The 57671-nt window shown below is 57.7% G+C and carries 47 protein-coding genes and 4 pseudogenes (2 of these 51 cut by a window edge); 29 read left to right on the plus strand and 22 right to left on the minus strand.

What is annotated here, in order from left to right:
* On the minus strand, positions 1 to 287 hold the 5' end (the start) of the coding sequence (locus tag AB4N85_RS00240; protein ID WP_252868845.1) for a CNNM domain-containing protein. 955 nt of this gene lie to the left of the window's left edge; 287 of the gene's 1242 nt are visible here — the first part of the coding sequence; the start codon lies at positions 285 to 287; its stop codon lies off the left edge, out of view.
* A 12-nt stretch (positions 288 to 299) separates the two neighbouring features.
* On the minus strand, positions 300 to 1112 hold the full coding sequence (locus tag AB4N85_RS00245; RefSeq protein ID WP_016771539.1) for a cytochrome C assembly family protein: 813 nt from the start codon (positions 1110 to 1112) through the stop codon (positions 300 to 302).
* 210 nt (positions 1113 to 1322) lie between these two features.
* On the opposite strand from AB4N85_RS00245, the gene ffh reads away from it, so the two are divergent.
* The 5 genes from ffh (at position 1323) to rplS (ending at position 4905) form a co-directional block, all read left to right on the plus strand.
* Positions 1323 to 2699 (plus strand): signal recognition particle protein, encoded by a 1377-nt coding sequence (gene ffh, locus AB4N85_RS00250; protein ID WP_007967791.1) that lies wholly within the window; start codon positions 1323 to 1325, stop codon positions 2697 to 2699.
* Positions 2700 to 2960: 261 nt separating this feature from the next.
* The gene (gene rpsP / locus AB4N85_RS00255; RefSeq protein WP_003185073.1) at positions 2961 to 3212 is read left to right on the plus strand and encodes a 30S ribosomal protein S16; all 252 of its coding nucleotides are present in this window, start codon (positions 2961 to 2963) and stop codon (positions 3210 to 3212) included.
* 5 nt (positions 3213 to 3217) lie between these two features.
* The gene (gene rimM, locus AB4N85_RS00260; protein ID WP_016771538.1) at positions 3218 to 3754 is read left to right on the plus strand and encodes a ribosome maturation factor RimM; all 537 of its coding nucleotides are present in this window, start codon (positions 3218 to 3220) and stop codon (positions 3752 to 3754) included.
* Between the two features lie 2 nt (positions 3755 to 3756).
* On the plus strand, positions 3757 to 4509 hold the full coding sequence (gene trmD / locus AB4N85_RS00265; RefSeq protein WP_038860625.1) for a tRNA (guanosine(37)-N1)-methyltransferase TrmD: 753 nt from the start codon (positions 3757 to 3759) through the stop codon (positions 4507 to 4509).
* A gap of 45 nt (positions 4510 to 4554) precedes the next feature.
* A complete protein-coding gene (gene rplS / locus AB4N85_RS00270) occupies positions 4555 to 4905 on the plus strand; it encodes a 50S ribosomal protein L19 (protein ID WP_041478196.1) in 351 nt (116 codons plus the stop codon).
* A 166-nt stretch (positions 4906 to 5071) separates the two neighbouring features.
* Here the strand turns inward: rplS and AB4N85_RS00275 are convergent, their stop codons facing one another.
* Positions 5072 to 6880, minus strand: coding sequence for a cation:proton antiporter (locus AB4N85_RS00275; RefSeq protein ID WP_252868846.1), 1809 nt, complete (start codon positions 6878 to 6880; stop codon positions 5072 to 5074).
* Positions 6881 to 6988: 108 nt separating this feature from the next.
* Here AB4N85_RS00275 and xerD point away from each other — a divergent pair, with 108 nt between their 5' ends.
* The 7 genes from xerD to AB4N85_RS00310 all read left to right on the plus strand — a co-directional run bounded on the left by xerD (position 6989) and on the right by AB4N85_RS00310 (position 14398).
* Positions 6989 to 7885 carry a site-specific tyrosine recombinase XerD gene (xerD, locus tag AB4N85_RS00280; protein WP_252868847.1) on the plus strand — a complete coding sequence of 299 codons (897 nt, stop codon included), beginning with the start codon at positions 6989 to 6991 and terminating at the stop codon, positions 7883 to 7885.
* A gap of 366 nt (positions 7886 to 8251) precedes the next feature.
* On the plus strand, positions 8252 to 8983 hold the full coding sequence (gene dsbC, locus AB4N85_RS00285; protein WP_041478193.1) for a bifunctional protein-disulfide isomerase/oxidoreductase DsbC: 732 nt from the start codon (positions 8252 to 8254) through the stop codon (positions 8981 to 8983).
* Between the two features lie 131 nt (positions 8984 to 9114).
* On the plus strand, positions 9115 to 10419 hold the full coding sequence (locus tag AB4N85_RS00290) for a homoserine dehydrogenase (RefSeq protein WP_024011722.1): 1305 nt from the start codon (positions 9115 to 9117) through the stop codon (positions 10417 to 10419).
* 106 nt (positions 10420 to 10525) lie between these two features.
* Positions 10526 to 11935 carry a threonine synthase gene (thrC, locus tag AB4N85_RS00295; protein ID WP_460066530.1) on the plus strand — a complete coding sequence of 470 codons (1410 nt, stop codon included), beginning with the start codon at positions 10526 to 10528 and terminating at the stop codon, positions 11933 to 11935.
* Between the two features lie 120 nt (positions 11936 to 12055).
* Positions 12056 to 13429: a transporter substrate-binding domain-containing protein gene (locus tag AB4N85_RS00300; protein WP_252868849.1), complete on the plus strand. Its 1374-nt coding sequence runs from the start codon at positions 12056 to 12058 to the stop codon at positions 13427 to 13429.
* A gap of 117 nt (positions 13430 to 13546) precedes the next feature.
* Positions 13547 to 13954: a response regulator gene (locus AB4N85_RS00305; protein WP_041478191.1), complete on the plus strand. Its 408-nt coding sequence runs from the start codon at positions 13547 to 13549 to the stop codon at positions 13952 to 13954.
* Between the two features lie 162 nt (positions 13955 to 14116).
* Positions 14117 to 14398 (plus strand): DUF3509 domain-containing protein, encoded by a 282-nt coding sequence (locus tag AB4N85_RS00310; RefSeq protein ID WP_016771530.1) that lies wholly within the window; start codon positions 14117 to 14119, stop codon positions 14396 to 14398.
* Positions 14399 to 14618: 220 nt separating this feature from the next.
* Here AB4N85_RS00310 and AB4N85_RS00315 read toward each other — a convergent pair whose 3' ends face one another.
* Positions 14619 to 15818, minus strand: coding sequence for a CaiB/BaiF CoA transferase family protein (locus AB4N85_RS00315; protein ID WP_041478190.1), 1200 nt, complete (start codon positions 15816 to 15818; stop codon positions 14619 to 14621).
* Positions 15819 to 15964: 146 nt separating this feature from the next.
* Between AB4N85_RS00315 and AB4N85_RS00320 the strand changes: the two genes are divergently transcribed.
* The 3 genes from AB4N85_RS00320 to AB4N85_RS00330 all read left to right on the plus strand — a co-directional run bounded on the left by AB4N85_RS00320 (position 15965) and on the right by AB4N85_RS00330 (position 19644).
* Positions 15965 to 16507 carry a YaeQ family protein gene (locus AB4N85_RS00320; protein WP_007908961.1) on the plus strand — a complete coding sequence of 181 codons (543 nt, stop codon included), beginning with the start codon at positions 15965 to 15967 and terminating at the stop codon, positions 16505 to 16507.
* 54 nt (positions 16508 to 16561) lie between these two features.
* Entirely contained in the window at positions 16562 to 18271 is a 1710-nt protein-coding gene (gene recJ / locus AB4N85_RS00325; RefSeq protein WP_252868850.1) for a single-stranded-DNA-specific exonuclease RecJ, read from the plus strand.
* A 266-nt stretch (positions 18272 to 18537) separates the two neighbouring features.
* Positions 18538 to 19644 (plus strand): NADH:flavin oxidoreductase/NADH oxidase, encoded by a 1107-nt coding sequence (locus AB4N85_RS00330; protein ID WP_039759093.1) that lies wholly within the window; start codon positions 18538 to 18540, stop codon positions 19642 to 19644.
* 178 nt (positions 19645 to 19822) lie between these two features.
* Here the strand turns inward: AB4N85_RS00330 and AB4N85_RS00335 are convergent, their stop codons facing one another.
* The gene (locus AB4N85_RS00335) at positions 19823 to 21451 is read right to left on the minus strand and encodes a glucan biosynthesis protein D (RefSeq protein WP_095180451.1); all 1629 of its coding nucleotides are present in this window, start codon (positions 21449 to 21451) and stop codon (positions 19823 to 19825) included.
* A 403-nt stretch (positions 21452 to 21854) separates the two neighbouring features.
* Here AB4N85_RS00335 and AB4N85_RS00340 point away from each other — a divergent pair, with 403 nt between their 5' ends.
* Entirely contained in the window at positions 21855 to 22040 is a 186-nt protein-coding gene (locus AB4N85_RS00340; RefSeq protein WP_041478186.1) for a hypothetical protein, read from the plus strand.
* A 180-nt stretch (positions 22041 to 22220) separates the two neighbouring features.
* Positions 22221 to 22943: a tellurite resistance TerB family protein gene (locus AB4N85_RS00345; RefSeq protein WP_095180453.1), complete on the plus strand. Its 723-nt coding sequence runs from the start codon at positions 22221 to 22223 to the stop codon at positions 22941 to 22943.
* 124 nt (positions 22944 to 23067) lie between these two features.
* Here AB4N85_RS00345 and AB4N85_RS00350 read toward each other — a convergent pair whose 3' ends face one another.
* The 17 genes and pseudogenes from AB4N85_RS00350 to AB4N85_RS00430 form a co-directional block, all read right to left on the minus strand.
* Positions 23068 to 23412: a hypothetical protein gene (locus AB4N85_RS00350; RefSeq protein ID WP_071174496.1), complete on the minus strand. Its 345-nt coding sequence runs from the start codon at positions 23410 to 23412 to the stop codon at positions 23068 to 23070.
* Between the two features lie 185 nt (positions 23413 to 23597).
* Positions 23598 to 23807: a barstar family protein gene (locus AB4N85_RS00355; protein ID WP_252868851.1), complete on the minus strand. Its 210-nt coding sequence runs from the start codon at positions 23805 to 23807 to the stop codon at positions 23598 to 23600.
* A 178-nt stretch (positions 23808 to 23985) separates the two neighbouring features.
* The gene (locus AB4N85_RS00360; protein WP_252868852.1) at positions 23986 to 25209 is read right to left on the minus strand and encodes a hypothetical protein; all 1224 of its coding nucleotides are present in this window, start codon (positions 25207 to 25209) and stop codon (positions 23986 to 23988) included.
* A 383-nt stretch (positions 25210 to 25592) separates the two neighbouring features.
* On the minus strand, positions 25593 to 26009 hold the full coding sequence (locus AB4N85_RS00365) for a hypothetical protein (RefSeq protein ID WP_252868853.1): 417 nt from the start codon (positions 26007 to 26009) through the stop codon (positions 25593 to 25595).
* Positions 26006 to 26686 (minus strand): annotated as a pseudogene (locus tag AB4N85_RS00370) (RHS repeat-associated core domain-containing protein); the annotation flags it as partial. The pseudogene AB4N85_RS00370 and the gene AB4N85_RS00365, both read right to left, overlap by 4 nt.
* Positions 26687 to 26708: 22 nt before the next feature.
* The gene (locus tag AB4N85_RS00375) at positions 26709 to 27041 is read right to left on the minus strand and encodes a hypothetical protein (RefSeq protein WP_236168087.1); all 333 of its coding nucleotides are present in this window, start codon (positions 27039 to 27041) and stop codon (positions 26709 to 26711) included.
* Positions 27042 to 27044: 3 nt separating this feature from the next.
* Positions 27045 to 27479 carry a hypothetical protein gene (locus tag AB4N85_RS00380; protein ID WP_252868854.1) on the minus strand — a complete coding sequence of 145 codons (435 nt, stop codon included), beginning with the start codon at positions 27477 to 27479 and terminating at the stop codon, positions 27045 to 27047.
* Positions 27479 to 28787, minus strand: a pseudogene (locus tag AB4N85_RS00385) (RHS repeat domain-containing protein); the annotation flags it as partial. The pseudogene AB4N85_RS00385 and the gene AB4N85_RS00380, both read right to left, overlap by 1 nt.
* Positions 28788 to 28878: 91 nt before the next feature.
* Positions 28879 to 29310, minus strand: coding sequence for a hypothetical protein (locus AB4N85_RS00390; RefSeq protein ID WP_252868855.1), 432 nt, complete (start codon positions 29308 to 29310; stop codon positions 28879 to 28881).
* Positions 29307 to 31054, minus strand: a pseudogene (locus AB4N85_RS00395) (RHS repeat domain-containing protein); the annotation flags it as partial. The gene AB4N85_RS00390 and the pseudogene AB4N85_RS00395, both read right to left, overlap by 4 nt.
* A 22-nt stretch (positions 31055 to 31076) precedes the next feature.
* Complete coding sequence (locus AB4N85_RS00400) at positions 31077 to 31379, minus strand: hypothetical protein (protein ID WP_136492024.1); 303 nt, start codon at positions 31377 to 31379, stop codon at positions 31077 to 31079.
* Between the two features lie 3 nt (positions 31380 to 31382).
* Positions 31383 to 32909 (minus strand): annotated as a pseudogene (locus AB4N85_RS00405) (RHS repeat domain-containing protein); the annotation flags it as partial.
* Positions 32910 to 34296: 1387 nt separating this feature from the next.
* On the minus strand, positions 34297 to 34710 hold the full coding sequence (locus AB4N85_RS00410) for a hypothetical protein (protein ID WP_041478177.1): 414 nt from the start codon (positions 34708 to 34710) through the stop codon (positions 34297 to 34299).
* Positions 34707 to 39593, minus strand: a complete 4887-nt coding sequence (locus AB4N85_RS00415) for an RHS repeat-associated core domain-containing protein (protein ID WP_353957143.1) — start codon at positions 39591 to 39593, stop codon at positions 34707 to 34709. Before AB4N85_RS00415 ends, AB4N85_RS00410 begins: the two co-directional genes overlap by 4 nt.
* Positions 39590 to 40333, minus strand: a complete 744-nt coding sequence (locus tag AB4N85_RS00420; protein WP_252869534.1) for a DUF4123 domain-containing protein — start codon at positions 40331 to 40333, stop codon at positions 39590 to 39592. Before AB4N85_RS00420 ends, AB4N85_RS00415 begins: the two co-directional genes overlap by 4 nt.
* The gene (locus tag AB4N85_RS00425; protein ID WP_252868856.1) at positions 40323 to 42365 is read right to left on the minus strand and encodes a type VI secretion system Vgr family protein; all 2043 of its coding nucleotides are present in this window, start codon (positions 42363 to 42365) and stop codon (positions 40323 to 40325) included. The genes AB4N85_RS00420 and AB4N85_RS00425 overlap by 11 nt, the downstream gene beginning before the upstream one ends.
* A 134-nt stretch (positions 42366 to 42499) precedes the next feature.
* A complete protein-coding gene (locus AB4N85_RS00430) occupies positions 42500 to 43015 on the minus strand; it encodes an Hcp family type VI secretion system effector (protein ID WP_007949952.1) in 516 nt (171 codons plus the stop codon).
* 438 nt (positions 43016 to 43453) lie between these two features.
* Between AB4N85_RS00430 and AB4N85_RS00435 the strand changes: the two genes are divergently transcribed.
* The 12 genes from AB4N85_RS00435 to AB4N85_RS00490 form a co-directional block, all read left to right on the plus strand.
* Positions 43454 to 45076: a methyl-accepting chemotaxis protein gene (locus tag AB4N85_RS00435; RefSeq protein WP_076566055.1), complete on the plus strand. Its 1623-nt coding sequence runs from the start codon at positions 43454 to 43456 to the stop codon at positions 45074 to 45076.
* Positions 45076 to 45612 carry a chemotaxis protein CheW gene (locus AB4N85_RS00440; protein ID WP_130928068.1) on the plus strand — a complete coding sequence of 179 codons (537 nt, stop codon included), beginning with the start codon at positions 45076 to 45078 and terminating at the stop codon, positions 45610 to 45612. The genes AB4N85_RS00435 and AB4N85_RS00440 overlap by 1 nt, the downstream gene beginning before the upstream one ends.
* The gene (locus AB4N85_RS00445; protein WP_252868857.1) at positions 45609 to 46883 is read left to right on the plus strand and encodes a CheR family methyltransferase; all 1275 of its coding nucleotides are present in this window, start codon (positions 45609 to 45611) and stop codon (positions 46881 to 46883) included. The genes AB4N85_RS00440 and AB4N85_RS00445 overlap by 4 nt, the downstream gene beginning before the upstream one ends.
* On the plus strand, positions 46880 to 47563 hold the full coding sequence (locus tag AB4N85_RS00450) for a chemotaxis protein CheW (protein ID WP_236168080.1): 684 nt from the start codon (positions 46880 to 46882) through the stop codon (positions 47561 to 47563). The genes AB4N85_RS00445 and AB4N85_RS00450 overlap by 4 nt, the downstream gene beginning before the upstream one ends.
* Positions 47560 to 49830, plus strand: a complete 2271-nt coding sequence (locus AB4N85_RS00455) for a response regulator (protein WP_460060010.1) — start codon at positions 47560 to 47562, stop codon at positions 49828 to 49830. Before AB4N85_RS00450 ends, AB4N85_RS00455 begins: the two co-directional genes overlap by 4 nt.
* Positions 49827 to 50837, plus strand: a complete 1011-nt coding sequence (gene cheB, locus AB4N85_RS00460; RefSeq protein ID WP_095180462.1) for a chemotaxis response regulator protein-glutamate methylesterase — start codon at positions 49827 to 49829, stop codon at positions 50835 to 50837. Before AB4N85_RS00455 ends, cheB begins: the two co-directional genes overlap by 4 nt.
* A gap of 48 nt (positions 50838 to 50885) precedes the next feature.
* A complete protein-coding gene (locus AB4N85_RS00465; RefSeq protein ID WP_041478162.1) occupies positions 50886 to 51887 on the plus strand; it encodes a response regulator in 1002 nt (333 codons plus the stop codon).
* 307 nt (positions 51888 to 52194) lie between these two features.
* Positions 52195 to 53290 (plus strand): peptide chain release factor 2 gene (gene prfB / locus AB4N85_RS00470; protein ID WP_099758102.1). Its coding sequence is split into 2 segments (ribosomal slippage): positions 52195 to 52266 and positions 52268 to 53290, totalling 1095 coding nucleotides; the frame shifts between segments, so codons are not numbered across the junction.
* A 79-nt stretch (positions 53291 to 53369) separates the two neighbouring features.
* The gene (gene lysS / locus AB4N85_RS00475) at positions 53370 to 54872 is read left to right on the plus strand and encodes a lysine--tRNA ligase (protein WP_076566067.1); all 1503 of its coding nucleotides are present in this window, start codon (positions 53370 to 53372) and stop codon (positions 54870 to 54872) included.
* A 105-nt stretch (positions 54873 to 54977) separates the two neighbouring features.
* Positions 54978 to 55691, plus strand: coding sequence for a TetR/AcrR family transcriptional regulator (locus AB4N85_RS00480; protein WP_056783159.1), 714 nt, complete (start codon positions 54978 to 54980; stop codon positions 55689 to 55691).
* 195 nt (positions 55692 to 55886) lie between these two features.
* Positions 55887 to 57137 carry a flavohemoglobin expression-modulating QEGLA motif protein gene (locus AB4N85_RS00485; RefSeq protein ID WP_166554750.1) on the plus strand — a complete coding sequence of 417 codons (1251 nt, stop codon included), beginning with the start codon at positions 55887 to 55889 and terminating at the stop codon, positions 57135 to 57137.
* A 152-nt stretch (positions 57138 to 57289) separates the two neighbouring features.
* Positions 57290 to 57671, plus strand: the start of a protein-coding gene (locus AB4N85_RS00490; protein ID WP_252868859.1) for an alpha/beta hydrolase. 524 nt of this gene lie beyond the right edge of the window; only the first 382 of its 906 coding nucleotides appear in the window; the start codon lies at positions 57290 to 57292; its stop codon lies beyond the right edge, outside the window.

Here is a 57671-nt window from a genome sequence, read left to right on the forward strand (position 1 = left end):
AGGATGGCACCGGCGCCCAGGCAGGCCGCCCACGGGCCATTTTCTTCGCAGAGAAAAATCGCCAGCAGCGTCGCGAGGATCACGGCGAGGGCGCGGCACAGGGTGTTGCAGAGGATCAGGCTGTCGAGCGGGAAGCTCAGCTTCGCCAGCGGCTTATCGCTGGCGCGCGAGGCGATCCGTTGCGCGAGCAAGTGCTGCTGCGCGATTTCGACGGCGGTAAACAGCCCTGACCATAAGATCAGCAGGACAAATACCGCGAGCATCGGCCCTATGGGCAAACCGTCCATTTATGCCGCCCGTCAGATGTGCAGTATGTATTCACGAACCAGTTTGCTGCCGAAGTACGCCAGCATCAGCAGGCAGAAACCGGCGAGGGTCCAGCGAATCGCTTTGTGGCCGCGCCAGCCCAGACGGTTGCGACCCCACAACAGCACGCTGAAGACGATCCATGCCAGACAGGCCAGCAGGGTCTTGTGCACCAGATGCTGGGCGAACAGGTTCTCAACGAACAGCCAACCGGAAATGAGCGACAGCGACAGCAGCGTCCAGCCGGCCCAGAGAAAGCCGAACAGCAGGCTTTCCATGGTTTGCAGGGGCGGGAAGTTCTTGATCAGCCCGGACGGGTGCTTGTGTTTGAGCTGATGGTCCTGAACCAGCAGCAGCAACGCCTGGAACACGGCGATGGTGAACATGCCGTAGGCGAGGATCGACAATAGAATGTGCGCGAGAATGCCCGGCTCTTCGTCGATGATCTGCACTGTGCCGGTCGGCGCGAACTGCGCCAGCAATACCGTGATCGCACCGAGCGGGAACAGGAGCACTAGCAGGTTTTCCACCGGGATCCGCGAACAGGCCAGCAGAGTCAGAGCAATCACCGCAGCGGCAATCAGGCTGGACGCGCTGAAGAAGTCCAGGCCGAGGCCGATCGGGGTCAATAGATGAGTAAGCAGGCTGGCGCCGTGGGCGAGCACGGCGAATACGCCGAGGCTGACCAGCAGGCGCTTGTTCGCCTTGGCGCCGGTGGCCAGGCGGGTACTTTGATAGACGGTCGCAGCGGCATAGAGCAGGGCGGCGGCGAGGGTGGTCAGCAAACTGGGTGACAAGGGGAGCATAAATCCTGTTAGGCGAGCCCGAAAGGCGCTGAGTTTGGCATAGAACCGGCACGGCACGAAAGACTCCGCAAGCTGACAGCGAGGTGTCCGCCGGCCGCAGTCTTCGCTATAATCCGCGACCTGCCCACGCCGCAGGCTCGCCGAGCACATGTTGATTCCGGTCTGGGCCGCCATTATCCCGGTTCGTACAGGGCCTGAAAGGATCGCGCAATGTTTGAAAACTTAACCGACCGTCTCTCGCAGACGCTGCGCCATGTCACCGGCAAGGCCAAGCTGACCGAGGACAATATCAAAGACACCCTGCGTGAAGTGCGCATGGCGTTGCTCGAAGCTGACGTCGCACTGCCGGTGGTCAAGGACTTCGTCAATTCGGTCAAGGAGCGCGCTGTTGGCACCGAGGTGTCGCGCAGCCTGACGCCGGGCCAGGCGTTCGTGAAGATCGTCCAGGCCGAGCTCGAAAGCCTGATGGGCGCGGCCAACGAAGACCTCAACCTGAGTGCCGTTCCGCCAGCCGTGATTCTGATGGCCGGTCTGCAGGGCGCGGGTAAAACCACCACTGCCGGTAAGCTGGCGCGCTTCCTTAAAGAGCGCAAGAAGAAGTCGGTCATGGTCGTGTCTGCGGACATTTACCGTCCGGCCGCGATCAAGCAGCTGGAAACCCTGGCCAACGACATTGGCGTGACATTCTTCCCGTCCGACCTGAGCCAGAAGCCGGTCGACATCGCCAATGCGGCTATTAAAGAAGCCAAACTGAAATTCATCGACGTGGTCATCGTCGACACCGCCGGTCGTCTGCACATCGACGAAGAGATGATGGGCGAGATCAAAGCGCTGCACGCCGCGATCAACCCGGTTGAAACCCTGTTCGTGGTCGACGCGATGACCGGTCAGGACGCCGCCAACACCGCCAAGGCGTTCGGCGATGCGCTGCCGCTGACCGGCGTAATCCTGACCAAGGTCGACGGCGACGCCCGTGGCGGTGCCGCACTGTCGGTGCGCGCCATCACCGGCAAGCCGATCAAGTTCATCGGTATGGGCGAGAAGAGCGAAGCGCTCGATCCGTTCCATCCTGAGCGTATCGCCTCGCGCATCCTCGGCATGGGCGACGTGCTCAGCCTGATCGAGCAGGCTGAAGCGACCCTCGACAAGGACAAGGCCGACAAACTGGCCAAGAAGCTGAAAAAGGGCAAGGGCTTCGACCTCGAAGACTTCCGCGATCAGCTGCAACAGATGAAGAACATGGGCGGCCTCGGCGGCCTCATGGACAAACTGCCGAGCATCGGCGGCGTCAACCTGTCGCAGATGGGCAATGCCCAGAACGCCGCAGAGAAGCAGTTCAAGCAGATGGAAGCCATCATCAATTCCATGACCCCGGCCGAGCGCCGCGACCCTGAGCTGATCAGCGGTTCGCGCAAGCGCCGGATCGCCATGGGTTCCGGCACGCAGGTGCAGGACATCGGCCGCTTGATCAAGCAGCACAAGCAGATGCAGAAGATGATGAAGAAATTCACCGCCAAGGGCGGTATGGCGAAAATGATGCGCGGCATGGGCGGTATGTTGCCCGGCGGCGGCATGCCGAAAATGTGAGACAGGACACCAAGACTTCGCCGGTCGTCGCACCGGCGCAGACCCTGCAAGGACGCAGGATCAACAGCAAACCCGCACTCGGCGGGAGCTGACTGGCCGTTTTTAACGACGGCTCTCTATGCAAATCTGCACGGCATGCCATGGGCGCCGGAAAAAGTCATTTGCAAAAGTCCGGATATTCCTTAGAATATGCGGCCTTTCGGGCACCCATGCCCGCTGTGCATTTAGATTTGCAGCACCGACTACAGGAACGATGTTCACATGCTAACAATCCGTCTTGCCCTTGGCGGCTCCAAAAAGCGCCCGTTTTACCACCTGACCGTAACCGACTCGCGTAACCCGCGTGACGGCTCCCACAAAGAACAGGTTGGTTTCTTCAACCCTGTTGCCCGTGGTCAGGAAATCCGTCTGTCCGTGAACCAAGAGCGCGTTGCCTACTGGCTGAGCGTTGGTGCACAACCTTCTGAGCGCGTTGCTCAGTTGTTGAAGGAATCTGCCAAGGCTGCGGCCTGAGCAATATGAACGCGACGCCAGCCCCTGCCGATGATTTGATCGTTATTGGCAAAATTTATTCTGTTCATGGCGTTCGCGGCGAAGTGAAGGTTTATTCCTTTACTGATCCGACTGAAAACCTGTTGCAGTACAAAACCTGGACGCTCAAGCGCGAAGGCAATGTCAAACAGGTCGAGCTGGTCAGTGGACGCGGGAGCGACAAGTTCCTGGTCGCCAAGCTCAAGGGTCTCGATGATCGTGAAGAAGCTCGTCTTCTGGCCGGTTATGAGATCTGCGTGCCGCGCAACCTGTTCGCTGAATTGACCGAAGGCGAGTACTACTGGTACCAGCTGGAAGGTCTGAAGGTCATCGACACCCTCGGGCAACTGCTCGGGAAAATCGATCATCTTCTGGAAACCGGCGCCAATGATGTAATGGTCGTCAAGCCTTGCGCTGGCAGCCTGGATGATCGCGAACGCCTGTTGCCCTATACGGAGCAATGCGTGTTGGCCGTCGACCTGGAAGCGGGCGAGATGAAGGTGGATTGGGACGCGGACTTCTGAACGTGGCTAACTTGCGCGTAGAAGTGATCAGTTTGTTTCCCGAGATGTTTTCCGCCATTGGCGATTACGGCATCACCAGTCGTGCGGTCAAACAGGGGCTCTTGCAGCTGACCTGTTGGAATCCGCGAGATTACACGACGGATCGGCATCACACTGTGGACGATCGCCCGTTTGGCGGTGGTCCGGGCATGGTGATGAAGATCAAGCCCCTGGAAGATGCGCTGGCTCAGGCCAAGGCAGCAGCCGGGGAGGCGGCGAAGGTGATTTACCTGTCCCCCCAAGGCCGTCAACTGACTCAGTCGGCGGTACGCGAGCTGGCACAATCGGATGCATTGATCCTGATTGCCGGCCGCTACGAAGGCATTGACGAGCGCTTTATTGAGGCTCATGTCGATGAAGAGTGGTCGATTGGCGACTATGTACTGTCTGGCGGCGAGCTGCCGGCCATGGTCCTGATCGATGCGGTTACACGACTGCTGCCTGGAGCTTTAGGGCATGCGGATTCCGCTGAGGAAGATTCCTTTACGGATGGTCTGCTGGATTGCCCGCACTACACCCGACCGGAGGTGTATGCGGATCAGCGTGTTCCCGACGTGTTGCTGAGTGGCAATCACGCGCATATCCGGCGTTGGCGTTTACAGCAGTCCCTTGGTCGGACCTATGAACGACGCGCCGATCTTCTGGAAAGCCGCTCGCTTTCTGGAGAAGAGAAGAAGCTGCTCGAGGAATACATCCGCGAGCGGGACGATAGTTAACAACGTATCGATGGTAGATCGAACGATTTACCTTAGGAGCACAGCATGACCAACAAAATCATCCTTGCACTCGAAGCAGAGCAGATGAGCAAAGAAATCCCTACCTTCGCCCCAGGCGACACTATTGTCGTTCAGGTGAAAGTGAAGGAAGGCGATCGTTCCCGTCTGCAAGCGTTCGAAGGCGTTGTAATCGCCAAGCGTAACCGCGGCGTGAACAGTGCGTTCACCGTTCGTAAAATCTCCAACGGTGTTGGCGTAGAACGTACTTTCCAGACCTACTCCCCGCAGATCGACAGCATGGCTGTTAAACGTCGCGGTGACGTACGTAAAGCCAAGCTGTACTACCTGCGCGACCTGTCGGGTAAAGCAGCCCGCATCAAGGAAAAACTGGCTTAAGCCCAGCTTCCGATGCAGAAAAAAGCAGCCTACGGGCTGCTTTTTTGTTGCCCGGGATTTGTGCTGCCAAGATCTTCAGTCTGTCCGTGACCCAGTCGCGGCCTTCGCGAGCAGGCTCGCTCCCACAGGAATAGAGTGGGAGCGAGCCTGCTCGCGAATCGATCCGTCAGGCGCTGGAACCTTCTGGTTGAATCAACGCCAGCAACGTCCATCCAGCCCCAGGCTTCAGCGCCGTTTCCGGCGTCACCACATGCACCCAGCCGCTGTCATCACGCATGAACAGCAACGTTGCGCGATTGCCGTGCAGCGCCCGGTAATCATCCCAGCCAAACCCATCCGTCAGGGTTGTGCTGTACAGCTCGGCACCCTGGCCCATCTGGCCGGCCAGTTTCGAATAGGTCAGTGCCTCACTGCCCAACTGATTGCCCCGGTGTTCCAGGCTCGCCCGATGTTTATCGCTGCGGCGGCTTTCATGGCCGCTGGCCAGACCGAACAGGCGCTGATGACCGAAGTCATGACGAAAGCGCATCGCCGCCAATGTGTTCAGCTCGCCCGACGGTGACAGCGCCAGCAAATGCCCCAACCCCACCAGGTCCAGATGCGCGTCAGCATGCTGCGACGCCGGGTTGCCGAAATAAGTCGGCAAGCCTTCCATGCGTGCCGCGCGGATATTCTCCCAGCTCGAATCGGTCAGCAGTACGCGACTGCCCAGTTGCTGCAGCGACTTGCCCAATGCGCGGGCCGGGCTATTGGCTCCAACGATCAGAAAACCGCTCGGCGCCGGTTCGGCGACCTTTAACAGCCGTGCCAGCGGTCGCGCCGTTGCGCTTTGCAAAACCACGGTACCGATGATCACCGCAAAGGTCAGCGGCACCAGCAGCAGGGCGCCTTCATGTCCGGATTCATCCAGGCGGATCGCGAAAATCGCCGAGACAGCCGCTGCGACGATCCCGCGTGGCGCGATCCAGCACAGCAACGCCCGTTCACGCCAGCTGAGACTGGAACCGGCGGTGCTGAGCAAAACATTCAATGGGCGAGCGATCAACTGGATCACCAGCAGCAGAATCAACACCAGCGGTCCCAGACCGATCAACGCGTTCAGGTCCAGGCGCGCCGCGAGCAGGATGAACAGTCCGGAAATCAGCAACACGCTGAGGTTTTCCTTGAAGTGCAAGATGTGCCGCACGTCCACGCCTTTCATGTTGGCCAGCCACATGCCCATCAGCGTCACCGCCAGCAGGCCGGACTCATGCATCACTTGGTTGGCACCGATGAAGATTGCCAGCACCGCTGCCAGCGAGGCCAGGTTATGCAAGTATTCCGGCAGCCACTGACGCCGGATCACCGTCCCCAGCAGCCAGCCACCGACGACACCAAACACGGCGCCGCAGAGGATCACCCCGCCGAAGGTGAGAAGACTTTGCTTGAGGCCATGCCCTTCAGCGCTGGCGATGATGAAGCTGTACACCACGACGGCGAGCAGAGCGCCGATCGGATCGATGACGATGCCTTCCCAGCGCAGGATGTTGGCGATCGAGGCTTTTGGCCGCACCACCCGCAGCATCGGCACGATTACGGTCGGACCGGTGACCAGCGTCAGGCTGCCAAACAGAATCGCCAGCATCCAGTCGAAGCCCAGCAGAAAGTGCGTGGCCACCGCGATGACGATCCAGGTCGAAATCGCACCGAGGGTCACCAGTCGATGAACGACGCTGCCGATCTCTTTCCATTCCGACAGATGCAGGGTCAGGCTGCCTTCGAACAGGATCAGCGCCACTGCCAGCGACACCAGTGGCATCAGTAGCGGGCCGAACATTTCCTGCGGGTCGAGCCAACCCAGCACCGGGCCGGCCAGAATGCCGGTCAGCAGCAGAAACAGAATGGCCGGCAGCTTCAGGCGCCATGCCAGCCACTGACAACCCAGCGCCGCCGCGCCGATCCCGCCAAATGCCAAGAGAATTTGCTGCTCGTTCATTGATGCTCCCTGTTCCTTGATCTGGCTGGCTATGAAAGACTAGCGGCCATTCCCGTCGTTCACTGTCTATTTGCGCGCAGTGTTAAAAACTGCCTGCCCCGAGCACCCATGCCTGCCATCGACCATCCGCTGATTGATCAATTCCTCGACGCTTTATGGCTGGAGAAAGGCCTGTCCGACAACACCCGCGACGCCTATCGCAGCGACCTCGCGCTGTTCAACGGCTGGTTGCAGGAGAAAAATCTCGAGCTGATCAATGCCGGTCGCGAATTGATCCTCGATCACCTGGCGTGGCGGCTGGAGCAAAACTACAAGCCACGCTCCACCGCTAGATTTCTCTCCGGGGTGCGTGGCTTTTATCGCTATCTGTTGCGGGAAAAACTGATCAGCGTCGACCCGACGTTGCGCGTCGACATGCCGCAACTGGGCCGGCCGTTGCCCAAATCGCTATCGGAAGCCGATGTCGAAGCGCTGCTCAAGGCACCGGACCTGAGTGAAGCCATCGGTCAGCGTGACCGCGCGATGCTGGAAGTGCTGTATGCCTGTGGCCTGCGCGTGACCGAACTGATCAGCCTGACACTGGAGCAGGTCAACCTGCGCCAAGGCGTATTGCGGGTGATGGGCAAGGGCAGCAAGGAGCGTCTGGTGCCGATGGGCGAGGAGGCGATTGTCTGGGTCGAGCGCTATATGCGTGATGCTCGTGGCGAGTTGCTCGGTGGCCGCCCCAGCGATGTGCTGTTCCCCAGCCAGCGCGGCGAGCAGATGACCCGGCAGACGTTCTGGCATCGGATCAAGCATCAGGCCAAGGTCGCCGGGATCAGCAAATCGCTGTCGCCGCACACCTTGCGTCACGCGTTCGCTACGCACCTGCTCAACCATGGCGCGGACTTGCGCGTGGTGCAGATGCTGCTCGGGCACAGCGACCTCTCTACGACGCAGATCTATACCCATGTCGCCCGCGCCCGATTGCAGGATCTGCACGCCAAACACCACCCACGCGGCTGACACATCCCATAATGTTGAAATACTGACCTGTGGCGAGGGGATTTATCCCCGTTCGGCTGCGCAGCAGTCGCAAACCCGGCTGGCTCGATTTTGACTGAAAGATCGCGGTGGATGGTTTAGGGCTGCTTCGCAACCCGGCGGGGATGAATCCCCTCGCCACAATGATGTGCGTCAGCCACATGTGGTTGTGGGTCAGTTGTACAAGCATGAAGGTGTGTCAGTTGCACATGAGTGTGTGGCGACAGGCGCATTCGGCCCTCGCGGCCTTATGTGTTAGGCTTTGCCGGTTTGCACGATGGACGGTTATGACCCGGTGTTTCGCACGGGCGTTCTGATCGTTTCATTGGCCCGCCCTCAGGAGTACTCATGCGTCTGACCCAGATTTTCGCCGCCGCCGCTATTGCGCTGGTGAGCACCTTTGCCGTCGCCGACGACGCGGCCGACAAAGCCATTCGTCAAAGCCTGGAAAAACTCGAACTCGAGGTTCCGGTCGAAAGCATCAATGCCAGCCCGTTGCCTGGCATGTACGAAGTCAAACTCAAAGGCAGCCGCGTGCTGTACGCCAGTGCCGATGGCCAGTACATCGTGCAGGGCAACCTGTACCAGCTCGCGAATGGCAAACCGGTCAACCTGACCGAGAAGACCGAACGCCTGGGCATTTCCAAACTGATCAATGCCATCCCGGTGGCCGAAACCGTGGTCTACCCGGCCGTGGGCGAGACCAAATCGCACATCACCGTGTTCACCGACACCACCTGTCCGTACTGCCACAAACTGCATGCCGAAGTGCCCGAGCTGAACAAGCGCGGCATCGAAGTGCGCTACGTGGCGTTCCCGCGCCAGGGCCTGAATTCGCCGGGTGACGAGCAGCTGCAAGCAGTGTGGTGTTCGAAAGACAAGAAAGCCGCCATGGACAAAATGGTCGATGGCAAGGAAATCAAAGCCGCCAAGTGCGATAACCCGGTTTCCAAACAGTTCGCGCTCGGTCAGTCGATCGGCGTGAACGGTACACCGGCCATCGTTTTGGCCGACGGCCAGGTCATTCCGGGCTACCAGCCGGCGCCACAAGTCGCCAAACTGGCGCTGGGCGCGAAGTAATTCGCATCGTCACGGGTAACCGTTGACGATCGTGGTCCGGCAGCAGCAGCGCCGGGCCATCAACAGAGAGCCGCGAGCACGCGGTTGTTTTCCGGCCGACCCTGTGTCGGCCGTTTCATGGGGAGTTCACAGTGAATCCGGTCAAAGTAGGCATCTGTGGGTTAGGGACCGTCGGTGGCGGTACCTTCAACGTACTTCAGCGCAACGCCGAGGAAATTGCTCGTCGTGCCGGGCGTGGAATCGAAGTGGCGCAAATTGCCACGCGCACGCCAAAGCCTCAGTTCCAGACGACCGGTATTGCGATTACCAACGATGTCTTCGAAGTGGCCACGAACCCTGAGATCGACATCGTCATAGAGCTGATGGGCGGCTACACCGTTGCCCGCGAGCTGGTACTCAAGGCCATCGAGAATGGCAAGCATGTGGTCACCGCGAACAAGGCGCTGATAGCCGTTCACGGTAATGAGATTTTCGCCAAGGCACGCGAGAAAGGCGTGATCGTGGCATTCGAAGCGGCCGTGGCCGGTGGCATTCCGGTGATCAAGGCGATCCGCGAAGGCCTGTCCGCCAACCGCATCAACTGGGTTGCCGGGATCATCAACGGCACCGGCAACTTCATCCTCACCGAAATGCGCGAAAAAGGTCGTACGTTCGAAGACGTGCTCGCCGAAGCGCAAGCGCTGGGTTACGCCGAAGCCGATCCGACCTTCGACGTCGAAGGCATCGATGCCGCGCACAAGCTGACCATTCTGGCGTCTATCGCCTTCGGTATTCCGCTGCAATTCGACAAGGCGTACACCGAAGGCATCACCAAACTGACCACTGCCGACGTCAACTACGCCGAAGCGCTGGGCTATCGCATCAAGCACTTGGGTGTGGCGCGCAGCACTGACGCCGGCATCGAGTTGCGCGTGCACCCGACGCTGATTCCGGCCGATCGCCTGATCGCCAACGTCAACGGCGTGATGAACGCCGTCATGGTCAACGGTGATGCGGCCGGTTCGACGCTGTTCTATGGCGCTGGCGCTGGCATGGAGCCGACCGCTTCTTCGGTGATCGCCGATCTGGTCGACGTGGTTCGCGCGATGACTTCCGACCCGGAAAACCGTGTGCCGCACCTGGCCTTCCAGCCGGACTCGCTGTCGGCGCATCCGATCCTGCCGATCGAAGCCTGCGAAAGCGCTTACTACCTGCGCATTCACGCCAAGGACCACCCGGGCGTACTGGCTCAGGTGGCGAGCATCCTGTCGGAGCGCGGCATCAATATCGAATCGATCATGCAGAAGGAAGTCGAAGAGCATGACGGCCTGGTGCCGATGATCCTGCTGACCCACCGCGTGGTCGAGCAACGCATCAATGATGCGATCACCGCGCTGGAAGCACTGGCTGGCGTCGACGGCCCGGTTGTACGGATCCGTGTCGAACATTTGAACTAAAAGCAGCGGCAAGCTTCGAGCTGCAAGCGGCAAGAGAGAAGCAGTCTGGCTTTTACTTGCGACTTGCAGCTTGCAGCTTGCAGCTCAAACCGAAGGTTTGAAAAAAATGCGATATATCAGTACTCGCGGCCAGGCCCAGGCCCTGAATTTCGAAGAGGTCCTGCTGGCCGGTCTGGCGACCGATGGCGGTCTGTACGTCCCGGAAAACCTGCCACGTTTCACTCAGGAAGAGATCGCTTCCTGGGCTGGCCTGCCTTATCACGAACTGGCCTTCCGGGTGATGCGCCCGTTTGTCACCGGCAGCATCCCGGATGCCGATTTCAAGAAGATCCTCGAAGAAACCTACGGCGTGTTCGCGCACAGCGCCGTGGCGCCATTGCGTCAGCTGAACGGTAATGAATGGGTGCTGGAGCTGTTCCATGGCCCGACCCTGGCGTTCAAGGACTTCGCCCTGCAACTGCTCGGTCGCCTGCTCGATTACGTGCTGGAAAAGCGCGGCGAGCGCGTGGTGATTGTCGGTGCCACCTCTGGTGACACCGGTTCGGCGGCCATCGAAGGCTGCAAGCACTGCGAAAACGTCGACATCTTCATCCTGCACCCGCATCAGCGTGTATCGGAAGTGCAGCGTCGGCAGATGACGACGATCTTCGGCGAGAACATCCACAACATCGCCATCGAAGGCAACTTCGATGACTGCCAGGAAATGGTCAAGAACAGCTTCGCCGACCAGAGCTTCCTCAAAGGCACGCGTCTGGTGGCGGTGAACTCGATCAACTGGGCGCGGATCATGGCCCAGATCGTTTACTACTTCCATGCGTCCCTGCAGTTGGGCGGTCCGGCGCGTTCGGTGTCGTTCTCGGTACCGACCGGCAACTTCGGCGACATCTTCGCCGGCTACCTGGCGCGCAACATGGGCCTGCCGATCAATCAGTTGATCGTGGCAACCAACCGCAACGACATCCTGCACCGCTTCATGAGCGGCAACCAGTACGTCAAGGAAACCCTGCACGCGACGCTGTCGCCGTCGATGGATATCATGGTGTCGTCGAACTTCGAGCGCCTGCTGTTCGACCTGCACGGGCGTAACGGTGCGGCGATTGCCGGCCTGATGGACTCGTTCAAAAAGGACGGCAGTTTCAGCGTCGAACAAGAACGCTGGACCGAAGCACGCAAGCTGTTCGATTCGCTGGCGGTGGACGATGCGCAGACCTGCGAAACCATCGCCGACGTCTACGAGCAAACCGGTGAAGTCCTCGACCCGCACACTGCCATCGGTGTGAAAGCTGCGCGCGAATGCCGTCGCAGTCTGGATATCCCGATGGTAATTCTGGGCACTGCCCATCCGGTCAAGTTTCCTGAGGCAGTGGAGAAAGCGGGTGTAGGAAAAGCGCTCGAACTACCTGCACATCTTTCTGATTTGTTTGAGCGAAACGAGCGTTGCACGGTTCTGCCAAACGACCTGAAAGCCGTGCAAGCCTTTGTCAGCCAGCATGGCAACCGCGGCAAGCCACTCTAAGCCAGTAAAAGCTGTCACATTTTGAAGCCCGTCTCCTGACGGGCTTTTTTGTTTCTGCTGCCACACTGCTCGGGTTTTCACCCACGAAGGACGGGTGAGTCGATCACGAAGGAAATGGCAATGCTGTTTTACAGAGGTTTGAAACCGGCACTGGGCTGGTTGTTTTTGTTGGCGGTGCTGGGATGGATGCACAGCGGCGTGGCAGCGCAGATGGCACTCGATCAGGCCAATGCGTCGGGCACTGTGCCGGTTGTCGAACTGGATGCGCACGAGCGGCAATGGATCCGTGACAACCCCAGAGTAACGGTGGCATCGGTGCAATATCCGCTGTACCTGTTTCAGGACGAACACGGCCAGTGGAGCGGTCTGAACAACGATGTGCTCAAGCGGGTCAGCGCAATGACCGGACTGCAATTCGAGCACCAGGAATCGTTCTCTACCGACCATATGCTCGATCGCCTGCAAAGCGGGGTCGCGGACATCAGTACGACGTTGGCCATGAGCGATGAACGCAAGGCCTTTCTCGATTTCAGTCATGCTTTCGGAGGGGCTGGCTGGGTGTTTGTCGGACATGCCAATGCCCCGAGGGTGGAGTCTTTCGAGCAACTGGCGAAGCGCGTTCTGGTGCTGCCCGCCCGTCATGCCCTGGAGGATGCGATTCGGCGCGATTATCCGTCGATTGAAATACGCTCGGTGAAAACCTACGCCGAAGCGCGGGCGCTGGTCGAGAGTGGGGAAGCCTATGCAACCATCGAAAACGAAATCGGCGCGCAGCTCTATCCGTTGGGCATGCTCAAGGTCGGTGCCCTGGTAGAGGGCAAGTGGGAAGCCGATCATCTGGCTGTACGAAAAGGCATGCCGCAACTACTGAGTATTCTTAACAAGGCGCTGGAAGCTTTCCCTGCTGCGGAGTTGCGGGCGATTCGTCTCAAGTGGCTGGCAGGCGTTTCGCCGCCGCCCGTGCCCTCCGTGTGGAAGCGCCTGGTCGAGTGGGCATGCTGGGCGATGGGGGGAATCGGCGTTTTCGGAATGCTGTCGCTGGTGTGGAACCGGCGCCTGGCGGCCGTGATCAAGCTGCGCTGCGCGGCGGAAAAGGAGTTGGGCGATCAACTGGCCTTTCAGCACGCTCTGATCGATTCGATGCCGGATCCGGTGTTTGTCCGTGATCTGCACGGGCGTTTGATCATCTGCAATCGCAGTTACGAAGAGGCGCTGTCGGTGCGCCAGGACCAGATGCAGGGACGCTTGCTGATCGAAGTCGATGCGTTTCCGGAAACCACCGCGCGGATGCTCCACGACGAATTCATCGCCCAGTTGCAAACCCGCAAGTCGCGCTTCAGCAAACGTCAACTGCTGTTCAAGGGCGGGCCTCGCGAGGTTTATCAGTGGACCGTGCCGTTTTACAGCGGCGACGGCAAATTGCGCGGCTTGTTGGGCGGCTGGACCGACATCACCCAGCGTCGGACCGAGAGCGGGTGTCGCTGTCTGCCGTAAAGAAGGGAAATGTCCTGCAAGACGCGGCTACTTTTCTGATGGGAGGCTTAAGACGCCTGCCCTAGAGTGAACGACACCTGCGGTGAGAGTCCGCGATGATCGCTCCAGAGGTCGCCCATGCGCTCGCTTAAAGTCCTGATTCTTGAACCCAACCCGTTCCAGCTGATGGCATTGCATCAAATGCTCAATGCCATCGGCATCTACGACGTATTGACCGCGCCGTCGCTGGCGTCAGCCCTGTCTTCACTGGGGCATCGCGGTGCGGTCGATATCGCCATTTGCGATCCGCAGCTCAAAGGTGGCGATGGGTTGGCATTGATTCATCACCTGGCGGCGCACCATGAGGCGCGTGCCCTGATTCTGCTGGGCTCGGTCGCGCAGAGTTTGTTGAGTGACCTGGAGCCGGTGCTTCGGCAACAACGCCTGCGCCTGCTGGGGCGTCTGCAGACACCGGTTTCGGCGGTGTTGATGCGAGGTCTGCTGGACAGTTATCTGATCACTGCGCAGGCACTCATCGAGGCCTGATACCGGCGAATATTTTTCTGTCATCTTCGCCATGCATGCTCTGTCAGACACGGTCCTGCAAGGTCGGAACGTGACAGGCAGAACTTTCTTCTCGGGCCGGTGGTCATTTAATGTGAACACGCCCCAGGCACTGTGTTTTCGGACTATTGAGTGGAGATCGAGATGGAAAGTATCAGTCTATTGCTCGGTGAGGCTCTGAGCCCGTATCAGGTGACGCTGACCCCTCGCGGCAGCCATGGTGAATGTCTGGTGACGCTGAAGAACAGCAGCGGCGCCATTGTGGTGGAACGCGAATTCAATCAGGCCCAGTTGAGCGACAAGCGCTTGCTGACCGACGTGGTGGACGGCCTGCACCGTGACGTGATGATCGCCGAAGGGCGGCTGGAACCCTGCGTCATTGCGGCGTTGCGCAATGCAGCTCTGGACAAGCGTCCGGCCCTGTAAAGATGAAATATTTTTTGTGGGAACCTTCCTGCATACCTGTCAGTCAGACCCCATAACAGCAGGATCAAGCATTGTGCTCCGGTGCTTGTCGCTTGCTGCTACGGGTCTCGAAGCAGACCCCGTTTAACCCCGAGTTGTCTCCCCACTTCTCGGGGTTTCTTTTGCCCGGCGTTTGCCCTGTGCACAGCTTTTTGCTCGAAAACCAAACCTCCAGCGTTGCTCAAATGGCCCCGTCTTCGCGCAGCCGAGCGATTTGCGCCGCGTCGTAGCCCAGATCGCCAAGCACCTGCGCATTGTGTTCGCCAAGCTGCGGTCCGACCCATTCGGACGAGCCCGGCGTTTCCGACAGCTTCGGCACGATGCCGGGCATCTTGAAGTCCTTGCCGTCCGGCAGCTTGGCATGCAGGAACATCTCCCGCGCCAGGTATTGCGGATCGTTGAACATGTCCTCGGCGCTGAAGATCCGGCTGACCGGTACGTCGGCCTGATTGAGCAAGTCGAGAACGGTCTGCAGCGGTAAGGAATTGACCCAGCGATCAATCACGCCATACAACTCGTCCCGGCGACTGTCACGCCCGTCGTTACTGGCCAGCACCGGGTCGTTGGCAAGATCTGCGCGGCCAATCACGAGCATGAAGCGTTTGAAGATCGCATCACCATTGGCGCCGATCTGCACATGTTTGCCGTCGGCACTGGTGTGGATCGAAGAGGGCGTGATGCCCGGCATGATGTTACCGCTGCGCTCGCGGATGAAACCGAAGACGTCGAACTCCGGCACCATGCTTTCCATCATCGCGAAGATAGCTTCGTACAGCGCAACGTCGACCACTTGGCCCAGTCCGCCATTGACCTCGCGATGACGCAGCGCCATCAGTGCACCGATCACGCCCCACAGCGCGGCAATCGAATCACCGATGGAAATCCCGGTACGCACCGGTGGCCGGTCTTCGAAACCGGTGATGTACCGCAGGCCACCCATGGATTCGCCGACCGCGCCGAAGCCGGGCTGATCTTTCATCGGCCCGGTCTGACCGAAACCGGACAGGCGCACCATCACCAGTTTCGGGTTCAGGGCGTGCAGGGTTTCCCAGCTCAGACCGAGTTTTTCCAGTACGCCGGGGCGGAAATTCTCGATGAGGATGTCGGCCTCGCCCAGCAGCTGTTTCAGGATCGCCAAGCCGTCGGGGTGTTTCAGATTGAGGGTCAGCGACTTCTTGTTGCGCGCCTGGACAAACCACCACAACGAGGTGCCTTCGTACAACTTGCGCCATTTGCGCAGGGGATCGCCGCCGTCCGGCGATTCGATCTTGATCACTTCGGCGCCGAATTCGCCGCAAATGCGCGAGGCAAACGGCCCGGCAATCAACGTACCCAATTCAATGACTTTCAGACCCGAGAGCGGTTTGCTGGTGAACGGCATGCGAAATCCTGTAGGACAAGGCTGAGCGGATACAGGGTTTTAACATAGCCGACTGTCAGACGCCGCAGCTTGATTGCCATCAATTCGATGATTGCCTGTGGCATCGGTTAGACTTGCCGACTTTCCTCGTATCAAGAAGCCCGTTCATGGCCCAGCCGTCCACTACCTACAAATTCGAACTGAACCTCACCGACCTCGACCGCAGCGTCTACGAAAGCGTCAAGCAGACTATCGCCCGTCATCCTTCGGAGACCGAAGAACGCATGACTGTGCGGCTGCTGGCCTACGCGCTCTGGTACAACGAGCAGCTGTCGTTCGGCCGTGGTCTGTCAGACGTGGATGAACCGGCCTTGTGGGAAAAGAGCCTGGACGACCGTGTCCTGCACTGGATCGAAGTCGGCCAGCCGGATGCCGATCGCCTGACCTGGTGCTCGCGCCGCACCGAACGCACCAGCCTGCTGGCCTACGGCAGCCTGCGTGTGTGGGAAACCAAGGTGATCCCGGCGATCAAGAACCTGAAAAACGTCAACATCGCCGCCGTCCCGCAAGAAGTGCTGGAGACCCTGGCCAAGGACATGCCGCGCGTCATCAAGTGGGACGTGATGATCAGCGAAGGCACGATCTTCGTCACCGACGATCGCGGTCAGCACGAAGTCCAGTTGCAATGGCTGCAAGGTGAGCGCGGCTGAGGTCGCGACACCGCTGATATTTCCCACGAATCAAAGAGAAGCCTCCGTCGCCCCATGCGTATCGAACCTCGTCAATTGCCTGCCACGCTGCCTTTCCTCGGTGATCTGCCGCCACTGCTGACCCGCCTGTACGCGGCGCGGGGCGTGCAGTCGGAGGCGGAGCTGGACAAGAGTCTGGCGCGCTTGATCCCGTTCCAGCAGCTCAAAGGCATCGATGCGGCGGTCGACCTGCTGGTGACGGCTCTGGAGCAGCGTCAGCGCATTCTCATTGTTGGCGACTTCGATGCGGACGGCGCCACCGCCAGCACTGTCGGTGTGCTCGGTCTGCGCCTGTTGGGCGCGGCGCATGTCGATTACCTGGTGCCGAACCGCTTCGAATACGGCTACGGCCTGACGCCGGAAATCGTCGAAGTCGCGCTGACCCGTGAACCGCAATTATTGATCACCGTCGACAATGGTATTTCCAGTGTCGAAGGCGTCGCGGCGGCCAAGCGCGCCGGACTGAAGGTGTTGATCACCGACCACCACTTGCCCGGCGATGAACTGCCGCAGGCTGATGCGCTGGTCAATCCGAATCAGCCGGGCTGCGAATTTCCGAGCAAAGCGCTGGCCGGCGTCGGGGTGATCTTTTACGTACTCATGGCGTTGCGCGCGCGTCTGCGCAGCCTCGGCTGGTACGAGAGCAAGCCACAACCGAACATCGGCGAACTGCTCGATCTGGTGGCGCTGGGCAGCGTCGCCGACGTGGTGCCGCTGGATGCCAACAACCGCATTCTTGTGCATCAAGGGCTGGAGCGGATTCGCGCCGGCCGGGCACGGCCGGGGATCAAGGCGATTCTCGAAGTCGCCAAGCGAGAGGCTGGGCGGATCACTTCCACCGACCTCGGTTTCATCGTCGGCCCGCGCCTGAACGCCGCCGGGCGTCTGGACGACATGAGCCTGGGCATCGAATGCCTGCTCACTGCCGACGCCAATCTGGCGCGGGAGATGGCTGCGCAACTGGACGGTATGAACCAGGATCGCAAATCCATCGAGCAGGGCATGCAGCGTGAAGCGCTGGCGCAGCTCAAGGATCTGCCAGTCGAATCGATGCCGTTCGGTCTGTGCCTGTTCGACCCGGAGTGGCACCAGGGCGTGATCGGCATCCTCGCCTCGCGCATGAAAGAGCGCTATTTCCGCCCGACCATTGCCTTCGCCGATGCCGGTGATGGTCTGCTCAAGGGCTCCGGTCGCTCGGTGCAGGGCTTCCATATTCGCGATGCGCTGAGTGTGGTCGCGGCGCAGCATCCGAACCTGATCGCCAAGTACGGTGGTCATGCGATGGCCGCTGGTCTGACCTTGCCGCAGGAGAATTTTCAGCTGTTCGCCGAGGCATTTGACGCTGAAGTGCGTAGGCAACTTCGCGAAGAAGACCTCACTGGGCGGATGCTTTCAGATGGCACGCTGGCCGTTGAAGAGTTTCATCTCGAACTGGCTCGCGCCTTGCGCCACGCCGGGCCGTGGGGGCAGCATTTTCCCGAGCCGCTGTTTCACGGTGTGTTTCAACTGGTCGAGCAGCGCGTGGTCGGCGAACGGCATTTGAAAGTGGTGCTGAAAAGCGAATGCGGTTCGGTGAAGCTCGATGGCATCGCGTTTGGCATTGATCGCGATGTGTGGCCGAACCCGACGATTCAATGGGTTGAACTGGCTTACAAGCTCGACGTTAACGAGTTTCGTGGCAACGAGACTGTGCAGCTGATGATTGCTCATATCGAACCGCGTTAAGCCATTCGCGAGCAGGCTCGCTCCCACAGGTACGGTGTAGTCTTGTGGGAGCGAGCCTGCTCGCGAAAGCATCCTTTCACACACTGAATTACTCTGAACCCTCCGTCATTCCCGGTTGTCGACTAGGCTCTAAGCACTGCTTGATTGGCCTTGTGACGTCTTGTCGAATTTTTGCCCGCGGGGGCGGGTGCTGCACCCTTTTTCTGTCACTCGTCGACTTTTCAAACAGAACCCTGGAGCCTGCCCACTGATTCGAGAGGTGCCCCATGAGTCTGCTGCTTGAACCCTTTACTCTTCGCCAACTGACCCTGCCCAACCGCATCGCCGTGTCGCCGATGTGCCAGTACTCCAGCGTCGACGGCCTGGCCAACGACTGGCACCTGGTGCACCTGGGTAGCCGCGCGGTGGGCGGTGCCGGTCTGGTTTTCACCGAAGCCACGGCGGTTACCGCCGACGGACGCATCACCGCCGAAGACCTTGGACTGTGGAACGACGAACAGATCGAACCGCTGCAACGCATCACTCGCTTCATCACCGCCCAGGGCGCGGTCGCCGGTATTCAACTGGCCCACGCCGGGCGCAAGGCCAGCACCCACCGGCCGTGGATCGGCAAGCATGGCAGTGTCAAACCCGAGGACGGCGGCTGGACCCCGGTCGGGCCATCGCCGATTGCCTTCGATCCCCAGCACACACAACCGAAGCAACTGGATGAGGGGCAGATCGCCGAAGTGATCCAGGCCTTTGTCGACGCGGCCAAACGCGCGCTGACGGCCGGGTTCAGCGTGGTCGAGGTGCATGCGGCGCACGGTTATCTGCTGCATCAGTTTCTCTCGCCGCTGAGCAATCAACGCCGCGATCAGTACGGTGGTTCGTTCGAGAATCGCATCCGTCTGGTGCTGCAAGTCACTGAAGCGGTGAGGGCGGTATGGCCGGAGGAATTGCCAGTGTTTGTCCGCGTCTCGGCGACCGACTGGGTCGAAGACGGCTGGAACCCGGATGAGACCGTGGAGCTTGCGCGCCGCCTTCATACGCTGGGCGCAGATCTCATTGACGTGTCTTCAGGAGGGACTGCTGCAAACGCGGAAATCCCGGTTGGACCCGGATATCAGACGCGCTTCGCCGAGCGTGTACGCAAAGAGTCAGGCATCGCCACCGGTACTGTCGGAATGATTACCGAGCCGGCCCAGGCCGAGCACATTCTGCGTACCTGTCAGGCCGATATCATTTTCCTTGCGCGCGAACTGCTGCGCGATCCGTACTGGCCGCTGCACGCCGACGATGATCTGGGCGGGCGCAAAGCGGTGTGGCCGGCGCAGTATCAGCGCGCGACCCATCGCGACCAGCCGATTCATGAATCGGATTTGCGCGATTGATTGAAGGCTGGAAAGCAGAAGCCCCGAGCCGGTGATGGTCGGGGCTTTTTCTATTCGGCACAAGTTTGCGTTGTCAGGCGGGCCTCTTCGCGAGCAGGCTCGCTCCCACAGTAGGAATGCGGACCCCTGTGGGAGCGAGCCTGCTCGCGAATGACGCCAGAACAGCCGCCTTATAACCTCAAGGGTATTTACGCTTGTCCGGCGCCGGCGGGAAATACTGGTACAACCAGGTCTCGCTCAACGTGCGGTCATTGGTGCGAATGAACAGACGCAGTTCCACTGGCTCGACGCTGTCATTGGTCGGGTACCAGTCGAACAGGATCCGGTAACCCTTGATGTCATCCAGCACCAGCACGCTGAAGTCCTGCACCTTGCCGTTGGAACAGGTAATCACCGGCTCGATCCCGGTGCCCTGTGGCAGGCGCTCGAGGCCGCCACCGGTGAAGTCTACGGCAAAGCGCCGCGCCCAGACCGGCGGGTAGTGCTCACCCGGCGCCCAGCCCTCGGTGAAGCCGCCCATGCCCGAACGCGTCGCGTGCACCCGCGCCAGTGGCGTGCCGACCGGTGGCAGGGCGCTCCAGTAGAGCTTGTACCCGTAGTTCAGTGAATCACCGGCAGCCACTGGTTTCTTCGGCGTCCAGAAGGCGACGATGTTATCCAGCGTCTCGCCGGTCGTAGGAATTTCCAGCAGATCGATAGAGCCTTCGCCCCAGGCGGTTGTAGGTTCTACCCACAGGCTCGGGCGCTTGCTGTACCAGTCGACAGTGTCCTGATAGTTGGCGAATTCGTGGTCGGTCTGCACCAAGCCGAAACCTTTCGGGTCCTTGTCGGCAAATGCATTGAATTGCAGCGTCGCCGGGTTGTTCAACGGCCGGCAGATCCACTCGCCATTGCCGCGCCACATTGCCAGGCGATCGGAGTCGTGGATCTGCGGGTGAATGGTGTCGCACATGCGCCGTTCGTGGGTGCCGCAGCTGAACATGCTGGTCATCGGCGCCACGCCCAACTGTTCGATGGTGGTGCGTGCGTTGATGTGCGCGTCGATTTCCATGACCACGCGCTCGGCCTGGCAATCGATGTCAAAGCGATAGGCGCCGGTCGCGCTCGGCGAGTCGAGCAGGGCGTAGACCACAAAACGCGTGGCGTTCTTGTCAGGCGTCTCGAACCAGAACTTGGTGAAGTCGGGAAACTCTTCGCGTTTCTTCGCGTAAGTGTCGATGGCCAGGCCGCGCGCGGAAAGGCCATATTGGCCAGTGGCATCGACCGCACGGAAATAGCTGGCGCCCAGAAACGACACCACGTCATGCCGATCCAGCTCCGGCGCCTTGAACAGTTTGAAGCCGGCAAAACCCAGGTCGCCCTTGAGCTGCTGGGTGTCGACCGAAGTGTTCTCGTAATTGAACAGCGCCGGACGGAAATGCACCTCGCGCGCCATGCGCGTCTTCGGATCAACGCTGTACATGCGCACCGGTTGACGGAAACCCATGCCGACGTGGAAGAACTGCACGTCCAGCTGACCTTTGTTTTCCTTCCACAAGGAATGCTCGCCGTCGTAGCGGATCGCGTTGAAATTTTGCGGAGTCATGGTCGCCAGGGTTGGCGGCAACACCTGTTTCGTATCCTGATAGGCACTGCCGGCGAGCTGCTTGGCCTGACGCTTCAACGCCTCGAAATCGAAGGCCTGGGCCTCGCCATCGGCGGCGCCGCCATTGGCTGCCCAAGCGCGGGCGGCCAACAGGCCCGACGCGGAAAGACCGGTATAGGCCGCAATGGCCATGGACGCTTTGAGCAAATTCCTGCGGTGCATAAATACAACCTGTCGTGTGCAATCCAGCGCCGTTCCTGGCACCTGTCGGATCGGAAATTACGGTTCGGTCATGCCTTCGGCCAAACGCAACGGACTATAAACAGATGCCCGCTAGCTTAATCGGTTCGATTGTCGGGCAAAAAGGCTTGTTTGCGTTGCGTCACCTGGCAATGAAACAAGACATGTCTGTAATTTTTCTGACAGGGTTCTCTGATTTAGAGGGCATATCTGCTTTTTTCGATTAATTACTCTAAAAACCGCTTTTCAACGCCGATTTAATTCCTATTCTATGGGCAAGACCGGATACAAGCCTTCGTGCCGGCGGGGCACACGACGCTGCTCGAAGAGGCAGGGCGATGTGAGGTTCAGCAGTTTCTTGACTCAATAGAGAAGGACATCGTCCATGGCAAAAATACAGAGCATCACCGAAATGTTGGGCATCTTCCCTTGCTTGGGCGGCGGGCGCAGAAGACGCCGCCTCAATTCCGAAGAATTGAAACTTGTGGAGCGTTATCGAGAACTATCGGAAAGCGACCGGATTGCCATGCGCTATCTGGTGGATGCGATGCGGAGTGTTTCGCGATTCTAAGGGGGAGGGGGAGAAGGGGGCCGGCCGAGAAGCCTGCCCCTTTTTCATTTGCGTAACGCTCGAAACATGCCCTTCTGAGTGGCGAGCAACATCTCGAAGCACACTCGCAGGTCGGGGTCGGGCACTTTCGAACTAGGCTGAGGGCCTTAGATCCGGATAATCCTTGTTTGGAGACGGAACATGAACACCCGTGGATTGCTCGATCAACTGCTCAAGTCCGGGCAGGAAATGCTGCAGAACAAGACTGGTGGCGCTTCCAACAAGTCGGCTGCCAGCGGACTGGGCGGTTTGCTCGGTGGCTCGTCTGGCTCCAGCGGCCTCGGCGGCCTGCTGTCCGGCGCGGGCGGCGGCGCATTGGCCGCGGGCGCGATGGGCCTGCTGCTCGGCAACAAAAAAGTCCGCAAGGTCGGCGGCAAAGTCGCCATCTACGGCGGCCTCGCCGCGCTGGGCGTACTGGCTTACAAGGCCTACGGCAACTACAACGCCCAAAAAGGCAGCGCACCCCAACGCGAACCACAAACCCTCGACCGCCTGCCACCCGCGCAAGTCGAAGAACACAGCCAGGCCATCCTCAAAGCCCTGGTCGCCGCCGCCAAGGCCGACGGCCACATCGACGAGCGCGAGCGCGAACTGATCGAAGGCGAATTCACCAAACTCGACAACGACCAGGAGCTGCAACACTGGCTCCACGCCGAACTCAACAAACCCCTCGACCCCACCGACGTCGCCCGCGCGGCAAGCACGCCGGAAATGGCGGCGGAGATGTACATCGCCAGTGTGATGCTGGTGGATGAGGAGAATTTTATGGAGAAGAGCTATCTGGATGAACTGGCACGGCAGTTGAAGCTGGAGCCGGGGTTGAAGGTGGAGTTGGAGAGGCAGGTGCGGTTGGCGGCAGATTGATTCTATGGGGTGAGAAATCGCAGTGTTGTGCTGCGATTTTTCCTGTGTCGCTTATTGAGGCGTCAATACAGATTTAGCTCGGAAAGCCGTTTTTAATCTTTTTGATTCGTGAACAATGATGTAATCAAGCCTCAATCATAAAATCTTCAATTCTTTCAATGAATTCGATTTTGCTTTTGGTTCTGAATTCACCTAGAAACTTTTCGGAGTTTTTGATTGGCTCACCTCTTCTATCGTATTCGATCGTTAGCATATCAATCACAAATTCTCCGTCGGGATCCCCTTCGGGCTCGACTCTCGTGTCAAAGCAATGGCCGGTACTCTGGCGGACTCCTCCGATCAGTACCGAACTAGAGAACCAGTTGCAAGTCTCCGGTGTCAGCTCCACCTCAAACAGATTGTTGATTGTTATTGTCCAGCCGCTTGGTACTCGGATGGGTTGGAGTTTGTATTCGAGTTTTGATCTCATTGGGTCTCTCCGAATCTTTGCATTCGTGAATACTTTGCTCTGATCATTCAAACGATAATCGTGCTTACTGCAGCGTTGAATAAATGCGCTGGCAAGTATCAATTTTTTTTACTTTAATTTGTATTCGAATTTTTCATCTAAGCCCAGGGATATGTCCTGATTTTCTGTTTGCTCGAATATAAATATCATTTTTTAAAAGTTTCGCCCATGCTTTGTTCAGATTCTTTCGAATTTTTCCATACTATTTCAATCGGACGCTCCACGTCCGTACTGAGCAAATCCCACAGAGAATTTAGGTTGTTTCCATAGTACTGAGCCCAAAAAAATGCAGAAGCTATCCGCTTGTGGAAATCCTGCTCGGAAGAAATGGATAGGCCGTCAAGTTCAATTATCATTCAGGTTATTTCCACTTTCCTATTGGGCTGACAGCGCCCATCCGCTCTGAGCAGCCTGCCTTAAGAAAAGGGGACAGATTTATATTCAGTTTGAAGAAAGAAATCTGTCCTCTTTTACTCAGTCCCTTTTGCTCAGAAGACAAAGCGACCACATGATCGCTCTGTCTTCAGAGATGAATTAGACCTCCTGCCGCCAAGCGGAAAACGTGATCACTGTGCCGGCTTCTTTTCTATTGGTGATTTCTACTTTATAGGTACCACCATTGATGCGGCCTTCAACGAGCGCTTTGCGCTCGTTGCCGCTGACTTCGGCGTCCTTTGCATGTTGCTGATAGAAGTCGATAACATCCGCGTATTCGGTAAAAGTCCTGAGAATGACCTCATATTCATGCTGAGGGCGTCCGGCTATTTTGTCCCAGTCACCGTCAATTGACGTGCCCTCCATACCCGGTGTCGTAAAGACACCGTGAGCGCCGGCGCCAATCAAGTGAGCTCGCTGCGGAAGCAACGGCAGCATCGCTTTTGGAAAATCGGAAGGTAATTGAGCCGCAGTCCAGGCTCCCTGTTTCGGCTGAGTCACGATGTACTCAACGTGGGCAATCTTCTGCGCAGCGGCTCGGCGTTCTGGATCGTCACTCTCCGCCCACAGCGCCATCATAGGAGGCAGTTGCTTACTCCAGGGGATCAAAGCATCGGCGTCAGACTTGCCGGCGCCTTCTGGCTGGAAAATAGTCAGCATGGTTTCCGGCGCATCGTTACAAGTCAATGGTTCCTCGCGAGACTTGACGGTGCAGTGGCCATTGACCAGTCCTACGGCGAGCAACAGCCCCTTGTCGTCCAGCAGCAATGCGCCGCGCTCGAACCCGTTGTTACCGTCGTCCATGGCAGTGATCATTTTTCTGCCGGGAGGCACACCATCAACAAAAGTCGACATTTCTGAGTCGAGCGCTTCAAGAACCTGCTGCACGATCATCGTATTGTCATTGGTGTAACTTCCGGTTTGGTAGCCAAAAAAATCAACGAGTGCAGAACGAACCGCCGGGTCTTGGTTGAGCTTGTGAGCCCGTTCTGGACTGGCTTCGTTTGTAAGCAACAAGACAGTTGTGCCGTCGGGACGTTGTTCGGATCGTAGTGACAGCGCGCTTGCGCTTAGGGAGAAGGTAAGGGCTAGAAGCAAGGTGAGAGTGCGGCTTAAGTGTTTCAAGATAACAGTCCTTTGATTATTTAATCCGTGAGAGTGGTCGCAGAGATTTGATCTGGTGATTATGCGTTGAGCATAAGTTTTCTGTTTTTCATTATTCTTGAATGGAGAGTTTAAGTTGACAGTCGCCTTGAAGGTTTCAGTGACGTATTTTTCACGCATATCAGGCGGCTCAGCAGATTTCTTCGTACAGCTAAGCATTCAAGGCTTCCAGAATTCAATTCCCTCCACATGACGCTCTATGTCATCCATGTCATCCATGTCAATCCTCACCAGGAATTGGGGCGAAATTTTTGCTGATGATTTTTTGATCTTGGATTGGTCGCTGAGTGACGTATCATCGTTAATGAACTCGGTTGTAGTTTTTGATATTCTCTAACCGGTTTGTCGCTATAGTAACTTCCCATTTTTTGTAGAGGAATCAAGGTAAATTCAATGTTTGCGAGTGCTTTCAGAGTATCTTCGATGATGAGTGTGATTATCCTGTTTTTTATATTTGTTTTCTCTGATTGAATGGCGCAAATGGGGGCGGATTTATTTCAATAGAAAATCGATTTTCCCTATTTTTCTGCTATGTGTCATGTTTAAGTGGTCTCACTAAAATTGATTTCGCCCTCGCTGCTTATGCAGCCTATCAAACTAAACTGCTCGGAGAAAAAATAGGTGTGTTGCGGTATTTCAGAGAATGTCATTATTATTTTTTTAAGATCGGCGGTGTGGAATTTGTAAGCATTCTCAGTTAGCGAGTCGCCGATAAAGGTAATCTCAGTTATTTTGAGATCTTTTGCTTTTTCTGAAATTTCTTCAATGGCTTTGTTAATAGTGTTTTTTGAATGCGATATGCTGTTGGGAAGTGAGCTCCAAGCGATTTTTGATCCAATAAACGGAAAATTTCTATTGATATGTGAGACGGTGTTGTTATGCGCATCATTGTTAAGTTTTATGTAGTTAATGCTGGATTCTAACAATTCTTTCTCAAGTTCTTCGTCGAAGTAGCTCATTTTTTAAATGCCTTTAGTAATTTTAATACGGTTTTTTCGCTTGCATTGAAAAGGTAATGTGGTACTGGCTTTTTTCCTGATCAAACGTTTATATGTGCGCCGCTTCTTTCATCATATTCGATTCGATAGCCAGTCTTGCCGTCAGCGGTTTGCATGCCTACAACCTTCCCGGCATTTGTACCAAACTTCCCAATGGTTGGCTTTTCTGCTTTGAATCCATTGCTTTCAAGCCATTCAAGTGCCTTATTGCGCGCTTGCTCGAAATGCTCAAATTTAAGTGTCTCGCCAACCTCGGGCGGGGTCGTTTTTTGCGGAGGCTTTTTCGGAGTGGCACCGTTTGTCTGTTTACACACCAGCCCCAACGGATCCACCCACCCCGTAGGGTTAGGCACGTACTGGTAGCTGTTCAACCCACCCGCAAATTTCATCGGGTCAGGGGTCAATAACCGCCCAGTCCCCGGATTGTAGTAGCGGTGGTGGTTGTAACTTAACCCGGTCTTGGCGTCGAAATACTGACCCAAGAAGCGCAGCCGGTTATCGACATCACTGACATCCAGCGCTGCGAGGTTGTCGTAGTCGCGGTATTTCGCTGACCACATTTCGCCGCTGCAATCGGGTAGTTCCTCCGTCATGCCAAGGTGGCCAAGCTTGTTGTAGAACGGCGTAGCTTTAATTGGCTTTCGCCGTCGAGTATGATGATTAGAAGTAAAAAAACATACCTGTATCGTATTTCATCGCCATTTCGTTGAGATGTATGATCTTCCTTAGTGTGTCGGAATTTGTAGTGGCGAATAATTTTTGAAATATCTTGAGAGCTGATTCTAATTCGGTTTGTCCTTGTATGCTTTCGTCTTCATATTCATCGATGAGTTTGCTCAGTGTCGAGTTTATTTCCTCAAGCACCCCCGTTTTTGAAAGGGCTAGAAAATCTTCTTCTGAGACTGATAGCTCTTCTAAGTCGCCGGGTATACATTCACCCAAGTCCAAGCGATGCATTGCATCTCTAGATAAGGGTACTGAAATTGTTTTCATTTTTTATGGTTCCTTGTTGAAGTGCTTGACTTCGTTATATTCGCTTTGTGTTCTTCCGGATTGCTTTCCGTTTGGAAGCGTTTTGTTGCTCGGAATAATTCCTTCAAGGTTTAAATACTTACGCTTTCCAGGCAAGGAAGGATCATAAATTCTGAAATAATTTCCGTTCATGTCTTCAACCACTTCTATCCCGTTTTGAGGATTTTTATATATTCTTTTGCCCTTGTCCGTAGTGCTGACGATTGGATTGCTTCCAGCGAATTTTTCAACGGCACTGTTTAAGTTCGCTTTAGGCCAATTCGCGGAATATAGAGCCGCGCGGGCAGCTCCCCCTGTTTCGGGCGCTTTTTGGTCGCCTTCATCTACTTTTGGTTTTATAGCGGAATCATCAGCGCCGATGCTAGGCGTACAGTTTTCGCCTCCAAGACAAGTATTCAACCCAACGGATCCACCCACCCCGTAGGATTAGGCACGTATTGGTAGCTATTCAACCCACCCGCAAGCTTGATCGGATCGGGCGTCAAGAACCGTCCAGTCCCCGGATTGTAGTAGCGGTGGCGGTTGTAATGTAAGCCTGTCTCGGCGTCGAAATACTGACCCTGGAAGCGCAACGGGTTATCGATTTCGCTGACATCCAGCGCTGCGAGGTGGCCGTACGCGCGATACTTCGCCGACCACATGATTTCGCCGCTGTAGTCGGTCAGTTCCTGCGGCGTGCCGAGGTGGTCGACTTGGTAGTAAAACGGGGCCGCTTTTAGCGGGCTTTCGCCGTCGAGCATTGCCAACGGGCGGAAGGTGCCCGGTTCGTAGATGTAGCTGCGATAACGATTTTGTGCGCTTTCGGCGATCAGGCGTTCGCCTTGCCAGAGGAATTCAGTGGTATGGCCGTCGACGGTTTTCTCGATGCGGCGGCCGAAGGCGTCGTATTTGTAGGATGCGGTGCTGCCACCCGGCAGGCTGACGCCGATCAGGCGATGCTGGCAGTCGTAGCGGTATTCGGTGACGAGCTTTTGGCCGGTGCCGCGACGCTCTCGGATCAGGTTGCCGTAAGTGTCGGAGTCGTAGTGGCGGTCGCCTTGCATCAGCAGGCGATTGCCTTTGACATTGGCGAGGTTGGCTGCGGGCAGGTCATTCTGGCCGAGGAGGTTGCCTGCCGGGTCATGGGCGAAGCTCTCAGGCATGGCGCCGCGTAAGCTGATCAGGCGATCCAGCGGATCGTAGTGATAGCTGCGATTGCCTTTGCGGCTGTCGTTAATACCGGCGAGGTTGCCGTTCGCGTCGTATTGGTAGCGACGCTGGAACAGGTGTTTGTCCCGCGGGCTGACGCTGTGTGCTTGAAGTCGGCCTTGTTCGTCGTATTGGTACTGGCTGAGCAGCAGGCCTTGTTGGCGCTGTTGTTCGCGACCAGCGCTGAATTGGTGGCTAGTCAGCCGCGAGCCGTTGAGGTCGATGCTGCTCAGCCGTCCACCGGACAAATGACGGTAATCGAGCGTGCAGCCATCGGGCAGACGGCAGTGGCTGAGCTGACCGACGTTGTCGTGTTCGTAGCGCAAGGTGCCCCAGACTTGGTGTTCCTCGATGAGCGGTCTTGCAGGTCGTATTTGTAGGCGAGCGGCCAATGGTCGTCGTAAGCGTTTTTATAAGCCGGTCCAAAACGTCGTAGTGCAAATGAATATCTTCGAAATTATTAAACGTTATCACTAGCGGGCGACCAAACTTATCGCATTGGCATTCGGTAGCGAACTCCCTGCTAGTGTTGTCTAACTATTTTTTGATGAATAGTCGTTGATATTATATTTTTTGTGCGTACGGAAACGGGCGGCGCAAATTCGTTTTGTTACATTTTTTTGAATGGGTATGTATCGCCGGAAATTACCATTGATTTACCTTCTATATGGATGTCTTTTATATTGTTTATAACTAGCTTTAGATTTTCTGAGTTTGGGAATAAATAGTAAAATAGTTCGAAGTATAAGTAGTCTTTGATTAAGTGGGTCGCTAGATTTTCATGGTTTTCCAAAAGCCCGCTGAAGGTCGGATAATTGATTTTTGCAAGCGCTGGGATGTCCGCATATCCCTGCTCTGCATCGTCAATCCTGCACTCGGAGATGAATGTATCGGCATAGATCATGAATTCTTCTGGAAAATCGCAGGGGTTGATTATGAGTTCATATGCCTGCGTATCGAGTATGGCAGCCTCGCCAAACCCGAGGCTTCTATAAGTTACGATGTTTGGGTTGACTAAGTTGCCAGAGGATTTAAATATCATGGTGTGGCTCCTGGTGGTATTAACGTGATTGTCCCGTCTTCTCTAAGTGTTATTGAGCGTGACGCTCGGTACTGTTCGCCAGCTCTTTGATCCTGTCCGGATCGAGTTTCAGAGCGTTGGAAGAATTCTTCAGGAGATTTTATTTCTTCAATATTTTGGGTTTTGTTTCCGGGTGTGATTCTGGTTTGTTCAAGCGAAAGAAAGCCTTCCTTACCCTCGAACTTTTTTTCCAGTCCTTTAACTAGTTTCCCGGCCTTATTCGCGTTTATGTCTCCAAATCCTACATCAAGGTCGCTACCAATGTGATTATCACACCTGACCCTGCTACCACCGATAACGACTGAAGTCCCCTTTTTGTAAGACTCTTCAAGGATCATCTGGGCCTGTTCCTTTGGCAGGCCAGGGAGATGCTCTTGTAAGAATGCAGCTTGTGCCTCAGGCCCTGAAGTCCTCAGGACTGTCTTCTCTGGATATTTATTGAAGACAGATTTTTCGCTCCATTTAGGAGGTTCTGGGCACTGTCCTAGCTTGCAGCTTAAACCCAACGGATCCACCCACCCCGTAGGATTAGGCACGTATTGGTAGCTATTCAACCCACCCGCAAGCTTGATCGGATCGGGCGTCAAGAACCGTCCAGTCCCCGGATTGTAGTAGCGGTGGCGGTTGTAATGTAAGCCTGTCTCGGCGTCGAAATACTGACCCTGGAAGCGCAACGGGTTATCGATTTCGCTGACATCCTGCGCTGCGAGGTTACCGTACGCGCGATACTTCGCCGACCACATGATTTCGCCGCTGTAGTCGGTCAGTTCCTGCGGCGTGCCGAGGTGGTCGAGTTGGTAGTAAAACGGGGCCGCTTTTAGCGGGCCTTCGCCGTCGAGCATTGCCAACGGGCGGAAGGTGCCCGGTTCGTAGATGTAGCTGCGATAACGATTTTGTGCGCTTTCGGCGATCAGGCGTTCGCCTTGCCAGAGGAATTCAGTGGTATGGCCGTCGACGGTTTTCTCGATGCGGCGGCCGAAGGCGTCGTATTTGCAGCTTGCGGTGCTGCCACCCGGCAGGCTGACGCCGATCAGGCGATGCTGGCAGTCGTAGCGGTATTCGGTGACGAGCTTTTGGCCGGTGCCGCGACGCTCTCGGATCAGGTTGCCGTAAGTGTCGGAGTCGTAGTGGCGGTCGCCTTGCATCAGCAGGCGATTGCCTTTGACGTTGGCAAGGTTGGCTGCGGGCAGGTCATTTTGTCCGAGGAGGTTGCCTGCCGGGTCATGGGCGAAGCTCTCAGGCATGGCGCCGCGGACGCTGATCAGGCGATCCAGCGGGTCGTAGTGATAGCTGCGATTGACTTTGCGGCTGTCGTCGATGCCGGCGAGGTTGCCATTGGCGTCGTATTGGTAGCGGCGCTGGAACAGGTGTTTGTCCCGCTGGCTCACGCTGTGCGCTTGCAGGCGGCCCTGTTCATCGTATTGGTATTGGCTGAGTAACAGACCTTGCTGGCGCTGTTGTTCGCGACCGGCGTTGAACTGGTGGCTGGTCAGGCGTGAGCCATTGAGGTCGATGCTGCTCAGGCGTCCACCGGACAAATGACGGTAATCGAGCGTGCAGCCATCCGGCAGACGGCAGTGGCTAAGTTGGCCGACGCTGTCGTATTCGTAGCGCAAGGAGCCCCAGACTTGGTGTTCCTCGATGAGTTGGTCTGCAAGTCATATTTATAGGCGAAAGGCTAACGACCGTCGTCGACGCTGGCTAGTCAACGCGAGCTCGTCGATCCATTAAATTTTTACTTTATTCAATGTATGGTCTAACGCTTTTTCAAGATCGGCCCAGGTTTTGGCCGTTTCGGTGTATATAGGCGATGCCCAATTTTTATTTGCGATTAATGAGATTCTGAAGGCGCCGTGTTCACTGAATTCGGGATACCAACCAATGTCTATTGTTTGCTCGTGCGGGAGTAGCGCTTGCAAAAGATCCTCCCTTAACTCATCTGTAATGAGCGAAATATCCGATCCGACTAGGCTGGATATTTCGTCAAAAGTTATCTTGCCACCAAGTTTTTTTATGTTTTCAAGATTCATAAATCATTTCTTCTTTTTCGTTAGTTTTCTAAACGATTCTTCTGATATTGGATGTCCATGTATTGTGTTTGCACTTAACTCCACTCTCATGTACTGAGTTTCTTTTCCGTCATTGGCGCCTATGGTTTTTCCCATGTCAATTACTTTCCATGGTTTTCCGTTGTTAACATCTTGACCATTTGCAAACGCGTGCCGCTCTAACGCTTCAATGTCCGTGCCGGGTAGATATTTAGCTGCACCTCCATTAGCGGTCGATTTTACAACAGATGGCCAAGGAGCCTTAGGCGCCACATGTTTATTGCCATGATTTGTCCATTGAACGTCGGGAGGAGGCGGGGCTCCATCGCTTACCCTGGCTTTTCCTTCAGGTATTTCAGCGCTTTGCCCCGGAACGCATTTATCTCCGCCTGGACAAGTATTCAACCCTAGGGGATCCACCCACCCCGTAGGGTTAGGCACGTACTGGTAGCTATTCAACCCACCCGCAAGCTTGATCGGATCCGGGGTCAAAAACCGTCCAGTCCCAGGATTGTAATAGCGGTGGCGGTTGTAATGTAACCCTGTCTCGGCGTCGAAATACTGCCCTTGAAAACGCAGCGGATTATCGATCTCGCTGATGTCCAGCGCAGCGAGGTTGCCGTAGGCGCGGTATTTTGCCGACCACATGATTTCGCCGCTGTAGTCGGTGAGTTCCTGCGGTGTGCCGAGGTGGTCGAGTTGGTAATAGAACGGGGCCGCTTTTAGCGGGCCTTCGCCGTCGAGCATTGCCAATGGGCGGAAGCTGCCCGGTTCGTAGATGTAGCTGCGATAACGATTTTCTGCGCTTTCGGCGATCAATCGTTCGCCTTGCCAGAGGAATTCAGTGGTGTGGCCGTCGACGGTTTTCTCGATGCGGCGGCCGAAGGCGTCGTATTTGTAAGATGCGGTGCTGCCTCCCGGCAGGCTGACGCCGATTAAGCGGTGTTGGCAATCGTAGCGGTATTCGGTGACGAGTTTTTGTCCGGTGCCGCGACTTTCACGGGTCAGGTTGCCATAGGCGTCGTAATCGTAGTGGCGGTCGCCTTGCATGAGCAGGCGATTGCCTTTGACGTTGGCGAGATTCGCAACGGGCAGGTCATTTTGTCCGAGGAGGTTGCCTGCCGGGTCATGGGCGAAGCTCTCTGGTATGGCGCCGCGCACGCTGATCAGGCGATCCAGCGGGTCGTAGTGATAGCTGCGGTTGCCTTTGCGGCTGTCGTCGATTCCGGCGAGGTTGCCGTTGGCGTCGTAGTTGTAGCGACGCTGGAACAGGTGCTTGTCCCGTTGGCTAACGCTGTGCGCTTGCAGACGGCCCTGTTCGTCGTATTGGTACTGGCTGAGCAGCAAGCCTTGTTGGCGCTGTTGTTCGCGGCCGGCACTGAACTGGTGGCTGGTCAGGCGCGAGCCGTTGAGGTCGATGCTGCTGAGTTGCCCGCCAGGCTGGTGGCGGTAATCGAGTTTGCTGCCATCGGGCAAGCGGCAGTGCTTGAGCTGGCCGACGCTGTCGTATTCGTTCTTCGCTGCCATCGGCGTTGGTTACGGTGACGCTGCCTTTGTCGTCCCAGACGTACTGCGCTTCCATCTGCGAAAAGTTGGCCCAGTGACGAGTGCAGCGAGACAGTTTGCCTTCGTTTTCCCACTCCCAATAGAACGCCGCGCCGCCTGCCAATTGCCGCTCGAGAATGACGTGCTGGTCGTTGTAGCGATAGCGTTCGGCTTCGTCTGCGGCATTCTTCGCCTCGATCAGGCGATGCTGCGTGTCGTAGCTGTAAGTGACCAGCGTCTGCACTGTGTTCCATGCGGCCTCAAGATTGTCCGCTGGCAGGAACTGTTGATAGTCGACGGCGATGATGTGCTTGCGATCGTTCCAGGGAAACCGGGCCCGACTCTGGCTAAGAACCGGCCAAGTCAGGTCGTGGTGAAGAGAGCAGATCCATATGAATGTACTAGATCAATAGTAGATTTTCGACTCTTCTGTTTTAAAGTCTCGGATATGCTCAAACGGATCCGTCGTTGTAATAAGCTTTTAAGTTGGAAGTAGTAATGTTTCTTGCGCTACATGTGACAATGCATGAGTTATTGATTTCAATTTTTACGGCAAGCATCTGGTTCTCATTCATGATCGATAGAATTGTATGTCTGGCGAAATTGAAGTTTTCTATTTTGAGTGATTCGATAAATTCTATGTAAAGATCAAATTCATATTAGTTGTAGTATTTTTCAAACATTTCGCAGGTGCTGTTTTTTCTTTTACCCTACTATGTAGTTTTAATTGTGACGAGTTTTCGTCTAATAGTGCGTAGCTAGTGAACGAATGCTCTGGGGAATAAAACTCTCCAATGATCGATGTTCATTCTTTTTTTTTGAAGTTGAATTTGTCAGCATTTTCTTTATTACTCAAATACGTAATGGCGTGCCACACTTCATAAGTGGAGTGTTCTGTTTCGATGAGCATTGCCTGATACAGAGTCGTATTCTCTAACATTAAGGTGTGTATTTATGAGAAGCATGGGAGGCTGGATAGTCCTAATGTCCGTACAAATGTTTCTGAATGACAACACGTTCTTTATCAATATTTTTGTAGCGATACTCTTTAATCATCACCGTATTACCTTCCGCGTCTCAAACAAACTCCGTACCCCTACCATTTTCAGCTTCTTTCGTAAGCGGAACACGTTTCACCCTAATTAGAACAGCTGTGTTAGGGAATTTGGCGTCGCGCTTAGCCTCTCTAAACGCAGCTCTACGTGTCGCAATGTTTTTATCACTAGGGACAAATGGGGACAGATTTATTTCAGTAGGAAGTAAATCTGTCCCCATTTGCATTTATACTAACCATCAAGGATGGTGGTTTTGTACGTTGAAAATAACAGTAGCGATTTTGGTCCTTGGTTGTTTTCTATTCGGCGTTCATCATTTTCCTATAGCTGTCGAATGTATTAACGCATTCTTCGTCTTCGTTAATCAACCTTTCATAGAAGCTCTCATCGTCAGCCCACTCGCAAAATACGAGCTGGGTCTTGACTTTTTTGTTGTGCGTGCACTGTGAGTTAAGAACCCAGTGAGACGACATTTTTTTTTCGGTGACTTCAAAAAAGTCCAATGCGAATGGTTTAGGGTATTCGTCATAAGGCTCTGGGCATATATAAACCCATGGGCAGTTGTCCCAAAATTCAACGCCGTATACGGTATATTCTTTTCCGACTTCGATGTCTAGCTCACTGTCGCCGATCGAGATATAGCGCTTAAGCCTTATTGAAGTATCCTGCGTGAAGCTTTGGTCTATTTTGTTTGTTTTACATTTAACTTTCATTTTTTTTCAGAATCCCCGGGTGGTACGGATGGGTCGTTTCCCCACGGTTTTATATCGTCGGTGCTATGCTTTTTGAATTTAAAGTCCATTAATTTGCCAGTTTCCGGATCACGAACATAGTGCACCACCGAGTCGTTACCGTTTTTGGATTTTACTTTAAGCTCCCATTTGTCCATTCCTTTGAAGTTTGGATCATTTAAGCCCTCAATGATCCTGACCCCGTGTCCTTCTTTCGCCGCCTGCAATGTCATCTGATCCTGAATGCTTTTAGGTTCACGACTCCATTTGTCATGTTTTGGTGGTTCAGGAGGTGGGGGCGATCCTTCCTTTACAACTGCTTTACTTGCAGGGTTTTCGGTGCTTGAGCCGGAGGAGCCATCTTTGCCTCCGGGGCATCCGCTCAATCCCAAAGGATCCACCCACCCCGTAGGGTTAGGCGCGTACTGGTAGCTATTCAACCCACCCGCAAGCTTGATCGGATCCGGCGTCAAAAACCGTCCAGTCCCCGGATTGTAGTAGCGGTGGCGGTTGTAATGTAACCCTGTCTCGGCGTCGAAATACTGCCCTTGAAAACGCAGCGGATTATCGATTTCGCTGACGTCCAGCGCCGCGAGGTTGCCGTAGGCCTGGTACTTCGCTGACCACATGATCTCGCCGCTGTAGTCGGTGAGTTCCTGCGGTGTGCCGAGGTGGTCGAGTTGATAGTAGAACGGGGCAGCCTTTAGTGGGCCTTCGCCGTCGAGCATTGCCAACGGGCGGAAGCTGCCCGGCTCGTAGATGTAGCTGCGATAGCGATTTTCTGCGCTTTCGGCGATCAATCGCTCGCCTTGCCAGAGAAATTCAGTGGTGTGGCCGTCGACGGTTTTCTCGATGCGGCGGCCGAAGGCGTCGTATTTGTAGGATGCGGTGCTGCCACCCGGCAGGCTGACGCCGATCAGGCGGTGCTGGCAGTCGTAGCGGTACTCGGTGACGAGCTTTTGGCTGGTGCCGCGACGCTCGCGGATCAGGTTGCCGTAGGCGTCGTAATCGTAATGGCGGTCGCCTTGCATCAGTAGGCGGTTGCCTTTGACGTTGGCTATGTTGGCTGCGGGCAGGTCATTTTGTCCGAGGAGGTTGCCTGCCGGGTCGTGAGCGAAGCTCTCTGGCATGGCGCCGCGTACGCTGATCAGTCGGTCGAGTGGATCGTAGTGATAGCTGCGGTTGCCTTTGCGGCTGTCGTTAATACCGGCGAGGTTGCCGTTGGCATCGTAGTTGTAGCGACGCTGGAACAGGTGCTTGTCCCGTTGGCTGACGCTGTGGGCCTGTAGTCGGCCCTGTTCATCGTATTGGTATTGGCTAAGCAGCAAGCCTTGTTGGCGTTGTTGCTCGCGACCGGCGTTGAACTGGTGGCTGGTCAGGCGAGAGCCGTTGAGGTCGATGCTGCTCAGCCGTCCACCGGACAAATGACGGTAATCGAGCGTGCAGCCATCGGGCAGACGGCAGTGGCTGAGCTGACCGACTTTGTCGTAAGCGTAACGCGTGGTGCCCCAGCCCTGATGTTCGATGATCAAGCGATCTTGCACGTCGTATTCATAAGCGAGCGGCCAATGGCCGTCGTCGACGTTTACCAGGCGACCGAGTGCGTCGTAGCTGTAATGAATCTCTTCGCCATCGGGCAGCGTCTTGACCAGCAAACGGCCTGCGGCATCGCGCTGGTATTCGGTAACCAGTTCACTACCGTCGTCACCGAACTCGGTTTTCTTCAGCAGTTGGCCGTTGAGGTCGTACTCGTACGCGGTGCGGCGGCCGTCGAAGCCGGTTTCCTGCTGGATCAGGCCGTTCGGGTAATAATCGAGTTGATAGCGTTCGCCGCGCTCGTTTTCGATCTCGGTGAGGTTGAGTTGCGAGTTGTCGTAGCGATAGCGCAGTTGGCTGCCGTCGGGATTGATCCGGCGGCTGACGAGGTGCAGGTTGTCGGCGTATTCGTAGCGGGTGATCCGCCCGAGCTCGTCGCGTTCGGCGGTGACGCGGCCATACGGGTTGTAGGTAAACGCACGTGTGGCGCCGCCGGGCAGGGTGACCTGAGTGAGGCGGTCGACGGCATCCCATTGGTATTGGGTGATCGCTCCGAATTCGTCCTGGCGAGTGATTTGCCGGCCGAGCGCATCGTAGCGATACTTGCGTTGACCTCCATCCGGCAGGCGTTCTTCCAGCAATTGGCCGAGGTTGTTCCAGCCCAGTTGATGACGACTGCCGTCGGGGTGGCGGATCTCAAGCAAGCGTCCCTGACGGTCATAGCTGTAGAAGGTCTCGTTGCCGTCAGGATCGGTTTGTTGGGTAATATCGCCCTGGCGGTTGCGTTCGTATTTCCAGCGGGCCTTGCCGCGCTGGACATCAATAAGTTGACCGTTGAAGTAGTTGTAACGCGTCGGAACACCTTCCGGGGGGATCACCGCAATCAAGCGTCCGGCATCGCTGTACTGATACTCGGTGATCGCTCCCATCGGGTCTTTAACGGCGATCAATCGGCCGTTATCGTCATAAGCGTTCTGCGTCTCACCACCGTCGGGTGCGGTCTCACTGACCAGGCGTGCATTTTCGTCATGCACATAGACCAGCTCACTGCCGTCAGCGTTATGAACAATGACCGAGCCGTTATCATCCCACTCGTAACGTGCTTCCATCTGCGCGTAATTGGCCCAATGACGTACGCATCGGGACAGCTTGCCTTCACGCTCCCACTCCCAGAAGAAGCTAGCCCCTCCGGCCATTTGTCGCTCAAGGATGACGTGCTGATCGTTGTAGCGGTAATGCTCGGTTTCGCCCATCGCATTGGTGGAAGAAACCAGTTGATTGAGTGCGTTGTATCGGTAGGTGACGAGGGTATGAATCGTCAGCCATGGGTCTTGGCGTTCGCCGCGTTCATTGTATTCGTGGCGTTGTTGCTGTTGGTCGACAGCAACGATGTGTCTGTCTTCGTAGCGCAGCAAAAGGGCGCGCCCTGCGCCGTTATCTATGCGCTGGATACGATCAACGAAGTCATAACTGATGTGCAGACGATTTTCGTAAGCATCGCTGATCGCGGTCAGTCGACCGGCACGGAAATGGTAGAAGCGGGTTTTTGCCCCGGCTTGGGTCAAAATGAGTTCGCCGGGTTCATTACCTAGATAAATCGCTGCCTGAGCCAGGCTGTTAGTGATGGCCGGCCGCTGTTCCGTGGGCATCGGGAAACGGGTTTGCCGGTTCTCGTTGTCCGTCCACAGCACACCCTCATCGTCGATCTGCAAGCGATGAGACAGTGAATGACTCCAGCCATAGCCGAGGCGGCTATCAATTTCGACTGCACTGCTTCGGTATAGGCGTGTCCACTCAAAAGGCAGCAGGCCACCCAGTTCCCCATCGGTGAGCGTCAGTAACTCTTCACCGGTCACCATCGATACTGGTTCGCCGTCTGAGCATGTGTCGTCGACGCATTGTGCAGGTTTTTTTGCTGGGTTCTTCGGCTGTTCGGGGGCGTTGTCGACGGTCTCTACTTGCTCGATCCGTGAGGCTGGCTCATCTTTTTTACGGGTTTGAATCTGCGCATCGGATTCCAGTTTTCCGCCGGTGACCGGTAGCTTGCTCTTCGGAGCTGTCGCGGTTTCGGCAGGTTTGGGAGCGGCAATCTGAACATCCGCTTTGGGTGTCGGATTGAAATTCGAATCACTTCCGCCAGTGATCGGTGGCCTGCTTTTAGGCGCTGTGGTCGTTTCGGCGGGTTTGGGGGGCGCGATCTGAACATCCGCTTTGCGTGCCGGATTGAATTTCGAATCACCATTGAGTAGCAACGGCTTCGATGCTTCGGTATGGGGTGTCGCTTTGGACTTGCTGACTTTCATCAACATGCCGGTGAAGTCTTCAATCAGCTTTATGACTTTGCCGCTGCTTTGTACCCCTTTGACGGCTTTTGTACCCACGCGTACGGCCAAGCCAAGACCACCAGTCAAAACAACGCCGATCAAAATGTTGAGCAGGAACTCAGTCGACATTTGCGCCAGCACTTCGGTACAAGTCTGAGGCGGCAGCATCTTCACCCAGGCCACGATGGCCGCGACGTATATCCACATCAGCGGCTCATCGCTCGCGATCAATAAAGCTGTGTGAATAGCGTCGGCAGAGGCGTCGTAGATCTTCTTGATCTGTTCTTCAGTAAAAAAGTTTTTCAGCTTCTCGTAGTTTTCGCGAGGATGGGCAATGAGGTCGTAGAGACTTTTGATATCGCCCCATAAGCCCATGATCGCTTTCATGAAGCCTTCCCAGGCCGCTTCCAGTTCCTGCAACGCGCGACCACCAAGGGAGGCATCGGTGTGCGCCTGCCATAGCGGCAGGAAGCTGGTGCTCCATTCAGTTTGTAGCCAGCCGCCCAACTCGCCGATCACGCCTTGGTAGGAATTGAACAAACTGTCGATCTGGGCACGCGTAGGATTCGGGAAGAAGGTGATTTTGTACTGCTGATTGGGAGTAAGGCCTGAGACTTCAAGAATCCCTGATGCATCAATGGTTTTATTGATGGTCGGGCCAACTTCGTTTTTGCCGATGAAGCGGCCATTGACGACCGGTGTCAGTTGAACTGGCGTATTGCCGATCGGCACAAAGCGCGCGGACTCGAAACTATGGATCAGCACCAGCTTGCCGTTCGCAGGACAGTTGGCATAAAGGGTATTTTCCTTCTTGCTGTCCTTGTCAGCCGTGCCAACTTCGTCACCGACTTTGAATTGCTGCTCCGCATCCAGAATGCCGCCGTACCAGGCTTCTGCATGCTCGCGGTAATCCTTCAGGCACTTCTTGAAGTCGTTGATGATGGCCTGAGCATCGGGTTGTTTTGCTGTGAGACCGCCAACGATCCCGCCCATTAAAACGCTCATACCACCACCTCTTTTTCCAGATAGGCCTTCAACAGCCCGGTAAAGTTTTCTTCCGTGAGTGGCGTGCGTTTAACAAAGCGCGCCACTTTTTGTTTCAGGTTCGATTCGGGAAAGGAGAAATACAGATCGGCGTGTTCCTCCTGCAACCACTGCATCATGTTGCCGATAACGGTTGATGGATTTTCTGCCATCAATTCTTCCAACAACCCCTTCGGCACCTCCCACCACGGCCAGTCCTTGACCTTCGGCACCACCCGCGCGCCCACTTCCAGCGCCTGCCCATTAATCAGATACCGCTCAAACACCGGCAGCACTTCTCCAGCCTTTTCCCCAAGCCCCCGCAGGATCGGATAAATATGCCGCCCATCCCAAAACCGGAAAAACACCTCGGTGCCATCCGGCATTTTCACCTGCGTCAGGCTGCGCAGGTGTTCGAACACTTCGTTCGGTTCTGAACGCGACACCGCCAGCCAGCCCCAGTCGAGGGCGTCGGTTTCGGCGATCCATGGCAGGAAGGCGGAGTTGGCTTTGAGTTCGGTGAGGTAGGGCATCACCGGTTGCCAGGTGGAGTAGGGCGTGCCGCCCCAGATCGGGATGAGCTGGGCGGTGGGTTCGGTGAGGTACAGGGTTTTCAGGGCGTCTGCGTCGCTGGCGGCGCTGATGATCAGGTACAGGCGCTCGCCGCTTTGCAGCGGCTGTTGCGCCAGCCAGTCCTTGGGGGAAATTCGTTCAGATGGCACAGGCACCTGCCTTGCATTTTTCGCATTCTTCACAGAACGGCGCGTTACGTTTGAGGGTGTTGATCTGCGCCGGGGTCAGGACTTGGCCAGCCTTGTCTGCATCCGCCTGTTTCAACACGCCGGGCATCAACGGCGCAGCACCAGTCCCACTGCCCGGACTACCACCAGAATTCATGTTGATCACTGGCCCGCTCATGGTCACGCCACCAGCGTCAATCTTGATGAAGCTGCCGCCGCCGATCAGCGTGAGTTCGGCGCCAGCTTCCATCACCACTTTCATGCCGCTGCTCAGGTGGATTTCCTGGCCGGCGTCGATGAACTGGCCGGTGCCGATCTTGATGTGCTGGTTGACGCCGACGGTGAGGTGGTCGTTGGCGCGGGTTTCGACTTTGCGGTCGGCGTAGACGGTGTGGTGTTCTTCGGCTTTGAATTCCGTGTAGCTGTTTTGCTCGACGGTGTCGTGGCGTTCGTTGCCGACGCGGATTTTCTGGTCGTGTTCGATGTTCTCGTCCCAGTCGCGCTGGGCGTGCAGGTAGATTTGTTCCTGGCCTTTTTTGTCTTCGATGCGCAGTTCGTTGTAGCCGCCACCGCCCATGGAGCTCAGGGTCTTGAAGGTGCTGCGGGTCTTGTTCGCCGGCAGTGGATAGGGGACGGTGTTTTCCTTGTGGTACAGGCAGCCGCTGATCAGCGGTTGATCGGGGTCACCTTCAAGGAACGTGACCAGCACTTCCATGCCAATGCGCGGGATGGCGATGCCGCCATACTGGGCGCCGGCCCAGGCGCTGGAGACGCGCAGCCAGCAACTGGTCTTGTCGTCGGCCTGGCCTTCGCGGTCCCAGTGAAACTGGACTTTGACCCGGCCGTACTCGTCGCAGTGGATTTCTTCACCTTTGGGGCCGGTGACCACGGCGCTCTGGCTGCCGAGGATGCGCGGTTTCGGGTGGCGCAGCGGCGGGCGGTTGGGTACGTCCCATGGCGTGGCATGGAAGCGGTTGCGGTAGCCCTGGTGGAAATCGTCTTTGAGTGCGGTGGTGTCACTGGTCACCGACTCTTCGAGGACTTGCGGCTGTTTGCCTTCGTGCAGCACTTCGGTGAGCAGCCAGAGGTCGTTCCACTTGGCTTTCGGGTGTTCGGTCAGGGCGAGGAAATGGCCGCTGACCAGCAGTGGCTGATCACTCTTGCCTTCGGCCAATTGGAAGTCGCTGCGATGACGTTCGAGGGCGCGTTTGGCCAAATGCTTGCCGCGCTCGCGGTCGATGAAGCGGCCCGGGTAATCGTAGTCTTCGAGGTCGGGCAGGGCGTCGCCACGGTTTTCGCTTTCCAGGGTCAGGCGCGGTTTTTCGAAATCGTAATCGCGGCGCGTGGTGCGGCTGGTGCGGGTTTCCAGGCGCAGGTCGAAACGCTTGATCACCGGGTTGCTGGCGACCATGCCGGAGTCTTGCTGATAGGGCACCGGCTTGAGCTTCGGGAACACCGTCTGGTCGTCGCCGAACACCAACTTGTGCGCGTTGGCGCTGTGCTGGAAGTGGAAGTGAATGCCTTCCTCTTCGCACAGGCGCTGGATGAAGTGCAGGTCCGACTCGTCGTATTGCACGCAGTAGATGCGTTCGGGATAGATCGAGCCGGTCTTGAATTCGTAGGCGTTGCCTTGAATGCCGTGCTCTTCCAGCACCTGACCGATGATCTTCGGCACGCTGAGGTTCTGGAAGATGCGCTGGTTGATGCGGTGCGCCAGATACGCCAGTTGCGGGCGCAAGGTCACCGAATAACGGGTCAAGCGCTTGCCGGAATCGCCTTGCGCGGCGCGGTAGATCTGGCCATGGATGCCGCTGCCGTCAGGCGACAGCTGCAGGAAGGCCGGTTTGTGCAGCAGGGTTTCGAGGTCCAGCGACGGCTGCTCACTGACCAGCTCCACCTCAAAGACAAAAGGCTGGCTGATGGCTTCCCGGCCGGTGAGGGTAAACACCTGAAAGTCGGCGGAAAGCCCTTCGATGGTCAGGGCAAAGTGGGTTTCATTGGCCGGCGCGAACATCCCTTGTTCCTCGTGCTGTACAGCGGCGCTCGTCGACGACCGCAAAAAAGCGGCTCAACGTTCGCGAAATTCTGGAGGGGCGTAAACAACATCGACCAGCAGAGCTGGCCGATGCGTGTAACGGTCAGCCGTAATTAAACGACTGGAGCACGCCAGTCATCGGAACCCGAAGTACCGGATACTTCGTGGGTCCAGGTGATTTTGCGGTAGGTGAACTGCACTTCTTCCAGGTGGGTGAAGTGCGCGTTGCCTGGATCCTGGCAGTTGTGCATTTTGTTGTTGATGGCGACGATGATCGCGTCTTCCAGTTTGGTGGTGTAGTAGTGCTCTTGGGTGCCTTGAGCCGAAGTGCGGTACCACTGGATAACGATTTCGCTCATGCGCTCGCCGGAAGTCAGAGCTGCTTGAAGCAGTGGCGAAGCCTTGTCGTAGACCTTGGTGATCACAACTGGCTTGTGTACGCGCTGACCGGTTGGCTGACCGGATTGCGGGTCACGCGGGATGATCACGTCGTGGGTGAAAGCCTGAACCATAACCTGGTCTTCGTGGCCTTCCTGGTAGGTGTTGCCAACGGAGTCGGCGGTGAAAGCGCCGGCAGTGATCAGGCCTTGTTTTTCGCCGGTAACCGACATGTACGCTGGTGTTGCCATGGGGTGCTCTCCTTGCGGATAAAGTTAGGGTGCCCGGAGGCGAAATCGCCCGGTGGGTGGCTGAGAGTTATCAAGGAGCGTGCCAGGTTTTGCGCGGTGCCCGGATGGCGGGGACGCCACGGTAGTCGGTGATCATTCGCGGCGTTTTTCACCGGGATAACCGGGAGAAAGTGCGCAAGAAGTTGCGCAGTACTGCGCAACTTCTTGCGCACTTGGCTGCAGGCCTTGCGCCGCTTGAGCTGCAGAGGATTCAGGCCCTGAAATATTACGACCAACTGCGCAACTTCTTGCGCAGTTGGGTATTTGCCGGGATCGCGGTGTTGCCTTCGCGAGCAGGCTCGCTCCCACAAGGACAGTACTGCCAGCGAAAGCGTCTTATAAATGAAACACCGCCCTCGGCTATACTCCCCGCATTTCGATCAGGCACGAGGATTCACTGTGAAGAACTGGACGTTGCGCCAACGCATTTTGGCGAGCTTTGCGGTGATTATCGCCATCATGCTGTTGATGGTGGTGCTGTCCTACTCGCGGTTGTTGAAAATCGAGGCCAGTGAAAACAGCGTGCGCGACGATGCCATTCCCGGCGTCTATTACAGCTCGATGATTCGCGGCGCATGGGTCGACAGTTATTTGCAGACCCAAAAACTGCTCGGCCTCAAGGAAGGCCAGGGCGTTTCCAGTGAAGACGCTGCCGACTACAAGGCGTTCGAGGCGCGTCTGCAAGAACATATGGCCAGCTATCGCAAGACCATGGCCACCGATGAAGACCGTTCCGAATTCGCCCTGTTCGAGAAGTACCACGATACCTACATGCAGATTCAGGATGCCGTGCTGGACCTGCACAAGCGCAATCTGGAAGCCGATGCCATCAAGCTGTTCAACGAGAAACTGACCCCGGCGTGGTACACCGGGCGCATGAAACTCAACGACATCATTGGCGAAAACAAAGTCGTCGCTGATAACGCCATGGCCAACATCGACGACGCGGTGGCAACGGCCAAAGTCAGCATGGTCATTTCCCTGCTGGTTGCGGTGCTGGCCGCCGGCCTCTGCGGTCTGCTGCTGATGCGCGCGATCATGGCGCCGATGAACCGCATCGTGACCATCCTCGACATCATGCGCACCGGCGATCTGAGTTCGCGCCTGAACCTTGATCGCAAGGACGAGTTCGGCGCGGTCGAAACCGGCTTCAACGACATGATGACCGAGCTGACGTCGCTGGTATCCCAGGCCCAGCGCTCCTCGGTGCAGGTGACCACCTCGGTCACCGAGATCGCCGCCACTTCCAAGCAGCAACAGGCCACCGCCACCGAAACCGCAGCGACCACCACCGAAATCGGCGCAACCTCCCGTGAGATCGCCGCGACTTCGCGGGATCTGGTGCGCACCATGACTGAAGTGTCCACCGCTGCCGATCAGGCCTCGGTGCTCGCCGGCTCCGGCCAGCAAGGCCTGGCGCGCATGGAAGACACCATGCACTCGGTCATGGGCGCGGCGGATCTGGTCAACGCCAAACTGGCGATCCTCAACGAGAAGGCCGGCAACATCAATCAGGTGGTGGTGACCATCGTCAAAGTGGCTGACCAGACCAACCTGCTGTCGCTCAACGCAGCGATCGAAGCCGAGAAGGCCGGCGAGTACGGTCGCGGTTTTGCCGTGGTCGCCACCGAAGTCCGGCGTCTGGCCGATCAGACCGCCGTGGCCACCTACGACATCGAACAGATGGTTCGCGAGATCCAGTCGGCGGTGTCGGCCGGGGTGATGGGCATGGACAAGTTTTCCGAAGAAGTGCGCCGCGGCATGTCGGAAGTGCAGCAGGTCGGCGAGCAGCTGTCGCAGATCATCCATCAGGTGCAGGCGCTGGCGCCGCGCGTGCTGATGGTCAACGAAGGCATGCAGGCCCAGGCCACTGGCGCCGAGCAGATCAACCATGCGCTGGTGCAGTTGGGCGATGCCAGCAGCCAGACCGTCGAATCGCTGCGTCAGGCCAGTTTCGCTATCGACGAACTGAGCCAGGTGGCCGTCGGCCTGCGCAGCGGCGTTTCGCGATTCAAAGTCTGATGAGCGAAATCATCGCCAAACGTGGCGCCGCGCCAGTGGCGAAGCAGGCGCTGTTTCTGCTGTTTCGCATCGGCAACGAGCGCTATGCCCTGCGCGCCACGGAAGTGGCCGAAGTGCTGCCGCGCCTGCCGTTGAAGCCGATTGCCCGGGCGCCGCACTGGGTGGCCGGGGTGTTCGCCTATCGCGGGGCGGTGGTGCCGGTGATCGACCTCAGTGCGCTGACTTTTGGCCAGCCCGCCGAGGCGCGCACCAGCACGCGGCTGGTGCTGGTCAATTATCAGCCGGATCAATCGCAATCAGCACAATGGCTCGGGCTGATTCTCGAGCAGGCCACCGACACGCTGCGCTGTCATCCGCAAGATTTCCAGCCTTACGGCCTCGACAACCGTGAGGCGCCGTACCTCGGCCCGGTGCGCGAAGATGCGCAGGGATTGCTGCAATGGGTGCGGGTCAATGACTTGCTCGATGACGCCGTGCGCAGCTTGCTGTTCCCCGATCCGCCGCGTGATCCGGCGCAGCTTGAGGCGCAGCCATGAGCAGTGAGCAGCGCTTTTTCGATTTCCTCAAGGAACGCATCGGCCTTGATGTCGCGTCGGTGGGCGCGGCGATCATCGAGCGTGCCGTGCGCCAGCGCACGACCCTGTCCCAGGCCGCCCACGCCGACGAATATTGGCAGCTGTTGCAAGGCTCGCGGGACGAGCAGCAGGCGCTGATCGAAGCGGTGATCGTTCCGGAAACGTGGTTTTTCCGTTATCCGGAATCTTTCGCGACGCTGGGCAAACTGGCGCGAGGTCGGCTTAAAGAACTCAATAATATGCGCGCGCTGCGAATTCTGAGCCTGCCGTGCTCGACCGGCGAAGAACCCTACTCGATTGCCATGGCCTTGCTTGATGCCGGATTGCAGCCGCATCAATTCAAGGTCGACGGCATGGACATCAGCCCGTTGTCGGTGGACAAGGCGCGCCGCGCTGTTTACGGCAAGAACTCGTTTCGCGGGCAGGATCTGCAGTTTCGCGATCGGCATTTCATGCCTGAGCAGGACGGCCACCGGGTCAACGAATACGTTCGCGAACAAGTGCGCTGGCAGGTCGGCAATGTGCTCGATCCGACGCTTTTGGCGACCGAGCCTGCCTTCGATTTCGTGTTCTGCCGCAACCTGCTGATCTACTTCGACCAGCCGACGCAAAAGCAGGTGTTCGAAGTGCTCAAGCGCCTGACCCACGTCGACGGCGTGCTGTTTATCGGCCCGGCGGAGGGCAGTCTGCTCGGGCGCTTGGGCATGCGCTCGATCGGCATCCCGCAGTCGTTCGCTTTCAGCCGCCATAGCGAGCCGCACCCCGAACCGCTGCCGACGCCCAAACCGGTCGCCGTGCCGGTCAGCCAACCACTGCGCAGCGCGCCGCCGCCAGCGCCAGTGCGCAATCGGTCGTTCGCTGCCGTGACGGCTTTGCCGGTGACGAAAAAAACTGCCGACCCGGACGCCGCAACACTGCTGGCGCAGATTGCTGCACTGGCCAACGAAGGCAAAAGCGCCGAGGCCCGCGCCGCGTGCGAACACTATCTGTGCAGCCATGAACCCGTGGCGCAGGTGTTCTATTGGCTGGGCCTGCTCAGCGATGTCGCCGGGTTGAGCCTCGAAGCCCAGGGGTATTACCGCAAAGCGTTGTACCTCGAACCGCAACACCCCGAAGCGCTGATGCACCTGGCCGTATTGCTGCAGGCTCAGGGCGATACGGCGGGTGCCCGACGATTGCAGGAGCGCGCCGCCCGCAGCGGGCGCACCGCCGACAGTGAGCGTAAACGATGAGCGCGTCCGACACCTTGAACGTTACCCACGAAGACGCCCGCGCCATCGACGATTGCTGGAACCGCATCGGCATTCATGGCGACAAGTCCTGCCCGTTGCTGGAAGAGCACATTCATTGCCGCAACTGCTCGGTGTATTCCGCCGCCGCCACACGCCTGCTCGACCGTTATTCGTTGCAGCAGAACCAGCGCGAAGCAGTGGTCAGCAAAGTCGAAACCGACGTCAAGACCCGCTCGCTGCTGATGTTCCGCCTCGGCGAGGAATGGCTCGGACTGGCCACGCGCACGCTTGTCGAAGTTGCGCCGTTGCAGGCGATACATTCGCTGCCGCACCAGCGCTCGCGGGCCTTGCTCGGTGTGGCCAATGTCCGTGGCGCACTGGTCGCGTGCCTGTCGCTGGTGGAGCTGCTCGACCTCGGCGCCAGCGTTGCGCCGGCCAGCGGCGGACGCGTCATGCCGCGCATGCTGATCATCGCCGCGCACGGCGGGCCGGTGGTGGTGCCGGTGGATGAGGTGGACGGCATCCATGCCATCGACGAGCGCATCCTCGACGCCGCGTCGCAGTCCGGTGCGCAGAACAGTGCCAAGTACACCCGTGGCGTTCTGCAATATCGCGGTCGCAGCCTGCGCTGGCTGGATGAAGAACAGCTGTTGTCCGCCGTGACCCGGAGCCTGACATGACCCCCGAGCAAATGCGCGACGCCTCTCTGCTCGAGCTGTTCAGTCTCGAAGCCGAAGCCCAGACCCAAGTGCTCAGCGCCGGGCTGTTGGCGCTGGAGCGCAATCCGACCCAGGCCGATCAGCTGGAGTCGTGCATGCGTGCGGCGCACTCGCTCAAAGGTGCGGCGCGCATTGTTGGCATCGACAGCGGCGTCAGCGTCGCCCACGTCATGGAGGATTGCCTGGTCAGTGCGCAGGAAGGCCGTTTGTTGCTGCGTCCCGAACACATCGACGCGTTGTTGCAGGGCACCGACCTGCTGATGCGCATCGCCACGCCGGCCAATGCGCCGCAACCCACGGACATTGAAGCCTACGTCGCGTTGATGGGGCGTCTGCTCGATCCTTCGGCGCCAGCCGCTGTGGTTGCCACGCCGCCAATGGCCGAGTTGCAGATCGAGCCCGCGCCAACGGCGACAGCGCCGATCATGGACGAGCCCGCCGAACCGACCCCGCGCAAAAACAAACGCACCACCGAAGGCGGCGAGCGCGTTTTGCGCGTCACTGCCGAACGCCTGAACAGCCTGCTCGATCTGTCGAGCAAATCGCTGGTGGAAACCCAGCGTCTCAAGCCGCATCTGGCCACCATGCAGCGTCTCAAGCGCATGCAGAACAATGGCCTGCGCGCACTGGAAAATCTCAATGTGCACCTGAAGGACCACGCACTGAGCCTGGAAGCGCTCGAGTCACTGGAAGATGCGCGGCGCTTGCTCGCCGAGTCGCAGCAATTGCTCAGCGAGAAAAACGCCGAACTCGACGAATTCGCCTGGCAGGCCAGCCAGCGTGCACAAGTGCTCTATGACACCGCGCTGGCCTGTCGCATGCGTCCGTTCGCCGACGTGTTGAGCGGGCAGGCGCGCATGGTTCGCGATCTCGGTCGCAGCCTCGGCAAACAAGTGCGCCTGGAGATCGAAGGTGAGAAAACCCAGGTCGATCGCGACGTGCTGGAAAAGCTTGAAGCACCGCTGACTCATCTGCTGCGCAACGCCGTCGATCACGGCATCGAAACCCCGGAACAACGCTTGCTCAAGGGCAAGCCCGAAGAAGGCCTGATTCGCCTGCGCGCCTCCCACCAAGCCGGTTTGCTGGTGCTGGAACTCAGCGATGACGGCGGTGGCGTCGATCTGGAGAAAGTCCGCCGCAGCATCGTCGAACGGCAGTTATCCCCAGCCGAAACCGCAGCGCAATTGAGCGAAGAAGAACTGCTGACCTTCCTGTTTCTGCCGGGATTCAGCCTGCGCGACAAGGTTACCGAAGTGTCCGGGCGTGGCGTCGGCCTGGACGCTGTTCAGCATATGGTCCGCCAATTGCGTGGGGCCGTGGTGCTGGAGCAGACGGCGGGCGAGGGCAGCCGTTTCCATCTGGAGGTGCCGTTGACGCTTTCGGTGGTACGCAGCCTCGTGGTGGAAGTCGGCGAAGAGGCTTACGCATTCCCCTTGGCGCACATCGAACGCATGTGCGATCTGGCCCCCGAAGACATCGTGCAGGTCGAAGGACGCCAGCATTTCTGGCACGAAGGCCAGCATGTCGGGCTGGTTGCGGCCAGCCAGTTGCTCAATCGCCCGGCCAGTCAGAACGATGGCGCTACCCTGAAAGTCGTGGTGATCCGCGAGCGCGAGGCGATTTATGGGGTGGCTGTCGAGCGCTTCGTGGGTGAGCGCACGCTGGTGGTGTTGCCGCTGGACGAGCGTCTGGGCAAGGTTCAGGATATTTCCGCCGGGGCCTTGCTCGATGATGGTTCGGTGGTGCTGATCGTCGATGTCGAAGACATGCTGCGTTCGGTAGACAAGCTGCTCAACACCGGGCGTCTGGAGCGCATTGCCCGCCACGGCAATCAAGCTGCCGAAGTGGCGCGCAAGCGGGTGCTGGTGGTCGACGATTCGCTGACCGTGCGCGAGCTGCAACGCAAACTGCTGCTCAATCGCGGCTATGACGTCGCGGTGGCGGTGGACGGCATGGATGGCTGGAATGCGCTGCGTTCGGAGAACTTCGATCTGCTGATCACCGACATCGACATGCCACGCATGGACGGCATCGAGCTGGTTACGCTGCTGCGCCGCGACAACCGTTTGCAATCGTTGCCGGTGATGGTCGTGTCGTACAAGGATCGCGAAGAAGACCGCCGCCGTGGACTGGACGCCGGCGCCGACTATTATCTGGCCAAAGCCAGTTTTCATGACGACGCCCTGCTCGATGCAGTGGTCGAGCTCATCGGGGGAGCGCGGGCATGAGGATCGCAATCGTCAATGACATGCCCCTGGCGGTGGAGGCCCTGCGCCGAGCGCTGGCCTTCGAGCCGGCGCATCAGGTGATCTGGGTCGCCAGCAACGGCGCCGAGGCGGTGCAACGCTGCGCCGAGTGCACGCCAGACCTGATTCTGATGGACCTGATCATGCCGATCATGGACGGTGTCGAAGCCACGCGGCGGATCATGGCCGAGACCCCATGCGCGATCGTCATCGTCACCGTCGACCGCCAGCAGAACGTGCACCGCGTGTTCGAGGCCATGGGCCACGGCGCGCTGGACGTGGTCGACACGCCGGCGATCGGCGCCGGCAATGCCCAGGAAGCGGCGGCGCCGTTGTTGCGCAAGATCCTCAACATCGGCTGGCTGATCGGCGACAAGGCGCCGCGTTCGCGCCCGGCGCCGAGTTCGCCGCGCAGTTCGCCGTCACGTCAGCGGCTGGTGGCGATCGGTTCGTCTGCCGGTGGGCCGGCGGCGCTGGAAGTGCTGCTCAAAGGCCTGCCGAAGGATTTTTCCGCCGCGATCGTGCTGGTGCAGCATGTCGATCAGGTGTTCGCCGCCGGCATGGCCGAATGGCTGGCCAGCGCCAGCGGCCTCGATGTGCGTCTGGCCCGTGAAGGCGAGCCGCCGCAAAGTGGCGCGGTGCTGCTGGCCGGGACCAATCACCATATTCGCCTGTTGAAAAACGGCACGCTGGCCTACACCGCCGAACCGGTCAACGAGATCTATCGCCCCTCGATCGACGTGTTTTTCGAGAGCGTTGCCAGTTACTGGAACGGTGACGCCGTCGGGGTTTTATTGACCGGGATGGGGCGCGATGGCGCGCAAGGGCTTAAGCTCATGCGCCAGCAGGGTTATTTGACCATTGCGCAGGATCAGCACAGCAGTGCGGTGTACGGCATGCCCAAGGCTGCCGCGGCGATCGATGCCGCGGTGGAAATCCGTCCGCTGGAAAAGATAGCGCCACGATTGCTGGAGATTTTCCCCAAATGAACAGGTTGATCGGCAATCCAGGCCCCCGCAGTACTCAGGTGACCGCTCATGAATGATTTACAGATCGACGACATTAAAACCGACGAGAACGCCGCCATGGTGTTGTTGGTGGATGATCAGGCGATGATCGGCGAAGCGGTGCGCCGTGGGCTGTCGAATCAGGAAAACATCGACTTCCACTTCTGCTCCGACCCGCAGCAGGCCATCGCCCAGGCGGTGCGGATCAAGCCGACGGTGATCCTCCAGGACCTGGTGATGCCCGGCCTCGATGGCCTGAGCCTGGTGCGCGAATACCGCAATCATCCGGCGACCAAGGACATCCCGATCATCGTTCTCTCGACCAAGGAAGACCCGCTGATCAAAAGCGCGGCGTTCTCCGCTGGCGCCAACGACTATCTGGTGAAACTGCCGGACACCATCGAACTGGTCGCGCGCATTCGTTATCACTCACGTTCCTACATGACATTGCTGCAACGCGACGCCGCGTACCGAGCGTTGCGGGTCAGCCAGCAGCAATTGCTCGACACCAATCTGGTGCTGCAACGGCTGATGAACTCCGATGGCCTGACCGGGCTGTCCAACCGCCGCCACTTCGACGAGTACCTGGAACTGGAGTGGCGCCGTTCGCTGCGTGATCAGACGCAGCTGTCATTGCTGATGATCGACGTCGATTACTTCAAGTCGTACAACGACAGTTTTGGCCACGTTGAAGGCGACGAAGCCTTGCGCAAGGTCGCCACGGCGATCCGCGAGGCCAGTGCGCGACCGTCGGATCTGCCGGCGCGTTATGGCGGCGAGGAGTTTGTGCTGGTGCTGCCGAACACTTCGCCGGGCGGCGCGCGGCTGTTGGCCGAGAAACTGCGCCAGACCGTGGCGGCGCTGAAAATTCCGCATAACACGCCGGCCGAGGGCTCCAGTCTGACCATCAGCATTGGTCTGGCGACCATGGTGCCGCAGGCGGGCAGTGATTGCCGGCTGCTGATTTCGGCGGCGGATCGCGGCTTGTATCTGGCCAAGAACAATGGGCGCAATCAGGTCGGGATCGAGTAACGGCCGTTGCCCTCACCCCAGCCCTCTCCCGGAGGGAGAGGGGGCCGACCGAGGTGTCTCGGGCCAGACATCGACCTGAGAGATCGCAGCGATTATGGATCTTCAGGCTTGGCGATCACGGATTCGGTGAAGCCATTCTATTCGGCGTATGTTTCAAATATCCCCCGATCGGTCCCCTCTCCCTCCGGGAGAGGGCTAGGGTGAGGGCAGCAATCTCGGCCCATTCACCGCCAGACGGGCTGCCGCGACAGGCTGTTTACGTTATACTCGCCGGCTTTCAAAAGTTCGCCAACGAGTGCTGCCCGTCATGGAAATCAACCCGATCCTGAACACCATCAAGGACCTGTCCGAGCGCTCCGAAACTATTCGGGGGTATCTTTGACTACGATCAAAAGCATGAGCGTCTGACCGAGGTCAATCGCGAGCTTGAAGATCCGAGTGTCTGGAACAAACCTGAATACGCCCAGGAGCTGGGCCGCGAGCGTGCCGCGCTGGCGCAGATCGTCGACACTCTCGACGAACTGAACGGCGGTCTGGCCGATTGCCGCGACCTGCTGGACATGGCCGTCGAAGAGAACGACGAAGGCGCAGTGGGCGATGTCGTCGCCGAGCTGGCCCGTCTCGAGGAAAATCTGGCCAAGCTGGAATTCCGCCGCATGTTCAGCCATGAAATGGACCCGAACAACGCCTACCTGGACATCCAGGCCGGTTCCGGCGGCACCGAAGCGCAGGACTGGGCCAACATCCTGCTGCGCATGTACCTGCGCTGGGCTGACAAACGCGGTTTCGACGCAACCATCATGGAACTGTCCGCTGGTGAAGTCGCCGGGATCAAGGGCGCGACCGTGCACATCAAGGGCGAATACGCCTTTGGCTGGCTGCGTACCGAGATCGGCGTGCACCGTCTGGTGCGCAAGAGCCCGTTCGACTCCGGCAACCGTCGCCACACCTCGTTCTCCGCGGTTTTCGTCTCGCCAGAGATCGATGACAAGGTGGAAATCGAAATCAACCCGGCAGACCTGCGGATCGACACCTATCGTTCCTCCGGTGCCGGTGGTCAGCACGTAAACACCACCGACTCGGCCGTACGTATCACCCACGTACCGACCAACACCGTGGTCAGCTGCCAGAACGAACGTTCCCAGCACGCCAACAAGGACACCGCGATGAAAATGCTGCGGGCCAAGTTGTACGAGCAGGAAATGCAGAAGCGCAATGCGGCCTCGCAGGCGCTGGAAGACACCAAGTCGGACATCGGCTGGGGTCACCAGATCCGCTCTTACGTGCTCGATGCCTCGCGGATCAAGGATCTGCGTACCAACATCGAACGCAGCGATTGCGACAAGGTGCTCGATGGCGACATCGACGAATACCTGGAAGCGAGCCTGAAATCCGGCCTGTAACACCCTCTGTGGGAGCGGGCTCGCCCGCGATCCCCAGCCGAAGGCTGGGGGCAACGAACCTGATGGAATACTTAAAGACATGAGCGACCTACAACTCGACCCGCAAGCCCTGCAACAGGAAGAAAACTCCCTGATCGCCCTGCGCAAGGAAAAGCTTGCTGCCGAGCGTGCCAAGGGCAATGCCTTCCCGAACGACTTCCGCCGCGAAAACTACTGCGATGCCTTGCAGAAACAGTACGCGGACAAGACCAAGGAAGAGCTGGCAGAGGCTGCAATCCCGGTCAAGGTTGCCGGTCGCATCATGCTCAACCGTGGCTCGTTCATGGTGATCCAGGACATGACCGGACGCATTCAGGTCTACGTCAACCGCAAGACGCTGTCCGAAGAAACCCTGGCTGCGGTGAAAACCTGGGACATGGGCGACATCATTGCTGCCGAAGGCACCCTGGCGCGTTCCGGCAAGGGCGACCTGTACGTTGAAATGACCAACGTGCGTCTGCTGACCAAGTCGCTGCGTCCGCTGCCGGACAAGCACCACGGCCTGACCGACACCGAACAGCGCTACCGTCAGCGTTACGTCGACCTGATCGTCAACGAAGACGTGCGCCAGACCTTCCGCGTGCGTTCGCAAGTGATCGCGCACATCCGCAGCTTCCTGATGAAGCGCGACTTCCTCGAAGTCGAAACGCCGATGCTGCAGACCATTCCCGGCGGCGCCGCAGCCAAGCCGTTCGAAACTCACCACAACGCGCTGGACATGGAAATGTTCCTGCGTATCGCGCCTGAGCTGTATCTGAAGCGTCTGGTGGTCGGTGGTTTCGAGAAAGTCTTCGAGATCAACCGCAACTTCCGTAACGAAGGCGTTTCGACCCGTCACAACCCTGAATTCACCATGTTGGAGTTCTATCAGGCGTACGCCGATTACGAAGACAACATGGATCTCACCGAGGAACTGTTCCGCGAGCTGGCGCAGCTGGTGCTGGGCAGCACCGACGTGCCGTACGGCGACAAGGTGTTCCACTTCGGCGAGCCGTTCGTGCGTCTGTCGGTGTTCGACTCGATTCTCAAGTACAACCCTGAGCTGACCGCCGATGATCTGAACGACATCGACAAGGCTCGCGCCATCGCCAAGAAGGCCGGCGCCAAGGTGTTGGGCTTCGAAGGTCTCGGCAAACTGCAGGTGATGATTTTCGAAGAGCTGGTCGAGCACAAGCTGGAGCAGCCGCACTTCATCACTCAGTACCCGTTCGAAGTGTCGCCGCTGGCCCGTCGCAACGACGAAAACCCGAACGTCACCGACCGCTTCGAGCTGTTCATCGGTGGTCGTGAAATCGCCAACGCCTACTCCGAGCTGAACGACGCCGAAGACCAGGCCGAGCGCTTCATGGCGCAGGTGGCCGACAAGGACGCCGGTGACGACGAAGCCATGCACTACGACGCCGACTTCGTCCGTGCGCTGGAGTACGGCATGCCGCCAACCGCCGGTGAAGGTATCGGCATCGATCGTCTGGTGATGTTGCTGACCAACTCGCCGTCGATCCGCGATGTGATCCTGTTCCCGCACATGCGACCGCAAGCGTAAACGTTTCAGTTGAAAAGCCGCCTAAAACAGGCGGCTTTTTATTGCCTGTCTGGTACAAATGTATCAATTGGTTAATTTGCAAATAGCAGAGGAAGTGCTGTCGTGATGGGTGCAATAGCTCAAGAAGGTGCAGCGGGTATCGCCACTGCGGTCGCTGAAAGTGTTCAGTACCAGGGCCGCAAGGCCAGCCGACAGGGCAGTGAGCAGCGTCGCCAGGACATTCTCGACGCAGCGATGCGCATTGTCGTGCGCGACGGCGTGCGAGCCGTGCGCCATCGTGCGGTCGCGGCGGAGGCCGGTGTGCCGCTGTCGGCGACCACGTATTATTTCAAGGACATCGATGACCTGCTCACCGATACCTTCGCCCAATACGTTGAACGCAGCGCGGCGTACATGGCCAAGTTGTGGATCAATAACGAAGGTCTGCTGCGCGAAATGGTGGTCAGCGCCGACGGCAGCCCGGAGTCGCGCTCGCAACTGGCCGATGACATCGCGCGGCTGATGGCCGATTACGTGCACCGGCAACTGATCAACCGCCGCGAGCATCTGATGGCCGAGCAGGCGTTCCGTCAGGAAGCGCTGCTCAATCCGCGTCTGGCCATTCTGGTGCGCTCCCATCAGCAGATTCTGTTGCAGGGCACCTGCCAGTTGTTCCAGGTACTGGGCTCGCGCGAACCACAGCAGGATGCCAAGGTGTTGACGGCGATTATCGGCCGGATGGAATATCAGGGCCTGCTCAACGACGCCGAGCCATTGGCCGAAGAGGACATGCTCGGGATTCTGACGCGGTATATGCACCTTGTATTGGCGTCGGTGTAACACAATGTCGTCCGTCTGACGCCGATCCCCCTGTAGGAGCTGCCGAAGGCTGCGATCTTTTGATCTGCTTTTAGAAGACCAAGGTCAAAAGATCGCAGCCTTCGGCAGCTCCTACAGGGAGCCCGCGCCCAGTCATTCAAAGCGTCACGTTTTCTACAGGAGTTTCGGGTGGACGATTACCAGCAGACGATACGCATGTTGTCCGATCGCATTGTGCTGGCGCAGACGCCGATCCGCGTGCTCGATGCGGTCAAGTGGGACGACAACGTGCGCAAGGGTTTTCTCAAGGCCAAAGGCAAGGAAATGCCGGCGGTGGATCGCGACTACTACCTCAACCGCCCGCTGTCGTTCGATTCGAGCCAGGTCAAACTGGAATTCCAGAACATCGAGCGCGACATCACCCGCCAGCTCGGCCAGTTCAATCCGGTCGGGCAGATCATGCGGCGCATGTGCAAGGAATACCGCATGGTGGTGCGCATGCTCGAAGCGCGTGGCACCGAGGACTTCGGACTGATCTCGCAGGAGCTGTACGGCGCGGCGTCCGATGCCTTCCACGCCGGTGACCCGACATTGGCCGACCTCGGCCTGATGATGTCCGACTACCTGAATAACATCGACGGGCGCGGCGATCTGAAGGACGAGCCGAAGATCCTTACCGCCAAAGACGCGGTGCATCTGCTGCAAACCCGACTGAACAAGGTATTCGGTGAGGCCGAAGAAACCATTCGCGTGTTCGAGTCCGACGGCATCGTCGCCGACGCCGCGGCGGGCGCCGACTACATCAAGATCCGCACGGATGCGCTGTTCAACGACCGCGACGTGCGCGCACTGGAAGTCCACGAAGGTCTGGTGCACGTCGGCACTACGCTCAATGGCTTGAACCAGCCGATCTGCACGTTCCTGTCCAAAGGCCCGCCCTCGTCAACGGTGACCCAGGAAGGGCTGGCGATCCTGATGGAAATCATCACCTTCGCTTCTTACCCGAGTCGCCTGCGCAAACTGACCAACCGCACCCGTGCGATTCATATGGTCGAGGAGGGCGCGGACTTCTTGCAGATCTACGAATTCTTCCGCGAGCAAGGTTTCGAGATGGCCGAAAGCTACGGCAACGCCAGCCGGGTTTTCCGTGGCTCGACGCCCACCGGTCTGCCATTCACCAAAGACTTGTCCTACCTCAAGGGCTTCATCATGGTTTACAACTACATTCAGTTGGCCGTGCGCAAGGGCAAGCTCGAGCAGATTCCGCTGTTGTTCTGTGGCAAGACCACACTGGAAGACATGCGAACCTTGCGGCAACTGGTGGATGAAGGGCTGGTGGTGCCGCCGAAATATCTACCGGATCAGTTCCGTGACTTGAATGCGTTGTCGGCGTGGATGTGTTTCTCCAACTTCCTCAACCATTTGAGCCTGGACCGGATTGAGGCGGATTACTCCAATATCCTCTAGACCCACCACCGAACCCCTTGTGGGAGCGAGCCTGCTCGCGAATGCGATTTCACCTTCAACATTGATGTCGGCTGATACACCGCTTTCGCGAGCAGGCTCGCTCCCACAGGTTTGATTTGTGTTCAGTTCTCTTCTTTGCGAGGTTTCACCGGATGAGAATCCTCGGCATCCTTTGCCTGCTCTTGACCCTCGGCGGTTGCAGTTCGCTGCTGTTCTACCCTGAACCGGGCCAGATCTTCACCCCGGACAAAGCCAAACTCGAATACCGCACTGTCACTCTGAACACCGCTGATGGCTTGAAGCTCAACGCCTGGTGGCTGCCAGCCAAACCTGGTGTTGAGGTCAAAGGCACGGTCCTGCATCTGCACGGAAACGGCGGCAATCTGCCGATGCATCTGGGCGGCAGCTGGTGGTTGCCGAAGAATGGCTATCAGGTACTGCTGGTCGACTATCGCGGTTACGGTTTGTCCGAGGGCAAGCCGAGCCTGCCGGCGATCTATCAGGACATCGACGCCGCGTTCGCCTGGCTCGACA

The sequence above is a fragment of the Pseudomonas sp. H1_G08 genome (assembly GCF_054681355.1).

What these genes read in the sequence shown, in the direction of transcription:
- AB4N85_RS00245 (WP_016771539.1), bottom strand. Translation starts at nt 1,112, where the DNA reads ATGCTCCCCTTGTCACCCAGTTTGCTGACCACCCTCGCCGCCGCCCTG.
- ffh (WP_007967791.1), top strand. Translation starts at nt 1,323, where the DNA reads ATGTTTGAAAACTTAACCGACCGTCTCTCGCAGACGCTGCGCCATGTC.
- rpsP (WP_003185073.1), top strand. Translation starts at nt 2,961, where the DNA reads ATGCTAACAATCCGTCTTGCCCTTGGCGGCTCCAAAAAGCGCCCGTTT.
- rimM (WP_016771538.1), top strand. Translation starts at nt 3,218, where the DNA reads ATGAACGCGACGCCAGCCCCTGCCGATGATTTGATCGTTATTGGCAAA.
- rplS (WP_041478196.1), top strand. Translation starts at nt 4,555, where the DNA reads ATGACCAACAAAATCATCCTTGCACTCGAAGCAGAGCAGATGAGCAAA.
- AB4N85_RS00275 (WP_252868846.1), bottom strand. Translation starts at nt 6,880, where the DNA reads ATGAACGAGCAGCAAATTCTCTTGGCATTTGGCGGGATCGGCGCGGCG.
- xerD (WP_252868847.1), top strand. Translation starts at nt 6,989, where the DNA reads ATGCCTGCCATCGACCATCCGCTGATTGATCAATTCCTCGACGCTTTA.
- dsbC (WP_041478193.1), top strand. Translation starts at nt 8,252, where the DNA reads ATGCGTCTGACCCAGATTTTCGCCGCCGCCGCTATTGCGCTGGTGAGC.
- thrC (WP_460066530.1), top strand. Translation starts at nt 10,526, where the DNA reads ATGCGATATATCAGTACTCGCGGCCAGGCCCAGGCCCTGAATTTCGAA.
- AB4N85_RS00300 (WP_252868849.1), top strand. Translation starts at nt 12,056, where the DNA reads ATGCTGTTTTACAGAGGTTTGAAACCGGCACTGGGCTGGTTGTTTTTG.
- AB4N85_RS00305 (WP_041478191.1), top strand. Translation starts at nt 13,547, where the DNA reads ATGCGCTCGCTTAAAGTCCTGATTCTTGAACCCAACCCGTTCCAGCTG.
- AB4N85_RS00310 (WP_016771530.1), top strand. Translation starts at nt 14,117, where the DNA reads ATGGAAAGTATCAGTCTATTGCTCGGTGAGGCTCTGAGCCCGTATCAG.
- AB4N85_RS00315 (WP_041478190.1), bottom strand. Translation starts at nt 15,818, where the DNA reads ATGCCGTTCACCAGCAAACCGCTCTCGGGTCTGAAAGTCATTGAATTG.
- AB4N85_RS00320 (WP_007908961.1), top strand. Translation starts at nt 15,965, where the DNA reads ATGGCCCAGCCGTCCACTACCTACAAATTCGAACTGAACCTCACCGAC.
- recJ (WP_252868850.1), top strand. Translation starts at nt 16,562, where the DNA reads ATGCGTATCGAACCTCGTCAATTGCCTGCCACGCTGCCTTTCCTCGGT.
- AB4N85_RS00330 (WP_039759093.1), top strand. Translation starts at nt 18,538, where the DNA reads ATGAGTCTGCTGCTTGAACCCTTTACTCTTCGCCAACTGACCCTGCCC.
- AB4N85_RS00335 (WP_095180451.1), bottom strand. Translation starts at nt 21,451, where the DNA reads ATGCACCGCAGGAATTTGCTCAAAGCGTCCATGGCCATTGCGGCCTAT.
- AB4N85_RS00340 (WP_041478186.1), top strand. Translation starts at nt 21,855, where the DNA reads ATGGCAAAAATACAGAGCATCACCGAAATGTTGGGCATCTTCCCTTGC.
- AB4N85_RS00345 (WP_095180453.1), top strand. Translation starts at nt 22,221, where the DNA reads ATGAACACCCGTGGATTGCTCGATCAACTGCTCAAGTCCGGGCAGGAA.
- AB4N85_RS00350 (WP_071174496.1), bottom strand. Translation starts at nt 23,412, where the DNA reads ATGAGATCAAAACTCGAATACAAACTCCAACCCATCCGAGTACCAAGC.
- AB4N85_RS00355 (WP_252868851.1), bottom strand. Translation starts at nt 23,807, where the DNA reads ATGATAATTGAACTTGACGGCCTATCCATTTCTTCCGAGCAGGATTTC.
- AB4N85_RS00360 (WP_252868852.1), bottom strand. Translation starts at nt 25,209, where the DNA reads ATGCTTAGCTGTACGAAGAAATCTGCTGAGCCGCCTGATATGCGTGAA.
- AB4N85_RS00365 (WP_252868853.1), bottom strand. Translation starts at nt 26,009, where the DNA reads ATGAGCTACTTCGACGAAGAACTTGAGAAAGAATTGTTAGAATCCAGC.
- AB4N85_RS00375 (WP_236168087.1), bottom strand. Translation starts at nt 27,041, where the DNA reads ATGAAAACAATTTCAGTACCCTTATCTAGAGATGCAATGCATCGCTTG.
- AB4N85_RS00390 (WP_252868855.1), bottom strand. Translation starts at nt 29,310, where the DNA reads ATGATATTTAAATCCTCTGGCAACTTAGTCAACCCAAACATCGTAACT.
- AB4N85_RS00400 (WP_136492024.1), bottom strand. Translation starts at nt 31,379, where the DNA reads ATGAATCTTGAAAACATAAAAAAACTTGGTGGCAAGATAACTTTTGAC.
- AB4N85_RS00410 (WP_041478177.1), bottom strand. Translation starts at nt 34,710, where the DNA reads ATGAAAGTTAAATGTAAAACAAACAAAATAGACCAAAGCTTCACGCAG.
- AB4N85_RS00415 (WP_353957143.1), bottom strand. Translation starts at nt 39,593, where the DNA reads ATGAGCGTTTTAATGGGCGGGATCGTTGGCGGTCTCACAGCAAAACAA.
- AB4N85_RS00425 (WP_252868856.1), bottom strand. Translation starts at nt 42,365, where the DNA reads ATGTTCGCGCCGGCCAATGAAACCCACTTTGCCCTGACCATCGAAGGG.
- AB4N85_RS00430 (WP_007949952.1), bottom strand. Translation starts at nt 43,015, where the DNA reads ATGGCAACACCAGCGTACATGTCGGTTACCGGCGAAAAACAAGGCCTG.
- AB4N85_RS00440 (WP_130928068.1), top strand. Translation starts at nt 45,076, where the DNA reads ATGAGCGAAATCATCGCCAAACGTGGCGCCGCGCCAGTGGCGAAGCAG.
- AB4N85_RS00445 (WP_252868857.1), top strand. Translation starts at nt 45,609, where the DNA reads ATGAGCAGTGAGCAGCGCTTTTTCGATTTCCTCAAGGAACGCATCGGC.
- AB4N85_RS00450 (WP_236168080.1), top strand. Translation starts at nt 46,880, where the DNA reads ATGAGCGCGTCCGACACCTTGAACGTTACCCACGAAGACGCCCGCGCC.
- AB4N85_RS00455 (WP_460060010.1), top strand. Translation starts at nt 47,560, where the DNA reads ATGACCCCCGAGCAAATGCGCGACGCCTCTCTGCTCGAGCTGTTCAGT.
- cheB (WP_095180462.1), top strand. Translation starts at nt 49,827, where the DNA reads ATGAGGATCGCAATCGTCAATGACATGCCCCTGGCGGTGGAGGCCCTG.
- AB4N85_RS00465 (WP_041478162.1), top strand. Translation starts at nt 50,886, where the DNA reads ATGAATGATTTACAGATCGACGACATTAAAACCGACGAGAACGCCGCC.
- lysS (WP_076566067.1), top strand. Translation starts at nt 53,370, where the DNA reads ATGAGCGACCTACAACTCGACCCGCAAGCCCTGCAACAGGAAGAAAAC.
- AB4N85_RS00480 (WP_056783159.1), top strand. Translation starts at nt 54,978, where the DNA reads ATGGGTGCAATAGCTCAAGAAGGTGCAGCGGGTATCGCCACTGCGGTC.
- AB4N85_RS00485 (WP_166554750.1), top strand. Translation starts at nt 55,887, where the DNA reads ATGTTGTCCGATCGCATTGTGCTGGCGCAGACGCCGATCCGCGTGCTC.